Origin of the sequence: Flavobacterium sp. Root420, assembly GCF_001427905.1 — a bacterium.
Taxonomy (GTDB): domain Bacteria; phylum Bacteroidota; class Bacteroidia; order Flavobacteriales; family Flavobacteriaceae; genus Flavobacterium.
Genome location: NZ_LMEF01000023.1, coordinates 37,709 through 95,379, shown reverse-complemented (window position 1 = coordinate 95,379; position 57,671 = coordinate 37,709). Strand labels below are relative to the sequence as shown.

Below are 57,671 nucleotides of genomic sequence, written 5' to 3'. Positions count from 1 at the left end.
ACCAATGAAGGAGAAATTCTTCGCACAATGAATATTCGTGATGGTTATGCCATGAAAGCAGCTGTAGAAAGCGGCTATAATGTCTGCGTTATTTCTGGCGGAAGCAATGAAGGCGTTCGCGTTAGACTTCGTAATTTAGGGATTACTGATATTCATTTAGGAACTCCTGATAAAGTAGAAACCTTTAAGGAATACACCGATATTTACAATATAAAACCAGAACAAGTATTATACATGGGCGACGATATTCCTGACTTTCATGTCATGAAATTAGTTGGATTACCAACCTGCCCACAAGATGCAAGCCCTGAAATCAAAAATATCAGCCGTTATATCTCACACGTAAAAGGAGGAAGAGGCGCTGCACGTGACGTAATTGAACAAGTAATGAAAGTGCAGGGAAAATGGATGGAATATTTTAACGGAAAACATGATTAATAATGGTTAATTGTGAATTATTCATTCAATAAAACCTTTGAACCTTTGTCTCTCTGAACCTTTGTAACTAAAGAAAAAAATGAAATACCTCAAACTCATTCGGTACCAAAATCTATTGATGCTTGCATTTATGCAGCTATTATTTCGTTATTCATTTTTAAAACAACAAGATATTCAATTAGCTTTAACTGATTGGCAATATGGATTATTGGTTTTAAGCACCATTTTATTGGCCGCTGCGGGTTATGTGATTAATAATATTTTTGATGTTGCCTCAGACACCATCAACAAGCCAAATGATGTTGTTATTGGGAAAGGAATTACCGAAACACGTGCTTATAATATCTATTTCGGATTAAATATTACGGGTGTTGCGATTGGATTTTATTTGTCAAATGTGATTATGAGACCTGGTTTTGCTACTATTTTTATCTTAATTGCTTCTTTGCTTTATTTCTATTCGACAACTTTAAAACAGATCATGCTTTTAGGGAATTTTGTCGTAGCATTACTACTTGCTTTAAGTGTTATTATCATTGGTATTTTTGATATTTTTCCAGCAACAGATGTTGACAATCAGGCGCAAATGGCGAGTTTGTTTTCAATATTAATTGATTATGCGTTGTTTGCTTTTATGATTAATTTTATTCGTGAAATAGTGAAAGATATTGAAGATGTAAATGGCGATTATAATCAAGGAATGAATACGTTACCAATTGCAATTGGAATAAGCAGAACCGCAAAAATTGCCTTGGGATTTGCTATTGTTCCGTTTATATTATCGTTGCTTTATATCAATAAATACTTTGTAGAAAACGATCTTCTTATTGTAACTTTATATGCCTTTGCTTTTGTTTTAGCTCCTCTTTTGTATTTCATAGTAAAAATATTTAGTGCAAAATCACAAAAAGATTTTCATCATTTAAGTACCGTTTTAAAATTGATTTTACTTTTCGGAATTTTATCAATAGTAGTTATTACCTTAAATATCAAATTCAATGCTTAAAGAAAAATTAAAAAAATATACCCTGATTCTGGCTTCTGGCTCGCCACGAAGACAGCAATTTTTCAAGGATTTAGATTTGGATTTCGAAATTAGACTGAAAGATGTTGAAGAAATTTATCCGCCTGAATTAAAAGCGGTTGAGATCACTGATTTTTTAGCCCAATTAAAAGCAAATGCTTTTGAAGGTGAACTCAAAGAAAATGAAATATTAATAACCAGCGACACCATTGTATGGCATCAAAATAAAGCTTTAGGAAAACCTAAAAATGCTGATGAAGCTTTTGAAATGATCAGATCAATGTCAAATACCTCTCACGAAGTTTTTACATCAGTTTGTTTTAAAACCAACACTGCTTCTACTCTTTTAAATGATGTTACTAAAGTAACTTTCAATGATTTATCTGACGAAGCTATTTTGTATTATATAGAAAATTACAAACCTTATGACAAAGCTGGTGCATATGGCATTCAGGAATGGTTTGGTTTTATGGCAGTTGCAAAAGTTGAAGGCTCTTACACCAATGTTATGGGATTACCGACAGCAAAAGTTTACGAATATTTGAGTACTTTAGTGTAAAAAAATAATTTATGTTTTCTTTTAAAGAATATAGTCAGGAAATAGTAACAACTATAATACTTCTTTTAACCCTGGCGGCTTTAAGAATTATTGTTGCCAAATTGATTCGTCGGTACGCTAGCAGCAGTCAATTATTAGAACATCGAACAAATTTAGTGATCAAATACATTCATATTTTGATGAATATTTTGGTTACGATAAGTTTGATTATCATTTGGGGCGTTAATACCGAGGATATTTTTTTTACGGTTTCCTCCGTTACAACTGTTATTGGTGTTGCTATGTTCGCGCAATGGTCTATTTTGAGCAATATTACTTCTGGGATGATTTTGTTTTTTTCGTTTCCTTTCAAAATTGGTGACACGATTAAAATTCATGATAAAGACTTTCCAATTGAAGCTGAAATCGAAGATATTAGCGCTTTTCATGTCAACTTAAGAACCAAAGAAGGCGAAAGAATCATTTTTCCAAATAATCTATTACTCCAAAAAGGCATTTCTATTATGCCAACGCATTACGAAGACAAAGAGTTTTTCGATTAAATGTGAATGGGAATTTTATAACGTTACTACAGAAACGTACAACGCTGTTTTTGGAAAAAATAAGGAAATTTGTTTAGATCTTATTCCGATTTCTAAACCTAATTTTTTACTACCAAAATGATTCGTTCAGTCAAATTGCCTTTTTATGCAAAACTTTCCCTTATACTTGTAAGTTTAATTTGTTTTGCTGCAATATTCTGCATTGGAAAAAATATTATTACACCTGTATTAATGGCCTTTTTATTTGCCGTTTTATTACTCCCTATTTTCACCTTATTAAATGTAAGATTTAAATTTTCACGGCATCTTGCTGCAATAATTTGTGTCCTAACATTTGCCGCGCTTATTGTTGGAATCCTAGTTTTTATCTCTTATCAGGTCAAAGATATTGCCAACGATTTTGATGCCATAAAGAAAAACACCAATTATTTTATCACTGAGGTTCATAAATTTATAAAGGAGAATTTTCATATTAGCATTGGCGAACAAAAAAAATACATTGATACCGTAACAAAAGATTCAGTAAAAAATGGAGGTGCTGGTACTGTTAGTTCGGCGATATTATCAATTACAGATCTTCTTCTAGATTGTACTATCATCCCTATTTACACTTTCTTGTTTCTACTTTATAAAGACCATTTTATTCTTTTTTTGGCAAAATTAATTAATAAAGAAGATCACCCTGCCCTAAAAGATATTCTTGCACAAATTAGACTTTCAATAAACAATTATATTGTCAGCTTATTATTAGAAATGATTGCAGTTTCAATTCTTACGGGTTTAGGCCTGTGGATTGTGGGTGTAAAATATTTTATTCTGTTAGGATTAATAACCGGAATATTAAATTTGATACCTTATATAGGAATAACAATTGCGGGTGTGATTAGTCTTTTAGCTTCCTTAACCGCAACTCCTGAAACTTCAGTAATTTTAAGTATTTTACTTGTAAATGTTATTGTTCAGTTAATCGATAATAATCTGCTTGTGCCTTTAATAATTAATTCAAAAGTAGAGATCAATGCTTTTGTATCTATTATAGGAATTATTGTTGGGGGTGCTGCTGCAGGAATTTCGGGTATGTTTTTGGCAATTCCGTTACTGGCAATTTTAAAAATTATTTTTGAACGAATCGAATCTTTAGAACCGTGGGGCTATTTAATGGGCAATCATATGCCAAGAAAATTTAAGTGGCAGATTAGAAAAGCTAAAATTGAATCGAAAATAAACTAATAACAAAAATGTTACTCTTATTTTACTTATATTCATATAAAAATCCTCTTGTGCAGCAAAAAAATACCTGAATGTCTCTAATTAAAAAAATAGTTTTTTTTATCTCATTATGCTTTTGTATGCAAATTACTCAAGCACAGATAAATACTAAAAAAGAAGACGGTAAAGGTAAAAAAGATAGTACTGAGATCTATACAAAGATTCAGAACTACTCTAAGAAAAATAAATTTACTCAAACACTTCATAAACTTTTATTTAGAGCAAAAAAACCTCGAAAAAAGGAAGATTTTATTGTTCCTCAAGATACTGCTGATTATAGTGGGAAAATTATCCGTCGAATAAACATTGTAACATTAGATCCTTTTGGACATTCTGTTACAGATACCACGCAGGTACCTCGAAATTGGGGCGAAAGAACAGGAAACAGGCTGCACCTAAAAACGAAAAAGATTGCTATTAAAAATCTATTATTATTTAAACGAAATTCCGTTTATGACAGTTATAAAGTACAGGAATCGGAACGTTTGATTCGTGCTCAAAAATATGTGACTGCAGTTCGAATAACGCGTCAGGTAGTAGCCTCTGATTCTATTGATATTACTATTCGTGTTTTAGACTCCTGGAGTACTATTCCGAGATTTTCTATTTCGAGCAATCGGGTTTCTGTTGGATTTAAAGAGAAAGATTTTTTTGGGTCTGGTCAACAATTAGAATACCGTTTTACCAATCGTTTTGATGACGGAAGAAACGGTAATGATGTAACGTATACCGTACCGAATATTAAAAATACTTATATTGGAGCAACCTTACATTACAATATTGATCTTGACAATAATTATTCTAAAACAATAAATATTGAACGTCTATTCTATTCTCCTTTAACCAAATGGGCCGGTGGCGTATATGTAGGACAAGATTTTAGAAAAGATACTTTACAGGCACCAGATATGACTTATGAATATCAGCCTTTTAAATATAATTTTCAGGATTTTTGGGCTGGAAAAGCATCTAAAGTATTTGAAACTGAAAATGGTGGCATAACCAATCTGATAGTTTCAGCTCGTTTTCTAAATGTGAACTTTAGTGAGAGTCCATCAGATTTGTACGATCCGACGAATTTTTATTCGGATCAAAAACTAATTTTATCAGGAATTGGACTCAATACCAGAAAGTTTATCAAAGACAGTTATATTTTTAGAAACGGGCAAACTGAAGATGTTCCTATTGGTCGAATTTATGGAATTACACTCGGTTATCAGTATAAAAACACATTTTGGCGGCCTTATATAGGCGGACAATTTTCTTTTGGAAATTATTACAGATGGGGATTTTTCAGTACTAATTTTGAAGCAGGTACTTTTTTTCATCAGTCTAAAACCTACGAAACAGCATTTGCAATTGAGAGCAATTATTTTACAAAACTATATCGTATAGGAAATTGGAAGCTAAGACAATTTGTTAATCCGAGAATTGTTATTGGAGTAAATCGTGAAGATATCATTGGAGATCAATTAAATATAAACGAACGAAATGGTTTAGCCGGATTTAACAGTGCTGTATACGGAACAAATAAAATGCTTCTATCTCTTCAAACCCAAACTTATTCTCCTCACGCACTTTGGGGATTTCGTATGAATCCGTTTTTTAATTATTCAATTGCAGTATTAGGAAGCCCAAATAATGCGATGGGGCGAAATAAAGCTTATTCTAAAGTGACTCTTGGCTTGGTAATCAGTAATGACTATTTAGTTTTCAGTTCTTTTCAATTGTCATTGTCATACTATCCAACTATACCATTTGAAGGCGATAATGTTTTCAAAACCAATACATTTGAAACTACAGATTATGGTTTACAAAGTTTTGAACTTGGAAAACCAAAAATTGTGGATTATAAATAAAAATGAAATATTTTTCAGTTTTATTTCATTTTCTAAGCATTTCAAAACAGATTAAAAATCAGATATTTACAAAAAACATAACCTAATATCGATCGATAAACTGCATGTTTTATCCGACCAAATGTATCTGTTTTTTATTTTTGGCACAGTATATGGATATCCCTAAACAAGAATAACATTAAATCTTAAAAAAAATGAAAACAATAAAAATAGCAATCGCCGGATTATTCCTTTTGGTTGCAAATGCAACACAAGCCCAAGTATCAATTAATGTTAATATAGGAACACCTCCAGCTTGGGGTCCTTCAGGATATGCTGAAACAGAATATTATTATTTGCCAGACATTGAAGCATATTACGACGTAAGAGCATCACAATTCATTTATTTTGGTGATGGAAGATGGGTTAGAACAACTTATTTACCAAGACAATATAGAAATTATGATTTATATGGAGGTTATAAAGTAGTCTTGAATGATTATCACGGTAGAACTCCATATACATACTTTGATCGTCATAGAGTAAGATATTACAAAGGATATCATGGTGCGCCACAAAGACCTTATAAACCAAGACCTGTTTATGGTTATAGTGATCGTCATGATAATCACAGAAATTATAAACATTATGATAAGCATGATCGTCATGATGATCACCATGACAGACACGACAAACATGATAGACATGATGATGATCATGGACACGGACGAAGATAAATATTTGCTAAATAGTTATTTAAAAAAGAGTATCAAAAATTTGATACTCTTTTTTTTTGCATGTATAGTTTCTCCTAACTCTGTTAGATTTTATCTGGCAGCTTTTTTTGGAATAAATTTTGTTGAAAGAAAGTCAATAACTAAACATTAACATTTCATTTAAATAGTGTTCAACAATATAATTACTATTTTTGAACCTCTTTCAAAAACACCAAAATACGCTATGCGAAAAATTCAGTTACAAATTCTTCTATTTTTTTTAACCGGAATTTCAATTTCTTTTGCACAACAACCACAAAAACCAAGTTCTGTTGAGATTTATAATCAAATAAAAAAACTTAACTTTTTAGGTTCGGTTTTATATGTTGCCGCTCATCCTGATGACGAAAACACACGTTTGATTTCTTATATGGCAAACGAAATGAATGCCAGAACCGGTTATTTGTCATTGACACGTGGCGATGGAGGTCAGAATTTAATTGGTCCGCAATTGCGTGAATTACTTGGTGTAATCAGAACGCAGGAATTAATTGAAGCCCGAAAAATTGATGGTGGAGAACAGTTTTTTTCCAGAGCAAATGACTTTGGTTTTTCAAAAACGCCGGATGAAACTTTGCAAATCTGGGATAAAGACAAAGTCCTTGCTGATGTTGTCTGGACAATACGAAAATTTCAGCCAGATGTAATCATTAATCGATTTGATCATCGTTCGCCAGGTACAACGCACGGACATCATACATCATCAGCGATGTTAAGTGTCGAAAGTTTTAAACTGACCAATGACCCTAAAGTATATCCCGAACAATTAAAATATGTAAAACCGTGGCAGGTAAAAAGACAGTTTTTTAATCCGTCCTGGTGGTTTTATGGAAGCCAGGAAAAATTTGACGCTGCCAATAAATCAAAATTTACCAAATTAGAGACTGGTGTTTATTATACCGGTATCGGAAAATCAAATCAGGAAATTGCCGCTTTAAGTCGAAGCCGTCACCAGTCTCAAGGTTTTGGAAGTACTGGCGCTCGTGGTGAAGAAACAGAATATCTGGAACTTATCAATGGCGAAACTCCAACAGAAAGAGATGATTTATTTGATGGAATCGATACTTCATGGAACCGTGTTAAAAACGGTAAACCAATTGGAGAATTAATTTCAAAAATCATCTCAAAGTACGATTTTAGCAATCCATCAGCAAGTATTCCGGATTTGGTAAAAGCGTATACCATGATCGAAGCTTTAGATGATGATCATTGGAAACCTTTAAAGGCTACAGCAATAAAAAACATTATTGCCTCTTGCTCTGGCTTATATCTTGAAGCTGTTGCCAGCGAACAGGAAGCAACGCCTGGAAGTATTATTAAACTAAGTCTTGAAGTGATTAACAGAAGTCCTGTGGAAATGCAATTGACAAGTGTAACTTCTTTACCGGATAACAAAACAACAGTTCAAAATAGCATTCTAAAAAATAATAACGACCAGAAAAGTATTCTTCAAATACAACTTCCGGAGAATTTAGAATACACACAGCCGTACTGGCTTAAAGAAAAAGCGACTGTTGGAATGTACACGGTTTCTAATCAGGAAAACATAGGGATTCCGGATATTATTAGAGAAGTAAAAGTTGTTTTTAATATAAAAATTAATGGAATTGAAATTCCGTTTGAACGCAATGTTGTTTACAAATACAATGACGGTGTAAAAGGCGAAATGTATAATTTCCTTGATATTGTACCAGAAGTTACGACTTCAATTTCAGAAAAAGTATTGATTTTCAAAGATACCAAAAGCAAAATGATTCCGGTAAAAGTTCGCGCCGGCAAAGATGTTATTACGGGAAAATTGCAATTAGAATTGCCGAAAAGCTGGGTAGTTTCGCCAAAAGAGATTGCATTTTCTTTAAATAAAAAAGGGAATGACCAAACCTTTTATTTTGAAGTTACTCCTCCCTTAAATCAGGAAGAAACTGTTGCAAAAGCGATTGCTATTGTTGACAGCAAACGTTTTGACAAAGACGAAACAATTATCGATTATAGCCATATTACCAAACAAATGGTTTTAAAACCAGCTGAGTCAAAATGTATCCGAGTTGATTTAAAAACTTCTGGTGATGCCATTGCTTATATTATGGGTGCTGGTGACGAAGTTCCGGAAAGTTTAGCCCAAATGGGATATAAAGTTACCATTTTGAAACCCGAAGAAATTACGCCTGAAAGACTAGATTCCTTTAGTACTGTTATAACTGGTGTCCGCGCTTACAATACCGTAAATGCTTTGGCCAACAAACAAAAAATACTTTTTGATTTTGTGAAAAGTGGTAAAAACATGATTGTACAGTATAATACATATGGCAGAATGGTAACCGATCAGATTGCGCCTTATCCGTTAAAAGTATCAAACGATCGTGTAACGGAGGAAAATGCCAAAATTACTTTCCTGGCTCCAAATCACCCTGTTTTAAATACACCTAATAAAATTACTGAAAAAGACTTTCAAGGCTGGACACAAGAACAAGGTTTGTACTATCCAAACCAATATGACCCTGCCTTCACTCCTATCATATCGTCACATGATAAAGGAGAATCTGCTAAAGATGGTGCTTTATTAGTCGCACCATATGGAAAAGGATACTATATTTACACTGGTTTAAGCTTTTTTAGAGAATTGCCTGAAGGTGTTGCTGGTGCATATAGATTGCTCTCCAATATCATCTCGTTAAAACAACCAATAGAAGCTCCTAAACAAGAATTAAAGAAATAAAAATCACAAAAAAATGGAAGCCAAAAAAGAAAAAAAATGGAAAAAAAGCTACACCTATGTTTTGGTAGCCAATGCCATTTACATCCTAATTTTTTTCTTAATCATGCAATTATATTCATAACCTATGCAACTATTTGACTGGATCGTACTTATTGTTACCCTTTTATTCATTGTTGGATATGGTTCCTGGAAAACCAAAGGAAGTAAAAACGTTGAAGATTTTATTCTGGGAAACAACGAAACGCCGTGGTATACTGTGGGACTTTCGGTGATGGCGACCCAGGCCAGCGCGATTACGTTTTTATCTACACCAGGTCAGGCTTATCATGACGGAATGGGGTTTGTGCAATTCTATTTTGGATTGCCAATTGCTATGATTGTAATTTGTGTGACTTTTATTCCGCTATATCATAAAAATAAGGTTTATACCGCCTATGAATTTCTAGAGAAACGTTTTGATGTTAAAACACGCTCACTGGCAGCAATTCTTTTTTTAGTGCAAAGAGGTTTAGGAACCGGATTAACTATTTATGCTCCGGCGATCATTTTGTCGGCACTTTTGGGGTGGAATTTAACCATTATGAACATCATCATCGGACTTTTGGTTATTATTTATACTTTTTCGGGAGGAACAAAAGCTGTAAACGTAACACAGAAACAGCAAATGTTTGTGATTATGTCGGGAATGTTTATCACCTTCTTTTTGATTTTGCATTACCTTCCAAATGATATGACTTTCACCAGCGCGATGCATATTGCGGGTGCGAATGATAAAATGAATATTGTTGATTTCTCTTTTGATCCGGAAGAAAAATATACTTTTTGGAGTGGAATTACGGGAGGTTTCTTTCTGGCCCTCGCCTATTTTGGTACAGATCAGTCTCAGGTTGGAAGATATTTATCCGGAAAATCGGTTCGTGAAAGTCAGATGGGATTAATTATGAACGGACTTTTAAAAGTTCCAATGCAATTCTTTATTTTATTGACCGGAGTTATGGTTTTTGTGTTTTTCCAATTCAATCCTGTTCCGCTAAATTTTAATCCGAATAATAAAATTGTAATTGAAAAATCGGCTTATAAAGAAGAATATCACGCTTTAGAGAAAAAACTGATTACGCTTTCAGAAGATAAAAAAGTAATCAATTTATTGTACATCGATCAGTTGAATCAGGATTACGACAATCCGATTTTGCGTAAAGAATTGGTAGCTTTATCTAACAAAGAAAAAGATCTTCGTGATCGTGCTAAAGAAATTATTTCCAAGGCCGATAGTAATAGTGAAACCAATGATAAGGATTATGTATTTTTCCATTTCATTCTGCATTATTTACCAAAAGGTTTGATTGGTTTATTATTGGCGGTAATTCTTTCAGCAGCGATGTCTTCAACGGCTTCGGGATTAAATGCTTTGGCTTCGACAACTGCAATCGACATTTACAAACGAAATCTGAAAACCGAAAAATCGGAGAAACATTATTTGAATGCAACCAAATTCTTTACTTTATTTTGGGGAGTTATAGCGATACTTTTCGCCTGCGTTGGAACTTTGTTTGAGAATCTAATCCAGTTGGTAAACATCATTGGGTCTATTTTCTATGGAACTGTTTTAGGAATCTTTTTAGTTGGATTTTATCTGCGCAGAGTTCAGGCTAAGCCAATGTTTTACAGTGCGATTATTAGTCAGATCACCATTTTTATCATCTATTATTTCATGATTTATACGCAGGAAAAACTAGGCTATTTATGGCTGAATTTTATTGGAGCGATGCTAACAATTATTTTGGCTTTATTGATGCAGGTTTTGTTCTTTAGAGGGAAGACTGATGATGAGGAAGTTGTTTTGGAATAATTAAAAATTATATGAAGAACATTTGGCTCATTTTGCTCTTATTCAATTTTAGTTTATGCTATCCACAATTTGCAATTATTACTGATCCTGATGGTTATGTCAATGTTCGCAGTTCTGAAAAAATTGCTAATAATGTTTCAGATAAACTTAATAATGGATTTATAGTTTATTATTTTGAACCGCAAGGAAATTGGGCTAACATTGATTATAAAAAAGGCGAAAAAGAATTGAATGGTTATATTTATAAAGACAAAATTAAATATATAACTGACTTTAAACAGATCCCATTAAAAAACAATCCAGATGGAAAAGTTATACTTGATAATGGGTCTGTAAAAATTGAAATTACTGAAACCAAATTTTTAAAAGAGAAACACAAATTGCAGTTTTTCAAAAGCAATTCAAGTCAACTTGATAAAATTGACAACCTGCCTCTTTTCGGAACTGACGGAGAAGTCCCAAAAAGAGAATATAAATCTATCCAAATTGAAATAAATAAAGTAAAAGTAGAAATACCACCATCAGCATTACAAAATTTATACGAACCTACTTTATTGAATTCAAAGGCGAATTATGATGAAGTAAATGATATTTTGTATATTCAGTCTTCAAATAGTGATGGCGCAGGTGCTTATGAGGTAATTGGGGTTATAGAAAAGAAAAAATATAAAACTAGAATTGAAGCTTTCGGATTTTAATAAGAAAACGGAAAATTATGTTTCAAAAATTAATTCTAATTCTATTGTTTAGCTGCTGTTTTCAGGTTAAATCTCAAAACTCACAAAATATCGAAGAAGACGAAAATAATTCAATTTCAAATCAACTTTATACAAAATGTTTTGAAAATCTAAATCAAGGTTCTGAAATTTTAGAAAAATATCCAGCGTTTAAAAATGCAAAAATATGCTCTATAATGTATTGTATTGCTTTATTAAGCTATGAAAAAGAAGATCTAAAACTTGTAGCTGAAGAAAGAATGAGAGGTATTGCGACGCAATTATTTAGAGAAGGAACCCCTGTCCTCTTAATTACGGGAATGGAAAGTTATGAAAGAGCACAAAAAAATAATGAAAACCTTGAAGATGATAATCATATAATATATATTAGTATAGCAGCTTGTACGGTTTCACAATTTGAAGCAAGAGCACGAGAGATTATAAATAAGCAAACTAAAACATTGATAAACAATAATAGTCTTAAATATTAATTTGTTTTACTAATTAAGATCAAAAAGAAACACCCAATCCTGAAAATAGTAAAACGAATATGGTTTCTTATTGCCATTTCATTTACAATTTGGTTGGTGTATTCTTATCAATCTAATGGAGTTTCAGATTCATTATTAAAAAGCGATGCTAAAATTTCAGTAAAAGACAACGGCGATTATTTTCTGTTTGAACCAAAACAAAAATTTAATAAAATCTTTATTTTCTATCCTAGTGCGATGGTTGATTCGGCCAGAATTTCGCGCGAAAAACAACAAAACGAAACTTTAAAATGTACACTAGGTTTTATAAATTAATAAACCTTTTAAAAATTTTATCTTAGAAAATCGAAATTTAAAAAATGGTTTTGTATCTTTTTACGGTCTAATTTAGCGCTAATAAAACACTAAAAATGAAACCATTAATTGTTTTAATTTCTGTTTTTTTATTGTCTAATCTTTTCATAAGATTTACATCTGATCAATATAACGTACTCTTAGCAGCGAGAATTGCGATGTGTGCCATGCTCTGTTTTACAGCTGTTGCTCATTTTGTTTTCACTAAAGGAATGTCCATGATGATCCCTCCTCAAATACCTTTTAAAACCGAATTGATCTATATCACCGGAGTAATTGAGATTTTTCTGGGAATCGGTCTTTTGATACCAGGTTTAAAAATATATGCTGCCTGGTCAACACTATTTTTTCTGATTTTTATGCTTCCTGCCAATATTTATGCAGCTGTAAAGCACATAGATTATCAAAAAGGTAGTTTTGATGGCAAAGGAATAACTTACTTGTGGTTCAGAGTTCCATTGCAACTTTTATTTATTGTGTGGATCTATTTAAGTACAATTAAAATATGGTAAATTTATAGTAATGTGAAATCCTCTATTTAAATTGTCATTAAAAATTCACAATATATTCATTATGAAAGATCTAAAAAAATACAGCAATAAAACAAAAGCTGCTTTCATTTTACTGATTGTGATGCTCATTATTTTATTGAGCAATTTTAATACGTTACGAAATTCTAAAAAAGTAAACGAAAACATCAATGCGATTTATAACGACCGTTTGATGGTATCCCATTATATTTTTCAATATTCTAAACAACTTCATTTTATAAAAAGTGAAGCCGAAAAACTGAATTTAAGCGATAACACTAAAAAAGATGAAATTATTCATACTTTAAAAATCGTTCACAGCATTGATGATTTGTATGCCAAAACAGTTTTGACAAATAAAGAAAAAGAACATTTTGATGTTTTTTTGGCATCGTGTAAAGAAATTAACAATCAGGTTGAAAATAAAAACTGGAATAAAATTGCTTTTGCCAGCGAAGAAGCCTTGAAAACTTTAGAATCGCTGTCTCAAATTCAGGTAAAAGAAGGCAAAGCAAAATTAGCCAGCGCCAACAAAATGTATAACGATAATAATAGTCTTGGTCAATTACAGATTGCATTGTTGATTATTTTAGGAGGAATTACTTTCTACCTCTTAATTGTAAAAAAGATCAAAAGAAATATTAAGATTCCTGAACCACCAAGTTTGAATTAATCTATTTCAGTTTTCGATCTTCTTCTTTAATACGAAGATCATTTATGCTTGCAAATCTTTTTTGCATTAAACCATTCGAATCAAATTCCCAGTTTTCATTTCCATAAGCTCTAAACCAGTTTCCTTCAGAATCCTGATATTCATATTCAAATCGGACTGCAATTCTGTTATCGGTATGTGCCCAATATTCTTTCTTCAATTTATAATTGATTTCTTTTTTCCATTTTTGAGTTAAGAAACGAACAATCTCTTCTCTTCCATTCACAAATTGATCTCTGTTTCGCCATTCGCTATCAACCGTGTAAGCTTTTGAAACTCGTTCGGGATCCTGACTGTTCCAGGCATCTTCAGCCAACTGAATTTTTTCTTTTGCCGTTTCTAAAGTAAAAGGTGGCAATGGTAGTTTTTGTTCCATTTTTATAAAATTAAAGTTTGAATGATTTTTTTTGATTGCTCAATTAGTTGGTTTGATTTGAATAACTGACTTTCGATTATACAACTCTCAAATAATAAATAAATATGATCTGACAGCAGTTCGTTATCTATAATGCTTTGAAAATAAGCTCTCAAATCGTATTTGTGACTCTGAAGTACATTTAGAATCTTAACGTTATCTGAAGGGATTTCAGAAAGTATATTTAAAAAACTACAGCCTCTGAAATTCTCCTTTTTATTCATAAAGATTAAAAAATCAAACGAACTCAAGACTTTTGGTTTAGTCTCTTTTTCATTAGAAGTAAACTGTTCCAATTGATTAAACCAGAAAGAATGACGCTCATTTAAAAAAGCAACACATAAATCTTCTTTCGATTTAAAGTGCTGATAAAAACTGGCTTTTGCAACTTTGGCCTCCTCAATAATCTGATTAATTCCAGTAGCATTATAGCCTTGTTGATGAAACAATGTAAATGTTTTTTCTAAAATTCGTTCTCTCGGTGACATTCAGATTAAATTTATGAATGGCAAATATACATCTTTTTTCAAACAACACAGACAAGTCTGTCTATGTGTTTTTACCCATACTATTCTCATTTCGACGAAGGAGAAATCACTCATGAAATTCGACAATGATTGTCGATTTACTTTGTGGAGTTACTAGTGTGATTTCTCCTTCGTCGAAATGACACAAAACTCAAAAAAAATTCCAAATTCCAAACTTTTACAAGCCTTGGAATTTGGAATTTAAAAATATTGGGATTTTGAAGTCTAAAGCATTATCTGCTCCACTCTGCAATACTATCTTTATTCATTTTTACGTAATCTTGATTCTTAGCAGTTTCAGCAGCAGCTAACGAAGCTTTTGCAGTTTCGATTGCACCTTTTTTATCACCTTGTTTTGCCTGGATTAATGATTTCAATCTTAAGATAAAATAGGGTCTGTCAGCACTCATATCTAAAGATTTGTCAACATATGTTCTGGCAGTTTCAATGTTTCCGTTTGATTGGAACAAATACTGTGCTGCAGCAAAATAATCATTTGCAGATGGTCCGGCCAAAACTTTATCAATACTTGCAGTAGCTGTTTTTGCTGTCGGAACTTCAAATTTCAAAGCTACATGAGAGTTTTCCCAAGCCATTTCTAAATATGCAAAATTTGGATCTAAGCCATTAATTCCAATTGTGAAAGTTTCAACAGGAGTTGGTAATGCATTTTCTTTAACCGTAGTTCTTAAAGCTACATAAGCATCGCTCCAGTTTTCCGGTAATCCCCAGTTGTCAGTTGAAAGATAGAAAATCACTTCCCAGCTTTCGATTTTAGGAATAGTGTAAATTGCATATTTTCCTTTTTTCAATGTTTTACCATCGATAACAACATCATCACTAAAATTAATAATTGTGTTTTCATTAGCACCCGTTCTCCAAAGTTTACCAAACGGAACTAAATTTCCAAATACAGCTCTACCTCTCGCCCCTGGTCTTGAGTACGTAACTTCAACATCTGTCAAACCAACAGTTTGTTTGATATAAGCTTTAGGACTCGCTTGTGGTGTTTTTATCTGAGCCTCTGTAGCAAAAGGTGCTATTATAATAGCTAATGCAATAAGTAGTTTTTTCATTATTAGGTTTTATTTGTTTTGTTCAAATTTACAAATTCAATTAGGTAACAAATGTTAAATTTAACTTAATTCAGGCGCCAAGCTGTGATATTTTTTCAGCAGTCAATTCATTAAAATGATTGATAATTAAATTAGCTTCTGACAAATCTTGTAATTTAGAATGATGACTATTGTAGCCGACACAATAAATCCCCGCTGCTTTTGCTGCTTTTACCCCATTTGTACTATCTTCAATGATAATACAATTCTCTTTTGGTGCAACAGACAATGATGCAGCATGTACAAAAATCGCAGGGTCTGGTTTTGATTGCGGAAAATCTTCGCCACTTACAATATGTGTGAAATATTGATGTAAATTAAATCTCGTAAAAACACGTTCGATCGTAACTTTTGATGCAGAAGAAGCCAGAATCAACTGGATACCGTTTGCATATAAATCCTTAATCAAATCTTCAACACCTTCCAGTAAATACAAATCTTCTTTAGTGTCAAAAGCATCATTAAAAATACTTCTCTTTCTCTGAATCAAATCTTCTACTTCATGTTCAATCACCGGAAAAAATCCTTTTAAAGTCTGAAATGTATTTCGGGTAGAAAATCCGGTAAACGAAGTATACATTTCTTCAGGTACTTCAATATTTAATTCTGAAAATTGTTTGTAATAGGAATAACGGTGTACGGGTTCAGTGTCTACAATTACACCATCCATATCAAAAATTACTGTTTTTATCATTCTTTTTAAGGTTCTAAGATTCTAAGGTTTTATTTGTTTCAGGTTTCAGGTTTCAAGTTGTATAACTTTGCGTTCATTGCGTAGACCCTTGCGAACTTTGCGGTTAAACAAGACAACGTATACAACCAGAAACAAAGAAAACTTGAAACTTGAAACAAGCATCTACTCTTTTTTAAGCAAGTGACGGATCACCGTTTCTGCGGCGTGAAGGCCAAATAATCCGGGCATATAACTATTAGTTCCATAGAACGATTTTTTGAAGTTTTTCCCATCGGTTAACTTTAAGCTTTTTTCATCCTGAATTTCAGAAGAAAAAACCACTTTCAATTTGTTGATTTTTACCGCTTTTAGACGTTTACGAATTGCCTTTGAAAAATAACAATTTATGGTTTTAGAAATATCGGCAACTTTTACTTTAGAAGCCAGCATTTTTCCGCCTGCACCCATACTGCTAATGATTTTTACTCTTTTGCGTTTTGCTGCAATGATTAAATTAAGTTTTGGTGTAATACTATCAATACAATCCAAAACATAATCAAATTCCGGAGAAACGATTTCAAAAGCTCTTTCCGGAGATAAAAATTCCTGAACGCGTGTTAGTTTCAATTCCGGATTTATATCCATTAAACGATCCCCAACAATAGTAATCTTTGGTTGTCCAACTGTTGAATGCAACGCTGGCAATTGCCTGTTGATATTTGTAATATCAACAACATCTCCATCAACAATAGTCATATTTCCTACTCCTGCTCTGGCCAAAAACTCAGCTGCAAATGATCCAACTCCTCCTAAACCCACTACCAAAACATTGGAGTTTTTTAAGTTTTCTAATCCTTCTTTTTTAAATAAAAGCTCGGCTCTTTCTGTCCACTCTGCCATAAAATCTTTTGTTATTTTGTTTCTTTTGTTTCAGGTTTCAAGTTTCAAGTTGCTTTCCACATCGGCTAACAGCGCTAGTTAAAGATTTCTATCAACTATCTTTATTCTTTATTCTTTATTCTTTATTCTTTATTCTTTATTCTTTATTCTTTGTTCTTTATTCTTTATTCTTTCGAAAAATTGCTTCAAAATTACTTGAGATAATATCTTGTAACTCTTTAATTGTAATGTTTTTATATTCTGATGCTAAATCATAAACTTGTTGAATATTTTCTTCAATGGTATCAGTTTCCAATAGAAATCGATCGCTTGGAATATTCTGAAATACTGTTTTTAATTCTGGATTTCTAAGTAAATATTTTCCAAACGAAATATAAAATCCTGCCGCAATTAATTGATTGGCAAGTTGACTGTTTTTAGAAAATCCGTGAATGACCATTGGAACTGAAATTTTCATTTTCTTCTTAATTTCAATCACTTCCTGAAAAGCAGCAACACAATGAATAACGACTGGCTTTTTATATTTTTCGGCTAAAGCCAATTGCTTTTCAAAAACTATAATCTGTTTTTCTAACGGAATTTCAATTCGTTTATCTAAACCACATTCGCCAATAGCCAGACAATTTTCGGTTTGTAATTTTTCTTCAATAATTTTCAGATCGGCATCAATTCTGTCATCAACAATATACCACGGATGAATTCCAATTGAATAAAACGGAATTGAAGCATCAAATTCATTTGGATATTGATTTACCAATTCCAAAACATTAGATTGATTCGTAAACTGATGCGTATGAAAATTAAAGAATTCCATTAGTGAAAAGTTTTAACTCCTGCTTTAATTTCGATATTCAAATCATTTTCCAGCGGAACAAGCGGACAAGAATATTTGTGATTGTAAGCACAATACGGATTATAGGCCTGATTAAAATCTACCGCAATAGTATTTCCTTTTGGAACTTTTAAATCGATATATCTTCCACCAATATAACTTTCCTTACCACAGGTTAAATCAGAAAATGGCAAGAATAAATGGTCTTTGTATTCTTCTGTTTTAGAAAGATCAATACTTCTGTATACATTCAACTGCAGTGCTTTACCATCAAGTGTAAAGTATAAAGTAGCATATTTTATATATTTTGGTGTTCTTGTTCCGGTAGTTTTCATTTCGAAAACTTTTTCATTTTTTGCCTTTACAAACTTGGCATTGACAAAATATTTAGCATTAACAGGATAAAAATCTAAAGTTTTAAAAACTTTTAAATCTTCTTCCATTAACGGACTCGTCTTAGGATCAGCGTATTCTGAATTTATAGTCTTCTGAAATTTCTCTGTTTCTTTTTTATCAAATTTCTTTTGGCTGAAGCCAAAATTAAAAGTTAATAATAAAGTAAGAAATGCGATTTTTTTCATCTTGGAAATTTTGAACAAAAATAGTTTAAAAGTAACAAAGCAGCAACCGAGATACGTGACAAAGTTTCCTAACTTTGTTGCAAATAATATATTTTTATAATGCTCAAAACTGCCGCCAATCACTACATCAATAATTTTAGAGGATTTTCAAGAGAAATTTGGATACTTACATTGGTTACTTTTATCAATCGTGCCGGTACAATGGTGCTTCCTTTTTTGTCGAAATACTTAAAAGAGGACCTTCATTTCTCTTATAATCAGGTAGGTTGGATTATGGTTTCATTTGGCCTTGGTTCTATGTTAGGATCATGGCTTGGCGGAAAACTTTCGGATAAAATCGGGTTTTATAAAATCATGATTTTTAGCTTATTTACCAGTGGAGTCTCGCTTTTCTTTGTGCAATATATAACGACATTCTGGGGATTATGCATCGGCATGTTTATTCTAATGGTCATTGCAGACATGTTCAGACCGGCAATGTTTGTTTCATTAGGCGCTTATGCCAAACCCGAAAACAGAACCCGTGCCTTGACTTTAGTGCGTTTAGCTGTAAATTTAGGTTTCGCTGCCGGACCAGCTTTAGGAGGATTGATTATTATGGGAATTGGTTATTCCGGATTATTTTGGGTTGACGGAGCTTCGTGTATTATATCCATTTCAATTTTCGCTTTATTGGTAAAAGAAAAGAAAAAAGTAGCTCATGACGATAAAATTGAAAGTGCCACAGATAAAAAATCAGTTTTTCATGATCGAATCTTTTGGGTTTTCTTATTTGTGAGTTTTGTAACGGCTATGATTTTCTTTCAGCTTTTCACGACGCTTCCTTTGTATCATAATGAGAAATTTGGTTTAAGTGAATTTCAGACTGGATTATTAATGACCTTAAACGGACTTCTGATTTTTGCTCTGGAAATGCCAACTGTTGGTTTTTTGGAGCGAAAAGGTTTTCCAAAAATAAAAATCATTATTCTGGGTTCTTTTATTATGGCTTCAAGTTTCTTTTTGCTTCTAATAAATGTTTGGGCCGGAATACTGGTTATTAGTATGATTTGTATTTCAATCGGAGAAATTCTAACCTTCCCTTTTTCAAATGCTTTTGCCTTAAGCCGTGCACCACGTGGTCAGGAAGGACGTTATATGGCACTTTATACCATGAGTTTTAGTTTGGCTCATATTATTAGTTCAAAAGTTGGTTTTGAAATCATCACTCGATTAGGATACCAAATCAACTGGTTTTTCATGGCTTCCATTGGAGTTGTGGCGACTCTTTGTTGCTTTTGGATCAAAAAAGCTTTGATTCTCGAAAAAAAATCTTAACTAATTTTAACTCATAAATTACTCAAATTCAATTTATTACTTTTAAATTTGAAGTGATTTTTTGCACCTTTAATTCAAATCAAACTTAATTTTTAGTTAAATAACTATTTTTATAGTTGCGTAACTAAAAAAATAGTTGTAGGTTTGAATTAAAATTAGAAAACATGCAAAAGTTAACCAACAAGGAAGAAGAGATCATGCACATTTTATGGAAGCTCAAAAAAGCTTTTGTAAAAGAGGTTCAGGCTGAAATTACCGAAGATCAACCGCATTACAATACGCTTTCGACTATTGTTCGTAATCTTGAGGAGAAAGGTTTTGTGTCGCATAATGCTTTTGGAAACACACACCAGTATTACCCGATTATTAGTTTAGAAGCCTACAGCAAAAAATACATGAAAACGGCTATTGACAACTATTTCAATAGTTCTTATAAAAATATGGTTTCATTTTTTGCCAAGGAAGAAAAAATCTCTGCAGCAGAATTACGCGAAATCCTTGCTATGATCGAAGATCCAAAAGAAGACAAAAAATAATAAAACTATTGTTTATGGAAGCACTTTTCATTTATATCGCAAAATCGGCCGGATTGATCACATTATTTTACTGCGCTTATTATTTTTTGTTACGCAAAGAAACTTTTTTCAACAACAACAGATGGTTTTTATTGACCGGTTTAATTACTTCTGCAATATTGCCTTTTGTAGTTTATACTAAAGTGATTTGGGTTGATCCTGCTCCACTTTCTAGTGTAAATTATGCAGAGTTATATTCGGCTCGGATAGAAAAAGATATTTTTGAAATGGACTGGAATTTAGTACTAATAGCCATTTATAGTATTGGATTTTTAGCTTTACTTATAAAATTTGCTTTTGATTTTTATAGCCTAAACTCAATATTAAAAGGAAAACAAATAAAACAACAGGCTGATTTTAAATTTGTTGATATAAACGAAAACATAGCTCCATTTTCTTATTTTGAATATATCGTGTACAACTCATCAATGTACACGGCTTCTGAATTAGAAAGTATCATCGAACACGAAAAAGTACACAGTGATCAAAACCACACCATCGACGTTTTGATTTCCAGAACTTTCTGTATCTTATTTTGGTTCAATCCTTTTATTTGGCTTTATAAAAAAGCGATAACTCAAAATCTTGAATTTATTGCCGATGCAGCAGCGGCTCAAAAAATAGCAGACAAAAAAGCCTATCAATACACGCTTTTAAAAATTACAACTCACGAGAGTTGTCTATCAATCACCAATCATTTTTATCAATCATTAATCAAAAAACGAATTGTTATGTTAAACAAAAATCAATCAAAAAAGAGAAATTCATGGAAACTTTATGTTATGATTCCAGCGCTTGCAGCTTTTGCAATTTTATTTCAGGTTGAAGTAATTGCAAAAGAAAAAAGACAAATTGCAAAAGAAGTTAAAAACGAAAATGGTTCTGTTGATGTTTACAAAATCAGTAAAAACACAACGGATCAGCAATTAAAAGAAATGGCTGAAAAAATGAAGCTAAATCATAATGTTGATGCAAAGATTTCTGATATTGAAAGAAATTCAGATAATGAATTAATAGCTATCAGATTTGATCTGAAAAGAGGTTCTGAACAGTCACAGTCGTATCGTGTTAAAGGAAGTAAGGCAATTAAGGATTGTAAAATTGTTATTGAAACGGACAGCGATGGTTCTAAAAAAATAGGTTTAAAAACAGATAACCAAATTGATGAAGTTAAAATCATTGATAAAGAGCACAAAGTGGAAGTAAAAAAAGTTACAAATTCTAAAACTAACTGTGATGTTAAAACTACTAATAATACTCATACAAGCATTAATACAAATAGTAGTGCAAATACTAATGTAGTTGTAAGTACTAACGTTAATGAAAATACCAATTCAAATATAGCTATTAGTTCAAGCTCTCAACCAAATGTAAAAATAGGATTTAATAAACTAATTATTGTTGATGGGGTCGTTGTCTCGCCTGCCGTAACTGCTGTTGATCTAGAATCGCTTCACATCAAGACCATGAACGTATGGACCGGTGCTAATGCTATTACAAAATATGGAGAAGAAGGTAAAAATGGTGTAATTGTAATTAAAACCAAATAAAAATCTTCAATTTTTCTTTTAAAAAACCAACCAAAACCATGTTAAAATTAACCAACAAAGAAGAAGAAACAATGCAAATTTTATGGAAGCTTAAAAAAGCTTTCGTAAAAGAAATTCAGGCTGAGATTACTGAAGATCAACCGCATTATAATACGCTTTCTACTATTGTTCGCAATCTTGAAGAGAAAGGATATGTAAGTCACAATGCCTTTGGAAATACGCATCAGTACTACCCAATTGTAAGTATTGAAGAGTATCGAAAAGGTTTTATGAGCACCGCTATTGATAACTATTTTAATAGTTCTTATAAAAGTATGGTTTCATTTTTTGCCAAAGAAGAAAAAATTTCTGCGGCCGAATTACGCGAAATCCTGACTATGATCGAAACTTCAAAAGAAGAAAAATAATCATTATGGAAGCACTTTTTATCTTTATTGCAAAATCAAGCGGCTTATTAATCTTATTTTACTTTGCTTACTTTTTTTTACTTCGCAAAGAAACGTTTTTCAACAGTAATCGTTGGTTCCTATTGGCCGGCTTAATAACATCTGTAGTTTTACCATTTTTGGTTTATACTAAAATTGTATGGGTCGCCCCTAGTCCAACGCCTGTTATGAATTATGCTGCAGGTTATATTCCACATACTTATACTACTATTCCGGAACAATCTATTGAAATCAATTGGGACTATGTAGTGCTTATTATTTATGGCATTGGATTTTTGGCACTTATTATAAAATTTGCTGCTGATTTTTACAGTTTGAATTCCGTTTTAAAAGGAAAAGAAGTACAGCAAGAACAAGATTTTAAATTTATAGATATTGAGGAAAACATTGCTCCATTTTCTTATTTTGATTATATCGTTTACAACTCATCAATGTTCACGGCATCAGAATTAGAAAGTATTATTGAGCATGAAAAAGTGCATAGCGATCAACATCATACCGTTGATGTTATTATTTCGAGAATTTTTTGTGTTCTTTTTTGGTTCAATCCAATTATTTGGTTGTACAAAAAAGCAATTCTACAAAATCTTGAATTTATTGCTGATAGTGAAGCCGCCAAAAAAATATCTGACAAAAAAGCGTATCAGTACACGCTTTTAAAAATAACAACACATGAAAACTGTGTTGCCATCACCAATCATTTTTATCAATCATTAATCAAAAAACGAATTGTCATGTTAAACAAAACTCAATCAAAAAAAACAAATTACTGGAAGTATTGTACCATTATTCCAGCACTTGCTGCATTTGTATTTTTATTTCAAATAGAAATCATTGCACAGGAGAGAAAAGAAAATCAGAAAGTTTCTCAAAAAACTACTTCAGATGATGTTTACAAAATCGAAAAAACTACAACAGATCAGGAATTAAAAGTAATCGCTGAAAAAATAAAACAAAACCACGATTTTGATGTTGCTATATCGAATGTAAAAAGAAACACAAATAAGGAACTGACGGCCATTAAAATGAACATTAAAAAAGGGGCTCAGGAAGTTCAAACCATTCAGATCGACGGTGATGAGCCAATAAAAAGCTTTGGTCTGGCAGTATCGACCGAAGATAATGGTATCAAGAAAATTGGCGTTATTACTGATGGTGATACAAACGAATCAACGATGCTTCAGGATCGCATCGCAGATGTCGAAGAAGTAAACAGTACAGATATTAAAAATGTTGCCCCTCCTTCTCCACCGGCTCCTCCTGCAAGAATAGGTAATATTGTACCTCCAGCTCCACCAGCAGCACCCGCTTTTCCTGGAGGATCTATGCCGAAGTTACCTACTATAGACATGTCTAAAATGCCTAAAGCACCAGCACCACCGGCAAACCCAAGAGATAAAGTAGCGATGGCCAATTTCGAGAAAGATATGGCAGAGTTTGAGAAAAAAATGGAAGCTTTTGAACCAACTCTTTCTGCTTATGAAAAACAAGTTGATGAAATCATGGCTAAACATGAAGCAGTGTACGGTAAGGATATGGAAAAGTATGAAATTGCCATGGAAAAATTCAGCGTTGAGATAGAAAAGTATGCTAAATACATCGAAGAAACAGTTGGGAAAGACATGAAGGATTATGAAAAGAATATGAAGGAATACGAAAAGGATATGAAAGCCTATGAAAAAGAAATGAAGAAATTTGAGAAAGAAAGTAAAAAATCTTAATTTCTGAGAATTAAAAAACAAAGCCAGTGTACAAAAAAACACTGGTTTTTTTGATTTAGTAATCTAATATATAATAAAATGAAAAAAGTATTTTTTGCACTGTTCCTGTTCTTTACTTTTTCATGTTGGGCACAACAGGCTACAATTTCTGAAAAAGAAATTCTCGAATTAATGGATAACACAGCTAAAAAGTTATTAGAAACTTCGAAAGCAAATTCTGCATCTATTGGTATTGTAAAAGAAGGAAAAACTTATACAAGGCATTATGGTGAAATAGACAAAGGAAAAGGTAATCAGGCAAATAATAATACCGTTTTTGAAGTAGCGTCAATCACCAAATTATTTACAGGATTATTAATGGCTCAGGCAGTCGTTGATCATAAAATAAAGATCGATGATGACATTAGAAAATATATTACAGGTTCCTATCCGAATTTGGAATATCATGGACACCCAATTAGAATTAAAGATTTAGTTTCCTTTAGAACTGGTTTTAATAAAGATTTACCCGATAATTCTGAATTTAGAAAAAATCCAAGTGACAGTAGCTATATTGGTTTTAGAAAAATGGATGAAACATATTCCAGAGAAAAATTCTTTGCAGATTTAAAAACAATTCAATTGGACACTTTACCAGGAACTAAGTTTAAATACAGTAATGGAAGTGTTCAGTTGGCAGCACACATTTTAGAAAATGTCTATCATAAAAGTTATGAAACTTTGCTAAAAGAAAATATCTTATCAAAACTGAATATGAAATCAACGCAATTATTTGTGGATAAAAACACCATTATTGCTAATGGTTATAACGGTAATAATAAACTGATGCCGAACTTGTCTGATAACCTTTGGGGTGCCGCAGGATATCTAAAATCTACTTTAGGTGATATGACTAAATTTATTGCTTTTGAATTAGATATCAAAAATAAATTAGTTCAGGAATCGCAAAGAAATCTTTTAAATTCTGATACCGATTGGAACGGTTATTTCTGGGATAACATTCAAGTAGATAATAATGGTAGAAATGGCTGGAAACATGGAGGAGCTTTCGGGACACAAAATATGTTGTTGATTTATCCGGAACGTAGTTTAGGAATTTCAATCATCGTAAATATCAGCAGTGAAAAAACTGCAAATGCGTTAGGAACTGCTGTTGTAAATTTATCACAAGTTTTACTATCTGAAGGCGACTCTAAAAAAGAAATTTACGGATATAAAATAGTCAATGAAAATGTTGTTTTTTCTTATGAACATGATAAGTCATTAGATGCCAATTTAGTAAAAAGCGTTTCATTAACAGGTTCTTTTGATAAATGGAATCCAAATGATAAAGATTACCAACTAATCCGAAAAAACAAAAACACTTTTGAGCTTTCTCTTCCCAAAAAACAGTTTGAAAATGATAAAATTAAAATGTTCAAATTTGTAATTAACAAAACTGGCTGGATCGAGGCACCTAAAAATGCTTTAAATATAGAAAAGGGACCAGATCAAAATTTGCTTTTAGTAATTGAATGACATAAATTATTACTTGAAAAACACTTCAAAAAAGGCTTTGCACAACTGCGAAGTCTTTTTTTTATATCTTTGAAAAAACAAACCTGCTATGTTTAAAATTTTGGCCAAAATAAATAAAATCCTTTTACCAAGTTTTACCAAACAAGGATTAGACATTTCAAAAGCAAAAAAATGGCAAATGGCTATTATTGGCTATCGTGCTTATGTTACAAAACGTGCTTTAGAATAGTTTAAACGATTTTTATATATTCTTTTAAGCGTATTTCTCCTTATTTGAATAGAGCAGAAATGGATCCTTCAAAACTTATTTCGTAGTTTTGCAGTCCATTTAAATTTCGCATGAAAAATAAAGAATTCAACCTTCCTCCTGTCCCCGCAGTACTATTATCTATTATCAGTGTACAATGTGGTGCAGCAATTGCCAAAACGCTGTTTCCGGCAATTGGAGCGGCAGGAACAGCTTCTCTAAGAATTGGAATTTCAGCCATAATTTTGCTTTTAGCGTACCGACCAAACTTAAAGCAAATCACTCCCAGTCAATGGAAAATTGTAGTTCCGTATGGCTTGACTTTAGGTGCCATGAATTTAATTTTTTATTTAGCTATTGAAAGAATTCCAATTGGTCTGGCTGTAACTTTAGAATTTATGGGTCCATTATTAGTAGCCATAATTGGATCAAAACGTTTAATAGATTATTGTTGGGTATTACTGGCCGGTTCAGGTATCGTTTTAATAGCCCCGTGGTCAAACGACAGAGTAGATTTATTAGGAGTCTTTTTTGCTCTTTTAGCGGGTGCACTTTGGGCTGCCTATATTATATTGGGCGGAAAAATTTCTAAAATCATGCACGATGGACAAGCAGTTGCTACAGGAATGTTATTTGCCGCAATTTTAATCCTTCCTTTTGGACTTTTCGACAATGGTCTTGCCAATCTTACTCCAAAATTTTTGGGTATGGGAGCTGCACTTGCTCTCTTGTCCAGCGCTATTCCGTTTACTTTAGAAATGAAGGCATTAGGTCAGCTTCCTCCTCGTACTTTTAGCATTTTAATGAGTTTAGAACCTGCCGCTGCAGCAATTTGTGCTTTTATATTCTTGCAGGAAAATCTAAATTTTTATGAAATTTTGGCCGTCGTTTGTGTAGTTGTAGCTTCTGCAGGCTCCACCTTAACGGCAAAAAGATAAATACATTGAAATCACCGTATTAAAAATTCCAAATTCCAATTTGAAAGTTGGGATTTGACCAACTATTACATTTTTGATATCAGATGAATAAGTTCATTTACGGGATAGCTTTCTATTTGGTTTTATTAAAAATTCAAAAAAAGATTCTAAATCATTGAATAAACACCAAAAACTACTATAAAACAACATAATAATATTCTAATTTATTTTTAAATATTTTTCAAATCGGCAATCTTATTTTATTACTTTTATTGTTAACTTTAGTAAATAAATTGATTCATCATGGAAAATCTACCTAAAAAAGTAAGAAGCAAAAAGTTAAGTACAAGAGTCGATTTAACCGCTATGGTCAGCGTTTCGTTTTTGCTGATTATATTTTTTATGCTCGTTGGTGAATTATCAAAACCAAAATTCATGGCTTTAAGTTTGCCAGAAAAATATTCTGATGACGAATGGAACGGTACTACTCACTGTTATATGGGAGTTGAGAACCGAATTATTACTGTTTTATTAGATCAAAATGATAAAATAGTAATGTATGAAGGTTTTTTAGATTTTCCTGAACAGTCTCCAAAGCACGTTAGATTCGGTAAAGATGAAATTCGTAAAGAATTAATACAAAAACAATCTTCTGTTCGTGAATATTCGGAAAAATTAGGCAGACCTGGGGGAGGAGTGATTGTAATTATAAAACCCAGCAAAAAATGCAACTTTAAAAATTTGGTCGATATTTTAGATGAAATGACTATCGCAAAAATTGATACTTATGCTATTGTAAATGAATTTACTACGGAAGAATCAAAATTATTAGCTGTAAAATAATCAAAACTTCTTTTGAAAACTGTTGCCCTAGCCTGATGGGAGGGAAAAATCCTTTTATGCCGGGGTTTGGCATAAAAGATTGGAAGAAACAGCAGGAAATAGCTCCTAAAAATTCTGATAATCAATTCTTAAATGTCACTCTCAAACAGGGAACGTGAAACCTGACACGAGCTTTAGCTGAATTGGCGAAGCAAACAAAGAAAACTTGAAACAATAATAAACAAAAAAAGTCCCACATTGCTGTGGGACTTTCTATTTAGAGGAAACTAAGAATTATTTTTTCTCAGTTTTTTCCATTTTAGCTTTTAATGCAGCTAATACATCATTGTTATCTCCTAAAGTTGCAGCTGGTGCATTTGTGTTAGAAGAGTTAGATGAAGTATTTTCAGTTGCAGCTTTCACGTTTTTCTCTTCTTCTTCACGGAAGATAGCAGTGTGAGAAGCAACTACTCTTTTGAATTCTTTGTTAAATTCGATTACTTTGAAATCAGCAGTATCACCTTTTTTCAATTTCTTTCCGTCTTCTTTTTCAAGGTGACGAGTAGGAATGAAAGCAACGATATCATCTCCGAATTCTACAGTAGCTCCTTTGTCAACAATTTCAGAAATTTCACCATTGTGGATAGTTCCTACAGCGAAAGAATCTTCGTATTGATCCCAAGGATTAGCAGTAGTTTGTTTGTGACCTAAAGATAATTTACGTCCTTCAACATCTAATTCTAACACAACTACATCAAGTTTCTCACCAACATTTACAAATTCAGATGGGTGTTTGATTTTCTTAGTCCAAGATAAGTCAGAGATGTAAATTAATCCATCAATTCCTTCTTCTAATTCTACGAAAATACCAAAGTTTGTAAAGTTTCTAACGATACCTGTATGTTTAGAACCTACTGGGTATTTAGAAGTAATGTCAGTCCATGGATCCTGAGTCAATTGTTTGATACCTAATGACATTTTACGATCATCTCTATCTAAAGTTAAGATAACAGCCTCAACAACATCTCCAACTTTTACGAAATCCTGAGCAGAACGTAAATGAGTAGACCAAGACATTTCAGAAACGTGGATTAAACCTTCAACACCTTCAGCAACTTCGATAAATGCACCGTAATCAGCGATTACAACTACTTTACCTTTTACTTTATCACCAATAGTTAAATTAGCATCTAAAGCGTCCCATGGGTGAGCGTTTAATTGTTTCAATCCTAATTGAATTCTTGTTTTCTCATCATCGAAATCAAGGATTACAACGTTTAATTTTTGATCTAATTCAAGAACTTCACTTGGGTGGTTGATTCTGCTCCAAGAAAGGTCAGTAATGTGAATTAATCCGTCAACACCACCTAAGTCAATGAACACACCATAAGAAGTAATGTTTTTAACAACACCTTCTAATACTTGTCCTTTTTGTAATTGACCGATGATTTCTTTTTTCTGTACTTCGATATCAGCTTCGATAAGCGCTTTATGAGATACAACAACGTTTTTGAATTCGTGGTTAATTTTTACCACTTTGAATTCCATCATTTTGTTTACATATACATCGTAGTCTCTAATTGGCTTAACGTCAATTTGAGAACCAGGTAAGAAAGCTTCAATTCCGAAAACGTCAACGATCATACCGCCTTTAGTTCTGCATTTTACAAAACCATTAACGATTTCTCCTGTTTCGTTTGCAGAAATAACTCTATCCCATGATTTAATAGTACGTGCTTTTCTGTGAGATAACACTAATTGACCTGTTTTATCCTCACGGATGTCAATTAATACTTCTACTTTGTCACCAACTTTTAAGTTCGGGTTGTAACGGAATTCGTTTAAAGAAATAACACCTTCCGATTTTGCGTTGATATCAACGATAACGTCTCTATCTGTAATTCTAACAACTACCCCTTCAACTACTTCTTCTTGGTCTGTAGCGATGAAAGTTTTTGAAACTAGTTCTTCGAATTCTTGTAAGTTTTTCTCATCTACTGCATCAATTCCTTCTTGGAAGTTATGCCAGTTAAAATTTGCTAAAAACTCTTCTTGTGATTTTAATTGTTCAGACATGCTGATAAAAAATTTGTATTCTGTTTTCCTCGAGTTTCATAAAGCAGTAGAAAAAACAGAAGTTGTTTTACATAAATAGTTGATACCTAAAGGAAACTCTTCTTTGCCAAAAGGTTTGCAAAATTAATACAAATATTTGTAATAGCAAAACAATTCTAAATGATTATCAGCCAATTGTTCAGGAGCAGAAGATTTTAGGTTTTTCAAGACGTTCAGTCCCCGCTATCCGTTTCAATCTTTTGTGCCTCCCGAAGCCTTGGGATCCACAAAAGGATTTCCACTTCTATCGGGGCTAGATAAGTACGAGTAGCGGTTTTTAAGAACCTTTTCATTGAGATTAAAACAAACCCGACAGGTTTTAAAAACCTGTCGGGTTTACTATGTACAACTATCTTTTTTTATTATTTTTTGATCAGCAAATAAAAACGATAAAATTTCATTATCAGGTTTTAACTTTTTCCTTAACAAAAGAAATTACTTTTTGAAAGTCCACCCTTCCAACTTCAATCTCTCCTAAAATATAAGATTGATAATCCTTAGTAATTAGTATCAAATTATTCTCCTTTACCAAATGCATTAAAAATTCTTCCCAATTAATACTTATTGAATGTTTTCCAGCATTCATTATAAATGACTTCTCAGTAAATTCAAAAACGAACTCTTTTAAATCTTCATTGATTTCAATTTCTTTAGATCTTAAAACACTAGTCTTTTTATAGTTATACTTTACTTTAAAATAATAATATACAAAGGGAATCAAAGTAGACAAACCAGAAAACAACAATACATGACCAAACCCAAATATATTTGGTCGCTTATATATCATTATAGCACCAATAAAGATTAAAACAAAACCTAAGTATTGAGAGTTTTTATGGTAAGAAATCTTTCTTTTCCAAGCCAAGTCAAACAACACATCCATTTGTTCATTGTAGATATCTTTATCGAAAACTAATTCAAATCTCATTATACCTTACTTCTCTTAACCCAAAATAATCCTCCCAAAACAGAAATCGGAGCAAATACAAAGATTGCCAACAATTGCGTCCACGAACTACCACCTGATTTGAAAAGTGAAAAAGCAGCAAAACCTGCTATGATAATAAAAAGTACATAATTGACTTTCAAGTTTTTGGTCTTTGCAATCAATTGAGTCACAAGTCCGCTGATGAATGAAAAAATACATCCGTAAACAAACGTCCAAACCATAAATAGCTTCGAAGCCTCTTCATGCGGATTCACTTCTGAAAACTTAAATAAAAATATGGAGCTGATTACGAAAATAGTGTAGCCAATTGTTACCCCTAAAATTTGTCTAATCATAATGAAAGCTTTTAGCACAATCAAATTTAAGTTTTTTAATAGAATCTTAATCTTTTACAAGCTACTATTTTAAAATCAACAAACCCGACAGGTTTTTTAAAACCTGTCGGGTTTACTTATGTAATTAATCTTTATCAAAGTTAGAAACTTTGATAAAGATTATAATTTAATGACTCAAATTCTCCAATTCCTTCGGATCATGTTTATGCTTAAACAAAACTGCAAAAGCAATCGCAATAACTAAAGCATAAGCCGCAAATGATAACCAGATCGTATGCCAGTCTTTCATTAAAATTGGATTACTGAATATTCCTTCCGGAGAAATAGAATTTCCTTGTCCTTTTACAAATTCTAACATTTTAGGATTTGTAGTTTCTGTTTCCAAAAATCCAGATAACTCGATAGTATTACTAAACGATTTTGTAAAGAAACGATCAATAGCCCAACCAGAAGTCAAACTTCCTAAAACCGCTCCTACTCCATTGGTCATCATCATAAATAAGCCTTGTGCTGATGAACGTATTTTAGAATCGGTATTGCTTTCTACGAATAATGAACCTGAAATATTAAAGAAGTCAAATGCCATTCCGTAAACGATACAAGACAAAATAATCATCCATAAACCAGTTACCGGATCTCCAAAAGCAAATAATCCGAAACGTAATACCCAAGCCAACATAGAAATCAACATTACTTGCTTGATTCCAAAACGTCTTAAGAAAAACGGAATTGCCAATATAAATAAGGTTTCAGACACCTGAGAAATCGACATAATAATAGTCGAATATTTGATTACGAATGAATCTGCATACTTTGGAAAATGTTTGAATTCATCTAAGAATACATCACCATAGGCGTTTGTTAACTGTAAAGCTCCACCTAAAAACATAGAGAAAACAAAAAACAAAGCCATTTTGTAATTTCCAAATAAATTAAAAGCTTCCAAACCAAGAGTTTCAACCCATGAAGCATTTTCTTTTGTTAAACGTTGTGGCTCACATTTTGGTAATGTAAAAGCATAAATCCCTAGAATCACAGCGCCAATTCCAGCAATATAAAACTGATATTCAGTTGCTTTACTTCCGCTTAAATTTGTAATCCACATCGCAACAATAAAGCCTATTGTTCCCCAAACACGAATGGGCGGAAAATCTTTTACAATATTCTTATTATTAAGTTTCAGAGAAGTATAAGAAATCGAGTTACTTAATGCAATTGTTGGCATATAACAACACATAGCAATTAGCATTACAGCAATAAAAGTATCTGGTGTTGTAACCTGCGCAATTCCAAATAACACTACTGCATAAGCAATATGTAAAAAACCATATAATTTTTCGGCATTTACCCATCTGTCAGCAATAATACCTGTTAAAGTAGGCATGAATAAAGAAGCAATTCCCATGGTTCCGAAAACAAGACCAAATTGAGTTCCCTCCCAATTTTTAGTTCCAAACCAATAATTTCCAATAGTAATAAGCCACGCTCCCCACACAAAAAATTGAAGAAAACTCATTACGATCAATCTGTTTTTAATTCCCATATGATGAAATTGTCTTTTAAATAAAATGAAGCGGTAAAACTACCATTAAAAATGATATCTGCAAAAAATTATGCTGTTTTAACAACATCATTCACTAATTCCAAAACAGCCGCAAATTGTTCTTCTCTGGTTAAATAGGAATTATCAATTTCAATAGCATCATCGGCAATTACTAAGGGAGAATCTTCCCGGTGTGTATCTATATAATCTCTTTCTACAACATTTTTTAAAACATCTTCATACGAAACATCATCACCTTTTTGCTGTAATTCATCAAAACGTCTTTGCGCACGGGTTTCGGCACTGGCAGTCATGAAAATTTTTAGTTCAGCATTTGGAAAAACAACCGTACCTATATCCCTACCATCCATAACTATCGCTTTATTCGTTCCCATTTCTTGTTGCTGTTCAACAAGTTTAGCTCGTACTTCAGATACTTCTGCAACTCTGCTAACAAAATTAGATACTTCAATTGTCCTAATGGGCTTTTCAACATTTTCACCATTTAAATACATCTCAGCAAAACCTAAATCAGCATTAAACCTAAACTCCAGCTTAATAGCAGGTAAAACCTTAATTAATTCTTCCTTTTCAAAAAAGTCAGCTCCAATAAGTTGATTTTGCATAGCAAAAAAAGCTACTGCACGATACATAGCACCGGTATCAACGTAAACATATTCTAACTCTTTTGCTAATTGTTTTGCTAAGGTGCTTTTTCCTGTTGATGAAAATCCGTCGATAGCAATGGTGATTTTTTCCAATTTTTTAAATTTTAAATTTTAATATCTTTCAGTTTCAGAGCCTTATTAATAATAGATACTCATGATAATATTTGATTCAGATCCATCTACTATTTTAGACATTCGATCAAAATATTTTCTGTTCACCATAGGGCAGCCAAAACTATTGCAAATATATCCATTTTGCTCTTTATATGGAACATCATAATAATAATGAAAAACAATATCACGCTTAAATGCGTTGCTATTAGTTTGATCTAATCCGTACAGTTTATAGGCTTTTCCGAATTTTCCCTGATAAGAATTTCCGATATAATATTTCCCAATCGAAGTACTTAATGAATTTGGAATATTACTGAATTTTAATTCTCCTTTAATTCCTGTCTCTGAGCCAGAACCATGAGCAACCAAACCTTTATCGATAATTTTATTTGTTTTTAAATCATAAACAAAGAAACGATTCTTACCAGACGGTATTTTCATATCAATAAAAAATGCAAATCGTCTATTATATTTTGAATTGCTTTTTATTAATCCTTTTACTTCATTTATGTGATTGACATCAATTGTGACGGGAACAGATGAAGAAAGTTTATTGGTTTTATAAAAAAATTTATAGCCTATAAAAACAAAAAGTATCACAAGAAAAACGATTAAGATCTTCTTCATATGATACTTGTTATTAAATTATAAAAGTTAAAATTATATGGCATCTATTTGCTTAATAGTAGATATCCAGAATAATTTTCGATTTAGAATTATCAACTATTTTTTCGATTCTTTTAAAGAATTCTTCATTAACCATTGGGCAACCGTGGCTGTTTGAAATATAATACTCCTGCTCTTCAAGTGGAACTGCAGAATAATGATGCAGCACTATAGCTCTTTTTAAAGCGTTATTATTTGTTTCATCTAATCCATTTAAGCGGTAAGCTTTTCCGAATATTCCTTTGTAGCATTTCTCGATAGAATATCTACCTAAAGAGGTGCAGTTAGAATTTGGTGTATTACTAAATTTAAGTTCTCCTCTAGTTCCGGTTTCAGAACCAGATCCGTGAGCTACAAGTCCCTGATCTAGAATTTTATTATTGACCAGATCATAAACAAAGAATCTGTTTTTTCCGGATTTGATTCTCATATCAACTAAAAAAGCAATTTTAGTATTGTATTGAGGACCGGCATAAACCATTTCTCTTACCGTATTAACATGATAGTTAATTCTTTCGATTTCAATTTCACTTAGGGATTCATCTTTAAAATTAAGATTTGAGGTATTAAAAAGACCTGCTGTAAAAAATAGAATTAGATAAAATAATTTCATAAATATTACCTATTGAAAGTTTAAAATTAGTCCAAAAAGACTTGTGTTGGCCGCCAAAGTATATCTTGAATATGAATAATTAAATTTTAAACGATTCATTTTCAAGCCAAATCCTAAAGAAATCCCTGAGAAATTACGTTGTTCATCTATTCTCAATTCTTCTGCCCTTCTAAAATTGTAACCTAATCGCAAATTGACTGCTCTGCCCGGGAAAAGTTCAACACCAATAACAGCATGTCGCAAAGCATTATTTACAAAGGAAACTTTTTCCTCACTTGTCGTGCCATCAATATTGGTTTCTCCCCGTACTGGATTAGAAAAAGAGATATTCCATTGTTGTAAATTTTCTAACGAAAGATGCCAACGAAGCGGAACATGTTCTAATTCTTGCGAAACACCAGCAATGATTTCAAATGGTAAATTTTCCTGTATTCCTGAATAAGTAGTAAACTGTGTCCCTATATTACGAAATACTAGAGCCAAATTTACATAATTTTTTTGAATTTGATACATAATTCCCACATCAATTGCTCCGCCAACAGAATTATAACTTTCTAAAGTCGAAGTTATTAACTTTGCATTTGCTCCAATATGAACATCTGTAAAGGGAATATTATAAGCGTAACCCAAAGAAAGTGCACCTTCACTACCTGAAAAATCAGAAGTTGCCTGACCATTTTCGTCATAACCTTCAAAGGTTCCGTAATTAACATAACTTACACCTGCATAAAAAGTTTGCACGTGTCTGTCATAAGTATAAGCGTATGAAGCAGTTCCATAAGAAGCCTCTCCGTAATAACTCCCATAATTCATTGCTAAATGGTTGTCCATATCTTCATTTAAGGCTGCAGGGTTTGACATTGCCTGATTAACGTCATCGTCATAAATTGTTATGTTTTCACCTCCTAACGCTGCCTGCCTTGGTGACGAGGTCAAATTAAGAAACTGATAAGTGTAGCGCCCTCCAATTTGCCCGTAGGAAATCGAACAAATCAAGATAAAAAATAGTAAAACAAATCGTTTTAACATGCTTTTGGGGCGATTCCTATATGGGAATAACGCAAATACAAATATAAAATTATATAACTATAAAATAAATTTTATAACTATCTAAAAATCAATTATTTTTCCAAGTTTTTAAAATTCAAAACCTGTCCTTCCTGTAAAAAAAATCTAAATTACAGAAATATACTCTCGTAGAAAATTACAATAAAAAAAATCCAAATTCCAAAACTGAGCTATCAGATTGGAATTTGGAATTTTAAATATTGGAATTTTACTTTAAAGTTTTTGCATTTTTAGCATTTTGATCTGTCAAAGCCAAAGCTAAAACTTCGCTCATTTCTTTAACATAATGAAAAGTAAGTCCTTCTAAATATTCAGCTTTAATTTCATCTATATCACTTTTGTTTTCGTGACATAAAATGATTTCCTTAATATTAGCTCTTTTAGCAGCAAGGATTTTCTCTTTAATACCACCAACAGGCAATACTTTTCCACGAAGTGTAATTTCGCCTGTCATAGCAAGGCTTTTCTTTACTTTCTTTTGTGTCAGTAATGAAACTAAAGAAGTTAGCATAGCAATACCAGCACTTGGTCCATCTTTTGGAGTTGCTCCTTCCGGAACGTGCAAATGGATATTATACTTTTGAAACAATTCTATACTTAAACCTAATTTTTTGGCATTCGCTTTAATATATTCCAAAGCAATTGTCGCCGATTCTTTCATGACATTCCCTAGATTTCCGGTAATGGTCAAAGAACCTTTCCCTTCAGAAATTAAAGATTCTATAAAAAGAATATCTCCTCCAACGCTTGTCCAGGCAAGACCTGTAACTACTCCTGCAACATCATTATTTTCGTATTTATCGCGCTCTAATCTCGGTACACCTAAAACAGTTATGATATCTTCGTCTGTAACTTTTTTATTGTATTCTTCTTCCATTGCAACTGCTTTGGCAGCATTACGAATAACCTGAGCAATTTTAGTTTCTAAGTTACGAACGCCGGATTCACGCGTATAACCTTCAACTATTTTTTCTAATTGTTTTTTACCAATTGTCAAATCTTTCGAAGTTAATCCGTGTGCTTCTAATTGTTTCGGAAAAAGATGTCTCTTGGCGATTTCAACTTTTTCTTCAATAGTATAACCTGACATTTTGATGACTTCCATTCTGTCACGCAATGCCGGCTGAATTGTTGCCATATTATTAGAAGTCGCAATAAACATCACTTTAGAAAGATCAAATCCCATTTCAAGGAAATTATCATAAAAAGCATTATTTTGCTCCGGATCTAAAACTTCTAACAAAGCTGAAGACGGATCTCCACTATTTCCGCTTGATAATTTATCAATTTCATCTAAAATAAAAACAGGATTTGAAGTTCCGGCTTTCTTTAAACTTTGAATAATTCGGCCTGGCATGGCACCGATATACGTTTTTCTGTGTCCGCGAATTTCTGCTTCATCACGTAATCCTCCTAAAGAAATACGTACATATTCACGACCAAGAGCTTCTGCCACTGAACGACCAATAGAAGTTTTACCAACTCCCGGAGGTCCCGTCAAACAAATAATTGGCGATTTCATATCGTTACGAAGTTTCAATACAGCCAAGTGTTCGATCATTCTTTTCTTTACTTCTTCAAGTCCAAAATGATCTTTATCTAAAATTTTCTGAGCATGTTTTAAGTCGAATTTATCTTTAGAATATTCACCCCAAGGCAATTCTAAAAACAACTCTAAATAGTTACGCTGAATTCCAAAATCTGGAGATTGCGGATTCATTCTACGCATTTTAGACAATTCTTTTTCGAAATGTTTTTGCGTTTTTTCATCCCATTTTTTGGTTTTCGCCTTCTGCCCCATTTCATCCATTTCTTCTTCCTGCGAAACACCTCCCAATTCTTCCTGAATGGTTTTCATTTGCTGGTGCAAGAAATATTCACGTTGTTGCTGATCTAAATCAAAACGAACTTTTGATTGAATATCATTCTTCAATTCTAATTTTTGAAGTTCAACATTCATGTAACGTAACGTCTCTAACGCACGTTCTTTTAATCCATTTATCGATAATAAGCCTTGTTTTTCTTTTACCGATAAATTCATATTAGAAGAAACAAAATTGATTAAAAACGACTGGCTTTCAATGTTTTTAATCGCAAAAGTCGCTTCTGAAGGAATATTTGGACTTTCCTTTATAATTTGAATAGCCAATTCTTTTACAGAATCTAAAATAGCGGTAAACTCAGTATCATTTTCATCAGGACGATCTTCTGCAACTTCTTTAATTGTTGCAGTTATATAAGGTTCTTCAGAAACAACTTCGTCAATCTCGAAACGTTTTTTTCCTTGTAAAATTACCGTAACGTTTCCGTCAGGCATTTTTAAAACGCGAAGAATTCTGGCAACTGTTCCAATTTTATGAATATCATCTTTAGACGGATCTTCGTCTTCTTCATTAATTTGAGAAACAACACCAATAATTTTTCCGCCGGCATTGGCATCATTTATTAGCTTGATAGATTTATCCCTTCCTGCTGAAATTGGAATAACAACTCCCGGAAATAAAACAGTGTTACGCAAAGGCAAAATAGGTAACGAAAGCGGAAGCTCTTCGTTATTCATTTCCTCTTCGTCTTCTGGAGTTAATAATGGAATTAATTCTGCTTCTGAATCAAATTCTTGAAGTGACAGATTGTCAATAGTAAGTATTTTATGGTTTGACATAATAATATATAAGTCGTTTTGTCATTAAAAGTTAAATCCAAATTGCAAATGTACCCCTAAATACTCTCGGTTTTAATAAAACCATAATAAGTGTTTCATTTACAACATAGGCGGTAAAAATAGACAATCATTATGCCAAATGCAAAAGAGTCAGTTTTGAAATTCAATTTTAAATGGCAAATCTAATTATTTCAAAAAAAATAAAATTAATTTTATGAAAAGTGTAACATATCAAAAAAAGCAAAGTCCTTATATAAAACTAGCAACCATTACTTGAGTATAACTAATCAAAATATCGAAGAATTAATCACGCTTTGTAAAAACAATAATCAAAAGGCACAATTTGAAGTTTACAATCGTTACAGTAAAGCTATGTACAACGTAGCATACAGGATTGTAAAAGACGAACATTTTGCACAAGACGTCATGCAGGAAGGTTTCTTGAAAGCTTTTACAAAAATAAACGATTACAAACAGGAGGTCGCTTTTGGAGCGTGGCTGAAAAAAATCATTGTCAATTATAGTATTGATTTTTATAAAAAGAATAATGCTTTTCAGGTCGAAGATCTAAGCAAGACGCTTTATAAAATCGAAGAAAATAACAGTTTTTATTCTGAAAACATTGATTTGAATTCACTTAAAGTAAAACAGGTTTTAGATACCATTTTAGGCCTAAAAGATAATTATCGAATGGTATTGACACTCTTTTATATTGAAGGTTACGATCAGGAAGAGATTAGCGAAATTTTGAATATTAGTTATGCCAATTGCAGAACAACATTGAGCAGAGCTAAAGAAAGCTTAAGAAAAAAATTAGAGGAATTATGAAATCGCCACTTACAACAATTTTGTGGCAACAAAAACAAATTAACAAAAGGCGATACCATATATCACCTCTAAAAAATAAAAATTTGGATATATGAAAAAGGAAAATGACGATTTAGATCAATTATTTAACAAGTTTGAGAATCATTGGGATGTACAGGAAATGAATTCTGATCATCAGGTAGATTTTTTGAATAAATTAAGTAAAAAACAGCCAAAGAAAAAAAATTACTGGTTTGTAACTGCTATTGCGGCTTCAATTGTCTTAATGTTAGGGATTTCAGTTTTTTATAAAAATGAGAAACCGAAGGAATTCAAATTTGCCTCTAAGGAAACACAACGAACAGATTCAATTTTTAGCATTTTAATCGATAACGAGCTAGTAAAATTAAAAGAAAAAAGTTCGCCTCAAAACGAACAAATTATTAACGACGCATTAAAACAAATGAAAGTTTTTGATGCTGATTACCAAAAAATTATTAATGAACTGCAAAAAAATGGTGAAAATAAACAAATCATTTATGCCATGATCAGCAATCTGCAGACGCGTATCTCTTTTTTGCAAACTGTTCTAAAAAGAATTGAAGAAAACGAAAATCTAAAAAACACTACCGATGAAAAAACATTATAAAATACTAATTCTATTCATCTTAATTCCTTTTCTGGGATTTTCAAATGATGACAGCTTTATTTCAAAACAAAAAAGTATCAAAAAAACCTTTATCGTCAATTCGAATGCCGGAATTGATGTTGACAATAAATACGGAAGTATTTCAGTATCAACCTGGGATGAAGATAAAATTGATATTGATATTTCTATAAAAGTTACCGGGCCTAATGAAAACTGGGTAAACGAAAGACTAAATAGTATTGATGTTGATATTACAGCATTGAAATCTATGGTTACCGCTGTGACAAAACTGGGTAGTTCTTCTCTAAAAAGCAAAGGAAGCAACAATAGTTTTGAGATTAATTATGTGATAAAAATTCCAAAAAATGGAACTGTAAAATTGATGAATAAATACGGAAATATTACCATTCTTACCTTAGATGGAGCTTCAGATATTACCTGTAAATATGGAAAAGTTACAGCAGGTAAATTAAATAATACAAATAATAGATTCCAAATTGAGTATTGTCAAAATTCTACGATTGATTATATTAAAAATGGCACTATTGAAGCTCGTTATTCAGGATTAAAAATAAATGATTCAGGTAACTTAAATCTAGATACTAATTATACTGATTTAGTTGTTGCTGACGGACAAAACATCAAATATGACTGTAATTATGGAACTTTAAAATTTCAGAAAATAAATTCGTTTTCAGGATCTGGAAATTATCTTACCATTTCTATTGCCGAAATTTCAAACAATGTAAATGTAGACGCCACGTACAGCAAAATAAATATTTCTACTATAACTAGTAAAGCAAATAATATAAACATCAATACTGGTTATACCGATGTTTCATTGGGATATGATACAAATTATGCTTTTGATTTTGATATTAATACAAAATATGGAAACATAAAAAGTGATAATTCTTTAGATGTTTCAGTAACCGAAAGTAAAAACGCTTCTAAAAGAATCAGTGGTTTCAATAAGAAAAAAGGCCAAAATAAAATCTTAATAAATTCAAATTACGGAAACGTAACCTTAATCAAAAAACAATAATCTTAAAAATTTAAAGCAATGAAAAAATTAATACAATTAGTAGTTTGTGGCGCATTTCTAGTAAGTTTTCTTTCAAATGCACAATCTTCAAATACTAAAGTTGAAGGAAATGGAAACGTTGTTACCCAAACAAGAAACACAGGTGCTTATGATGCAATAAAAGTTGCCGGACCATTTAATGTTGATCTGGTTGCAGGAAAAGAAGGTAAAATCACGGTAAAAGGTGAAGAAAATATTTTGGATGTTATTATCGTTGAAGTAGAAGATAATACACTTAAAATTCAGGTAAAGAAAAATACTAATATCCGTTCCATCTCTGGCAAAAAAATTGAGATTACGGTTCCTTTTGAAAAAATATCCGAATTAAGTCTATCAGGTTCTGGAGATATTACCTCAAAAGACAGTATCAAGAATGATAAATTCACAGCAAGATTATCAGGTTCAGGAAACTTTACTTTAGCAGTAGATTCAAATACTTTAGATCTAAATTTAAGCGGTTCAGGAAATGTTCATTTAAAAGGAAGCGCTGATAACTTCACCACAAAACTTTCGGGTTCTGGTGATATTGATGCAGCTAATTTAAAATCTAAAATTGTAGACGTTAATGTTTCAGGTTCAGGAAACAGTAAAGTTAATTGTAACGAAAGCTTAACAGCAAGAGTTTCAGGATCAGGTGATATTAAATACACCGGAAATCCAGAAAAACGAGATGTAAAAGTTTCTGGTTCCGGAAAAATTTCAAAAGTATAATTATTTGTAAAAGATAAATTTCCGTAAACAATGAGATTAAGAATATCATCAATCAAATAAATCACTTTTAAATAATCTATCAAAGGCGCTTTATTAATTTACAGCGCCTTTTTTATGAACTCGTCTCAAAAGAAAAATGGCGGTAACAAAAAAGATTCCTAAAATCACAATTGCTGCACGCGGACTTCCTGTAATTTGATCGATAACTCCATATATACACATTCCGATTACAATTCCGATTTTCTCTGCAACATCATAAAAACTAAAAAATGAAGCTGTATCTTTTGTTTCAGGTAATAATTTTGAATAAGTTGAACGCGAAAGTGCCTGAATTCCTCCCATTACAAATCCGGCAATGGTAGCCATTACATAAAAATGCATTGGTAATGTTATAAAAAATGCCAAAGCACAAAACACTGCCCAAATTATATTAATCACAATTAAAGTTGGAATATTACCAAATTTAGCAGAAGCTCTTGAAGTTAAAAAAGCACCAACAACCGCTACCAATTGTATAATTAAAATACAGATAATCAAACCAATTGTACCTTCTTCTTTCGAGGACCATTGAATTTCCTGTGCTCCAAAATAAGTTGCGACAAGCATAACGGTCTGAACCGCCATACTAGAAACAAAAAATCCTCCTAAGTATCTTTTTAAAGGAATATTTTCCTGTAATAAAGCCCAAACTTTTTTTAATTCTTTAAAACCATTAAAAATGACATCATTCGTTAATTTTTGACCATTTTCTTTGCTTCCTTTTGGTAAATAGTAATAAGTATATTGACTAAAAAGAACCCACCACACCCCAACCATAACAAACGAATAACGCATAGCCTTCATGGCAGCTTCACCCTCTGTTCCGGTAATTCCAAAAAGTTTTGGCTTCATGATCATGGCTAAGTTAATAATCAATAAAATTACACTTCCGATGTATCCTAACGAATATCCTTTGGCGCTAATTTTATCTTGTTGTTCTTCAAAAGCAATATCTGGCAAATAAGAATTATAGAACACCAAACTTCCCCAATATCCGATCAATCCCAGGAAATAAAATATTAATCCTACATAAATATTATCAAGATCAAACCAATACAATCCCATACAGGATAACGCTCCCAGATAACAGAAAAATTTCATGAATGATTTTTTATTCCCCACATAATCCGCGATTCCGGACAACAGTGGCGACATAAATGAAACCAGTAAAAATGCAGCTGCGGTTGTAAAACTGATTAAAGCTGAATTCTTTAGATGCAGACCAAAAACATCTATATAATGATTGTCTTTTGGAAATAAGGCATCGTAAAAAATGGGAAATACCGCAGAAGCAATCGTAAGCGTATAAACTGAATTGGCCCAATCATAAAAGGCCCAGGCATTTAATAATTTTTTATCTCCTTTTTGTAGGTTGTTCATAGAAATGGTTTTGTTAATGCGCTACGAATTTATCTAATTTTTATGATAATCAAATAGATTTTTGTCTAATTCGTGTATTAATAAATTATAAACAATTTAAAATTTTGCATAAAAAAAAGCCACTCTAAAAAAGAATGACTTTAAATATTATAAAACTGAATTTATCTGATTGTACCTACTTTAAGAGCAGTTGCTTTTGCTTCTGGTATTAATTTTTTAAGATTAGCAATTCTGGTAGCGTCTGAAGGGTGCGTGCTCATAAATTCCGGTGTTCCGGCTCCACCGGATTTCGCTGACATCCTGCTCCAAAAAGCAATGGCATCATCAGGATTGTAACCTGCAATTGCCATTAGTGTCAAACCAATTTTATCTGCCTCGCTTTCATTGCTTCTGCTAAAAGGAAGCATTACTCCCACTTCAGAACCAACTCCGTAAGCTTGTGAAAATATTTGTCTGGTAGATGCTGATTTGTTACTCGTTGCTGCATCTAAAGCAACTCCTCCTATTTGCTGCAATTGTGCCGCAGACATTCTTTGTGCCCCGTGATTAGCCAATGCATGTGAAACTTCATGTCCCATAACTGTTGCTAATCCAGCTTCGTCCTGGGTAACCGGTAAAATCCCCGAATACACTACGATTTTTCCACCAGGCATACACCAGGCATTTACTTCTTTATTATCTACCAATTTATATTCCCAACGATAATCTTTTAAATATTGTGTTTGTCCTAAATAAGTTAAATATTTTTCGGCAGCAGTTTTAATTCTTATACCTACTGTTTCAACTCTTTTGGCATCAGGAGTTCCTGTTATAACCTTATTTTCAGAGATAAATGCATTATACTGCTGAAAAGAAGTTGGAAATAATTCACTGTTTGAAACAAAATTTAAATTTTGTTTTCCTGTAATTGGATTGGTTGCACAGCCAATTAAAACAGCTATACAAATTCCTAATATTAGATGTTTTTTCATGATTTTTGATATTTTACTACACAAAAATACAATTAATATTAACTTTTTATTTTATATAATTTTCTGTAAACGTATTAGAATTTACTTATTCGCCTATAATATGAAGTTCATTAAACTCTTTATCAACGATTAAGAAATTATTTTCATCAAAAGCAATTTTATCAAATGCTACATTTTCATTGTCAATTTCAATTTCAGTCACTTTAAAAGGCAAACCAATTAAGTTGATTTTATATTTGCTATACGGCGTATCGTATTTTCCTTCTTTATGTAATTGAATAATTAATTCCTTTTCTTTTCCGATAGTTCTAAAAGATAAGTAACTGTAACGGCCTTTTTTATAATCATAACCGTCTTGTGCATCTTCATATACAAATGATTGTTCTTTTCCAATTTTGAAGTACAAATCAAGGGTTAATTCATCAAATTCAATTTCTCCAACATATTGCTGAACCGGATATTTTGGAATAATTGCACCTGCTTTTACAAAAACCGGAATTTCATCAAATTTGGTATCAACCCAAACTTCTCTCCCTCCTATTGAAAATTCATTTGTCCAATAGTTATACCATTCTCCTCGTGGAATATACATACGTCTACCTACAGCATTAGGTTCAAGAATTGGGCAAACTAAAATTTGATTTCCAAAGATAAATTCATCATTGCGATAATGAGTTTGAATATCTTCCTGATCATAGTATACAAGAGGCTTTAACATGGGCACACCCTCTTCAATATACTGCCAGAACATGGTATACAAATAAGGCAATAATTGATAACGAAGGCTGACAAATTTTCTGGTAATATTAATAACTTCTTCATCAAAAGCCCAAGGCTCCTGATTGCCGTGGTCGCCTGAAGAATGTGTTCTGCAAAAAGGATGAAAAACACCTAACTGAATCCAACGTGCATACAATTCACCTGTTGGCTGTTCTGCAAAACCTCCAATATCAGAACCCGTAAATCCCATTCCTGAAATACACATACGCTGAACCTGAATATTGGCAATCCATAAATGTTCCCAGGTTGCCACATTATCACCTGTCCACGATGAAGTATAACGTTGTGCACCTGAATAGGCAGATCTCGTAATCACAAAAGGACGTTTAGGATATGCAAAACGCTTTACACCGTGATAGGTAGCTCTTGCCATTTGTGTACCGTAAATATTATGCGCTTTCCTATGACTGCAAGGATTTCCGTCATAAGAGTGACGAACATCCATCGGGAAAGTTTTATTAGGAACCTCCATAACAGCAGGTTCGTTCATATCATTCCAAACTCCTTTTACACCAATGTCTGAAATTAATTCTTTAAATAATCCTGCCCACCATTCTCTGACTACGGGATTTGTATAATCTGGAAAATTACATTCTCCTGGCCAAACTTTTCCTTTCATATAAGGTCCGTCGGCTCTTTTACAGAAGTAATCTTTTTCTAGAGCTTCCTGGTAAACCCAATAATCTTTATCAATTTTAATTCCGGGATCGATAATGACAACGGTTTTAAATCCATCTTCGGCTAATTCAGCCACCATTTTTTTTGGATCAGGAAAATATTCCTTATTCCATGTAAAACATCGAAAACCTTCCATATAATCAATGTCCAAATAAATGGCATCACACGGAATTTTAAGTTCTCTAAATTTTGAGGTGATTTCTTTTACTTTACTTTCCGGATAATAACTCCATTTACATTGGTGATATCCTAAAACCCATAGTGGCGGTAATTCAGGCTTACCTGTTAAATCTGTATAAGTTGTTACAACATCCTGCATTTGTGGACCGTAAATGAAATAATAATTCATTTCACCGCCTTCAGCCCAAAAGCTGGCAACGTTTCTTCTCTCCTGACAAAAATCAAAAAAGGTTCTAAAAGTATTATCAAAGAAAATCCCGTATGATTGTTTGTTATGTAAACCGATATAAAACGGAACTACTTTATACAAAGGTTCCTGATCTTTTTGATAAGCATATTGATCTGTGGCAAAATTCTCCAATCTTTTGCCTTTTAAATTCATTTGCGTGGCTTTATCTCCAAGACCGTAAAAGCATTCTCCATCTTTAGAAGATTTACTCATTTTTACGATATTCCCACCATACTCGTAACTTTCTTCCCAATGAAAGCCAAGTTCATCCTCAAGAATTAAAAGATCATTTAAATCGTAAATCGACAAACGAAGATCTGCTTTCTGAATTTTACATTTTACTTTGCTGGTTCTAATCAAAAAATAAGTTTCTTCTTCAGTAAGTTCTAAAAAATTATAACCATGAAGCTGTGTTTTATCAATTGCATACGAAAAGTCATTGCTAAAATATCCTTTTGTAGTAAAACGAAATCGAATTAAACTGTCTCTAAGAATAGTGACTTTTAAGATTACTTTGTTATCTGTATGAAAAAAAATAGAATCGCCCTCATGTTCATGCGAAACGATTTTTGATGGATATAAATCGCCTTTATATTCTAATGATGTATTTGTAATCATATTGCTAATGCATTAATTTATTCTAACTATATCGCTATTTCAAACATACAAAAAAACTATATAAAGCACTATGAATATGAGGTTTATTCACGAAAACGTTTTTTCTGTATGAGTAACAAATTACATCTCAAAAAATCAACAATTCGATAATATTAGAATCAAAAAATGATAAATAGGCATTCCTAAAATGAATGTAGAAATTTTAAGTAAAGGAATAAACAGTCACACTTAAAGGAGGTAAGGTTAATTCAACCGAATAATCTCTGCCATCATATGGTGAAGATTCAATTTTTATAGCTTTTGAATTTCCAACACCACTTCCTCCGTAAACCTTCGCATCACTATTAAAAATCTCTTCTAATGTACCTTTTTGAGAAATTCCGATTCTGTAGTTTTCCCGAATAACCTGAGTAAGATTACAAACTACAATTAGATTTTCATCTGAATTATTTCCTTTTCGGATATAGGATAAAACAGCATTTTGATGATCGGAATAATTAATCCATTCAAAACCTTCTCCGGTAAACTGCTTTTCGAACAATGCAGGACGAGATTTATAGAGTTGATTCAAATCTGTAATTAACTTTTTTATACCTGAATGATAATCGTACTGTAATAAATGCCAATCTAAACTTTTCTCAAAATTCCATTCATCGCTTTGACCGAATTCAGAACCCATAAACAATAATTTAGTTCCCGGATGAGTAAACATATAACCGTACAATAATCTCAAATTGGCAAATTTCTGCCATTCATCACCTGGCATTTTATTGGCAATCGATTTTTTTCCATACACGACTTCATCATGCGAAAACGGAAGCATAAAATTCTCGGTAAAAGCATATGTCATCGAAAAAGTTAAATCGTTTTGATGGTATTTGCGATAAACCGTTTCTTTTTGAAAGTATTTTAAAGTATCGTGCATCCATCCCATCATCCATTTCATTCCAAAACCTAAACCACCGGTAAAAGTAGGTCGTGAAACCATTGGAAAAGAAGTGCTTTCTTCAGCAATAGTTTGAACTCCATCAAAATTAGCATAGATTACCTCATTAAATTCTTTAAGAAAACTTATGGTATCTAAATTCTCTCTTCCTCCATAAATATTAGATTCCCACTCGCCATCTTCACGAGAATAATCCAAATATAACATTGAAGCTACGGCATCAACTCTCAAGCCATCAGCATGATAATGTTGTAACCAAAACACGGCGTTACTAATTAAAAAAGCACGTACTTCATTACGTCCGTAATTAAAAACCAGACTTTTCCAATCTGGATGATATCCTTTTCGGCGATCCGGGTGTTCGTATAAATGTGAGCCGTCAAAGAAACCTAAACCATGGGCATCATCAGGAAAATGTGATGGAACCCAGTCTAAAATCACACCAATACCAGCCTGATGTAATTTATCAACCAAAACCATAAAATCCTGCGGTTTTCCAAAACGAGAAGTAGGTGCGAAATATCCTGTCAACTGATATCCCCAGGAAGGGTCATATGGATATTCCATAATCGGCATAAATTCAACATGGGTAAAACCGGTTTCCTTTACGTAGGAAACCAAATCATCTGCCAATTCTAAATAAGTCAAAAATCGATTATGGTCCCCACGTTTCCAAGAACCTAAATGCACTTCATAAACTGAATAAGGTTTATCTAATCCATTTGTTTCCTTTCGGGATTGCATCCAGTTTTCATCCTTCCATTTATAATCTAAATCCCATACTACAGAAGCAGTATGAGGTGGTTTTTCACAATATAAAGCAAATGGATCTGCTTTCTCAGTTACAATGCCATTAATATTAGATTGAATTTTATACTTATAAAGTGCACCTTTTGTAATTTCTGGAATAAAACCTTCCCAAATTCCGGAAGAATCCCAACGAACTTGTAATTGATGTTCGTTTCCTGTCCAATAATTAAAATCACCAACGACAGCAACAGATTGTGCAGTAGGTGCCCAAATGGCAAAATAAACACCTTTTACTCCGTTAACTTCAACTAAATGTGCTCCTAATTTTTCATATAATTTGAAGTGTTTACCTGCTTTGAACAAATCAATATCAAAATCAGTAAATAGAGAATGCGTGATTACTTTAGACATATTTGGTTTTTAAGGCAATAATTAATTTTTATGCTTTTATTCAATTCTGAAATTATCCGAAAGAATTGCTCCCTTTTTAATAACTACAATACCATCTTTTATACTGTATAATTCATTAGTGAAATTATCTAAATGTTTCCCTCCGCTGATATGCACATTGTTTCCAATACGTACGTTTTTATCGACTAATGCATTTTGAATAAAACAGTTTTCACCAATTCCTACATGAATTTTATTAACACTTGCTTCGTGATTTAGTTCGTCAAGATCCTGATAAAAATCGTTGCCCATTACATAGCAGTTTTCAAGTACAGTTCCTTCTCCAATTCTAGAACGAATACCAATTACTGATCTCTTGATTTCTTTAGCATTGATAATGCATCCCTCTGAAATTAGAGATTTATTGATAATTGAATTTCTAAATTTTGATGGAGGAAGTAGTCTTGGTCGTGTAAAAATTTTATTATCATTATCAAATAAATTGAACTCTGGAATATCTGCTGTTAAACCAATATTGGCTTCAAAAAATGATTCAATATTCCCAATATCTGTCCAATATCCTTCGTACTGATAACTTAAGATTTTATGTTTCCCAACAGCTTGTGGAATAATTTCTTTTCCAAAATCCTTAGTGTGCGGGTCAGCCATTAAATCTTCCAATAATTGGCGATTAAAAATATAGATTCCCATTGAGGCCAGATATTTTTTGCCTTTCTCCTGCATTTGCTCACTTACTTCAGATTCCCATTGCGGCAATAAAGAAGCATCAGGTTTTTCAATAAAGGCTTCGATACAACTTTCATGATTAGTTTTAAGAATTCCGAATTCAGGAGCATCTTTTGCATTTACAGGTAAAGTAGCAATAGAAATTGCTGCATCAGCTGCAATGTGAGCTTCCAACATTTCGTTAAAATCCATTTGGTACAATTGATCACCGGATAAAATTAAAGCATGATCAAATTCATGTTTAAGAAAATGTGACATACATTGTCGAACAGCATCTGCAGTTCCCTGAAACCAGGTTGGATTATCAGGAGTTTGTTCTGCCGCTAAAATATCAACAAATGACTGACTGAAAATACTAAAATTAAAAGTGTTTTTGATGTGCGCATTCAAAGATGCTGAGTTAAATTGTGTCAAAACAAATATTTTAAAAATATCAGAATTGATACAATTCGAAATAGGAATATCAACTAATCTGTATTTTCCACCAATTGGCACCGCAGGTTTTGATCTCGTTTCTGTTAATGGAAACAAACGTGATCCTTGTCCTCCTCCTAAAATAATAGCAACTACATTTTTCTTTTTAAATTTCATTTTTCTCAATTATTAGGTTGTATATCTCGATGTATTCTTGGCAAACTCTTTCCCAGGAATGATCTGTTGCCATTCCTTTATTTATGATTTTATTGAAACTAATTTTATCATCATACAATTTCACGGCACGATTTATAGAATAGCAAATATCTCCAACAGAAGCCTGATCATGGCAAATTCCATTTCCGTTATCACCAAAATCAATTACGGTATCGCGCAATCCTCCGGTTCTTCTCACAATCGGAACTGTTCCATAGCGCAACGCATACATTTGGTTCAATCCACAAGGTTCAACTCTGGAAGGCATTAAAATATAATCCGAACCTGCATAAATCAAATGGGCTAATTCTTCATTATAGCCAATAAAAACATTATAATTCCCTTTATAGTCATTTCGCAATTGTACCAGCTGCTCTTCAATTATTGCATTACCTGATCCTAAAATCAAAATATTGATATTTTCAAAATTTTCAGATAAAGCTAAAGCCGATGCCTGAGGCAATAAATCGCCTCCTTTTTCTTCAAATAAACGCCCGATAAAACTAAACAATGGTTTTGTCGGATCTAATTCAAATTGTTCACAAAGCTTTTCTTTGTTTTTTTGTTTGCCAATTTCAAAAGTGTTAATCGAATAATTAGCTGTAATCATCTGATCTTTTACAGGATCCCAAACTTCAAAGTCAATTCCGTTTAAGATTCCTTTAGATTTACTTCTAACATCTTTAAACAAATCCTCTAAACCATTTGCCGCAATATTTATTTCATTCAAATAACTAGGCGAAACAGTGGTAACGGCATGCGCACATTTAACTCCAACAGCCAATGAATTAAGTGAATTATTCCATTCTAAAAATCCAACGTGGATTAAATCAAACTCAGGTAAATAATGCAATTTATCAAAACCGAACCAGCCTTGATATAAACCATTATGAATAGTGATAACAGTTCTTACGCTTCGCAAACTTTCATATTTATATCCATATTTCAACAAAAACGGGATTAATCCTGTATGATGATCATGACAATTAATCACATTTGGAACGGTTTGACGAGCGGTAATCCAATCTAAAGCCGCTATCTGAAAAGATAAAAAACGCTCTATATCATCTTCGTATCCATATACATTTGGACGATCAAATAATTCATTAATTTCTATCAGATATAGTTCATAACCCAGTTTATCACTTGTTTCTTTTAAAACGCTGAAAGGAAAATCAAAATTCCCTAGTTTTACATTTCCCCAATGAACACATTCAAAATCATTTTCTTTTTTAAATTTTGTGTCATAACCAGGAACAACAACCCGAACCTGATGACCTGCATTTGTCTGATATTTTGGTAATGCTCCGACAACATCAGCTAAACCGCCCACTTTTGCCATTGGATAACACTCTGCACTGATATGAAATATTTCCATTTTAGAAATTTATAAACATCTATTTATTGTACTACATTTATGTTTCCTAAATTTAGGAAAAAATAAACAACATTTCGCCCATATAAAAAATTTATTAATATGACAAAAAAGGAAACAAATCCTACTAAATCATTAAAAATTCCACAGGTTATAATTTTATCTGCTAAGATATCTGCCTTTATTTCAACCAAATTAGCTACATCATATGCTGCAAAACTATTTACAACTCCTGTAAGACATAAGATTCCAAAAAGAGAATTTGAAATGGAACATAAAAGTACCCAACAACTACTTTATATTCCCGCAATTAATAAAAGTGTTGTAACATACGAATATGGAAAAAACAACCGCAAAATTTTACTTGTTCACGGTTGGTCAGGAAGAGGTACACAATTATTTAGAATAGCCGATGAGCTTGTAAAATTGGGATATTCTATAATTAGTTTTGACGCCCCTGCTCATGGAAAATCGAAGGGAAAAACTACTATAATGTCTGAATTTATATATTCTATATTAGAAATTGACAAACAGTTTGGTCCTTTTGAAATTGCGATTGGCCACTCTTTAGGTGGAATGTCTGTTTTGAATGCTATTAAAGATGGTCTTCATGTAGACAAAGCAATTATAATTGGAAGCGGCGATATTGTACAAGATATTTTAGATGAATTCATTGAGAAATTGGGCTTAAAACAAGAAATCAGTGAACTTTTACGAGATCACTTTGAAAACAAATATCAGGTTAAAATGGATGATTTTTCTGCTTACAAAGCTGCTCAAAAAGTAAAAATTCCAGTTTTAGTAGTACATGATTATAATGATCCTGAAGTTCCTGTTAAGGCAGGAATTCACATTCATAAACAACTTGAAAATGGGACTTTATACTTAACAGAAGGTTTAGGACATCGAAAAATACTTGGAAATCAGAATGTAATTAAAAAAACAATAGATTTCATTAAAAGTACTTAATTTTGTGATAGCTATGGTTTTGTTTAATTCTAACTAAAAGTAAAATGGATTTATTTGGAGAAACATCAGATTGGGAAACAAAATTAAAACCCATTTTAAAAAAATATAAAGGAAAAAAGCACCCTTTAGAATATGAAAACACCTATCAATTATTAGTGATGGTAGTTTTGTCTGCGCAGGATTCTGATGCCAACATCAATAAAATTGCTCCAGCTTTATTTGAAAAATTCCCAACACTCAAAAGTTTATCCCAGGCCAATCCTGAGACATTTATACCTTATATTAGTAAAGTAAGGAATTATCCAACAAAGGCACAATGGTTGTTAGACATTGCAGCAACCATAAAAAAGGGTGAAGATATTCCCTTAAACATGAAGGATTTGACAGCTTTAAAAGGTATTGGGAGAAAGTCTGCGAATGTGATTTTAAGAGAAACCCATCAACCAGCGGAAGGTATTATTGCCGATTTGCATGTTATTCGCGTAGCGCCGAGGATTGGAATTATAAAAGAAAGTAAAGACGGAAATAAGGTTGAGAAAGATCTTATGCAGGTTTTACCAAAAAAAATTTGGTCAGAAATCGGAATGGCAATTTCATTTCATGGAAGAGAAACCTGCAGACCAAAACCTAAATGTGAGGAATGTTTAATAGCAGATTACTGTCAGTATTACCTAACAGAAGTAATATAGAATATCATTTTCTTCTTGTATCTATCAAATAGATAATTTTCCAAGTATCTTTTTCTTTAAACAAAGTAAAGGCATTTACTCCCGAATGACTCAATTTATCATTTAGATAAAACTCATAAGGAGCCCAGACATGCGACATTGTGCCATTAACTTGAATGTTATAACTCAAAATCTTCTCATGAAACTTCATAGAAGAAGGAATTGTTGCAATAGATTTATAAAATTTTCCTGCATTCTCATCTGATAACTTATTTCCCTTAACAGTACTCTCGCTAATTGATTGTAAAATCATTTTATCCGAACAGACCGATTTTATTTTAGTTGTATCTTTTTGATGAAATCCTTCAAAAAAAATCTCAATACTTTTTTGAACCTCTTGTTTTTGTGCATTGGCAAATATTCCAATAAACAACGTAACTAATATGATGTAATTCCTCATAAAGTAATAAGTTATAAATTAAACTCCAAATTGACTCAAATGATGTTCTAAATGTTTTGAAAACATATTATTCCATTCTTTAACAGTTAGTCTACCAAAAGAATGAGATTCTTTTCCTTCAAATTCTTTTTCACCTAAATTCTGCGTTTTATGAAGATAAGTAATTAACCGCGCTTTTTCAATTTCAAAATCACGGTTATCATTAATAATAAACTGAGGTGCGGTCTGATTATTTCGATGATAAGGAATCTCATTTACTACTTTATTCTTAACTAATGCTTTCAAAATAAATTTCATAAATACATTAGGCTTCGGATGAATATCATCATAAACCATTTCGTATGCAACATTACAATGAGCAAGCATTTGAGCAACAGTCATTTTACCCCAAAGTGCACGTGATTCTGATGTTAGCTTATTAATTCGATCGGCCAATTCATTACAATCCTCTGTACGAAAAATATTTTTCATTTTTGTATTTATTGAATTTTTGAACAATAGTAATAGAGCAAATATATAAAATTAAAGAGAATAATGATCCAGGAAGTTATTTCATAGAGAATAATTTGGGAGCCTTGGGATTGCAGTTAAAAAAACACAAAGTGCTATAAAACAAAAAACCCCGTTTCGATAGAAACAGGGTTTTCAAAAGAAAGGCGACGACATACTCTCCCACATAACTGCAGTACCATCTGCGCAGGCGGGCTTAACTACTCTGTTCGGGATGGGAAGAGGTGAGCCCCGCCGCAATAACCACCTTAAGAAGTTATAATTGCTTTGGGCAATCTTTTTTAATTAATAATTGATACTTAACCATTAATAATTAAAATAATATCTTAACATACTGAGATAAAGAAAAAAGTATTGCTTTAGAAAGTTTCTTCTCCCGACCGGAGTCGGGAGAAAAGGGTGTACATAAGCTTACGGATNAATATCTTAACATACTGAGATAAAGAAAAAAGTATTGCTTTAGAAAGTTTCTTCTCCCGACCGGAGTCGGGAGAAAAGGGTGTACATAAGCTTACGGATTATTAGTACTACTCGACTATGACATTACTGCCTTTACATCTATAGCCTATCAACGTGGTCATCTTCCACGATCCTTAAAAGAAATCTCATCTTGTGGTGGGTTTCGCGCTTATATGCTTTCAGCGCTTATCCCTTCCAAACGTAGCTACTCTGCGGTGCCCCTGGCGGGACAACAGATACACTAGAGGTTTGTCCAATTCGGTCCTCTCGTACTAGAATCAGATCCACTCAAATTTCTAACGCCCACAGTAGATAGAGACCGAACTGTCTCACGACGTTCTGAACCCAGCTCGCGTGCCACTTTAATGGGCGAACAGCCCAACCCTTGGGACCTTCTCCAGCCCCAGGATGTGACGAGCCGACATCGAGGTGCCAAACCCCCCCGTCGATATGAGCTCTTGGGGGAGATCAGCCTGTTATCCCCGGCGTACCTTTTATCCTTTGAGCGATGGCCCTTCCATGCGGAACCACCGGATCACTATGCTCTACTTTCGTACCTGATCGACCTGTATGTCTCTCAGTCAAGCTCCCTTATGCCATTGCACTCTACGCACGGTTACCAAGCGTACTGAGGGAACCTTTAGAAGCCTCCGTTACTCTTTTGGAGGCGACCACCCCAGTCAAACTACCCACCAAGCAATGTCCCCCACAATATGGGGTTAGGCCTCAGATAAACAAAGGGTTGTATTTCAACAATGACTCCACAACGCCTGGCGACGCCACTTCACAGTCTCCAACCTATCCTACACATCATTTATCCAAGGTCAATACTAAGCTATAGTAAAGGTGCACAGGGTCTTTTCGTCCCACTGCGGGTAAACGGCATCTTCACCGTTACTACAATTTCACCGAGCTCATGGCTGAGACAGTGTCCAGATCGTTACACCATTCGTGCAGGTCGGAACTTACCCGACAAGGAATTTCGCTACCTTAGGACCGTTATAGTTACGGCCGCCGTTTACTGGGGCTTCAATTCAATGCTTCTCCGAAGATAACATCTCCTCTTAACCTTCCAGCACCGGGCAGGTGTCAGGCCCTATACTTCATCTTACGATTTTGCAGAGCCCTGTGTTTTTGATAAACAGTCGCCTGGACCTCTTCACTGCGGCCCTGTATTGCTACAGGGCGACCCTTCTCCCGAAGTTACGGGTCTATTTTGCCTAATTCCTTAGCCATGAATCTCTCGAGCACCTTAGGATTCTCTCCTCAACTACCTGTGTCGGTTTACGGTACTGGTACTAATTACCTGAAGTTTAGAGGTTTTTCTTGGAAGCCCTTAGGCGCACTATCTCTTTGTCCGAAGACTCCGAGTACTATCGTATTTCCCCAAGACGCGTGGATTTGCCTGCGCATCTTATAGGTAGGTACTTCAACGAACTATTCCGTCAGTTCGCGGCGCTTTCATCACTCCGTCACCCCATCACAGTAATTAGTAGTACGGGAATATTAACCCGTTAGCCATCGACTGTCCCTTTCGGGTTCGCCTTAGGACCAGACTAACCCACAGCTGATTAGCATAGCTGTGGAAACCTTAGTTTTTCGGTGTGCGGGTTTCTCGCCCGCATTATCGTTACTTATGCCTACATTTTCTTTTCCAGCCAGTCCAGCATACCTTACGATACACCTTCAACCCTGCTGGAATGCTCCCCTACCACTTACAGTCAGACTGTAAATCCATAGCTTCGGTAATACGCTTATGCCCGATTATTATCCATGCTCGTCCGCTCGACTAGTGAGCTGTTACGCACTCTTTAAATGAATGGCTGCTTCCAAGCCAACATCCTAGCTGTCTGGGCAGACAAACCTCGTTCTTTCAACTTAGCGTATATTTGGGGACCTTAGCTGATGGTCTGGGTTCTTTCCCTCTCGGACTTGGACCTTAGCACCCAAGCCCTCACTGCTGAGAAACATTATATAGCATTCGGAGTTTGTCAGGAATTGGTAGGCGGTGAAGCCCCCGCATCCAATCAGTAGCTCTACCTCTATATAACTTAAATTCAGCGCTGCACCTAAATGCATTTCGGGGAGTACGAGCTATTTCCGAGTTTGATTGGCCTTTCACCCCTACCCACAGGTCATCCGAAGACTTTTCAACGTCAACCGGTTCGGACCTCCACTGTGTGTTACCACAGCTTCATCCTGCCCATGGGTAGATCACACGGTTTCGCGTCTAACACTACTGACTAAAGCGCCCTATTCAGACTCGCTTTCGCTACGGATCCGTGGCTTAACCACTTAACCTTGCCAGCAACGTTAACTCGTAGGCTCATTATGCAAAAGGCACGCCGTCACCCCACGAAAGGGCTCCGACCGCTTGTAAGCGTATGGTTTCAGGATCTATTTCACTCCGTTATTCACGGTTCTTTTCACCTTTCCCTCACGGTACTGGTTCACTATCGGTCTCTCAGGAGTATTTAGCCTTAGCGGATGGTCCCGCCAAATTCAGACAGGGTTTCACGTGCCCCGCCCTACTCAGGATACCACTATCTATTACACTTGTTACCCATACGGGACTATCACCCTCTTTGGTGTCACTTTCCAGCAACTTCCGGTTCCTTGTGCATAAAATGTCGTGGTCCTACAACCCCAACATTGCCGTAACAACATTGGTTTGGGCTAATCCGCGTTCGCTCGCCACTACTTACGGAATCACTTTTGTTTTCTTCTCCTCCGCCTACTTAGATGTTTCAGTTCAGCGGGTTTGCCCACCTATCGGTGTACTATGTCTTCAACATAGTGGGTTGCCCCATTCAGGTATCTACGGATCAATCGGTGTGTGCCCGTCCCCGTAGCTTTTCGCAGCTTATCACGCCTTTCATCGCCTCTGAGAGCCAAGGCATCCCCCATACGCCCTTATTTTGCTTATTGTACCAATCAT

52 protein-coding genes and 2 rRNA genes (1 of these 54 cut by a window edge) are annotated in these 57,671 nt (G+C 33.2%); 28 read left to right on the top strand and 26 right to left on the bottom strand.

Annotated elements, in window-relative coordinates; genetic code table 11:
* The 13 genes from ASC72_RS12405 to ASC72_RS12340 form a co-directional block, all read left to right on the top strand.
* Positions 1 to 438: the 3' portion of an HAD family hydrolase gene (locus ASC72_RS12405; protein ID WP_056191155.1), read on the top strand. It extends 90 nt beyond the left edge of the window; 438 of the gene's 528 nt are visible here — the last part of the coding sequence; its start codon lies off the left edge, out of view; its stop codon occupies positions 436 to 438.
* Between the two features lie 79 nt (positions 439 to 517).
* Positions 518 to 1,444, top strand: coding sequence for a geranylgeranylglycerol-phosphate geranylgeranyltransferase (locus tag ASC72_RS12400; protein ID WP_082564299.1), 927 nt, complete (start codon positions 518 to 520; stop codon positions 1,442 to 1,444).
* Positions 1,437 to 2,021 carry a Maf-like protein gene (locus tag ASC72_RS12395; RefSeq protein ID WP_056191153.1) on the top strand — a complete coding sequence of 195 codons (585 nt, stop codon included), beginning with the start codon at positions 1,437 to 1,439 and terminating at the stop codon, positions 2,019 to 2,021. The genes ASC72_RS12400 and ASC72_RS12395 overlap by 8 nt, the downstream gene beginning before the upstream one ends.
* A gap of 11 nt (positions 2,022 to 2,032) precedes the next feature.
* Complete coding sequence (locus ASC72_RS12390) at positions 2,033 to 2,563, top strand: mechanosensitive ion channel domain-containing protein (protein ID WP_056191151.1); 531 nt, start codon at positions 2,033 to 2,035, stop codon at positions 2,561 to 2,563.
* Between the two features lie 117 nt (positions 2,564 to 2,680).
* Positions 2,681 to 3,793, top strand: coding sequence for an AI-2E family transporter (locus tag ASC72_RS12385; protein WP_056191149.1), 1,113 nt, complete (start codon positions 2,681 to 2,683; stop codon positions 3,791 to 3,793).
* A 119-nt stretch (positions 3,794 to 3,912) separates the two neighbouring features.
* Complete coding sequence (locus ASC72_RS12380; protein WP_371258455.1) at positions 3,913 to 5,691, top strand: hypothetical protein; 1,779 nt, start codon at positions 3,913 to 3,915, stop codon at positions 5,689 to 5,691.
* A gap of 194 nt (positions 5,692 to 5,885) precedes the next feature.
* A complete protein-coding gene (locus tag ASC72_RS12375) occupies positions 5,886 to 6,407 on the top strand; it encodes a hypothetical protein (protein WP_056191146.1) in 522 nt (173 codons plus the stop codon).
* 223 nt (positions 6,408 to 6,630) lie between these two features.
* The gene (locus tag ASC72_RS12370; protein ID WP_056191144.1) at positions 6,631 to 9,162 is read left to right on the top strand and encodes a PIG-L family deacetylase; all 2,532 of its coding nucleotides are present in this window, start codon (positions 6,631 to 6,633) and stop codon (positions 9,160 to 9,162) included.
* Between the two features lie 124 nt (positions 9,163 to 9,286).
* Positions 9,287 to 11,011, top strand: a complete 1,725-nt coding sequence (locus tag ASC72_RS12365; protein ID WP_056191142.1) for a sodium:solute symporter — start codon at positions 9,287 to 9,289, stop codon at positions 11,009 to 11,011.
* Between the two features lie 11 nt (positions 11,012 to 11,022).
* Positions 11,023 to 11,709, top strand: a complete 687-nt coding sequence (locus ASC72_RS12360) for a hypothetical protein (RefSeq protein ID WP_056191140.1) — start codon at positions 11,023 to 11,025, stop codon at positions 11,707 to 11,709.
* A 17-nt stretch (positions 11,710 to 11,726) separates the two neighbouring features.
* Positions 11,727 to 12,218 carry a hypothetical protein gene (locus ASC72_RS12355; RefSeq protein ID WP_056191138.1) on the top strand — a complete coding sequence of 164 codons (492 nt, stop codon included), beginning with the start codon at positions 11,727 to 11,729 and terminating at the stop codon, positions 12,216 to 12,218.
* 410 nt (positions 12,219 to 12,628) lie between these two features.
* Positions 12,629 to 13,084, top strand: a complete 456-nt coding sequence (locus ASC72_RS12345; protein WP_056191134.1) for a hypothetical protein — start codon at positions 12,629 to 12,631, stop codon at positions 13,082 to 13,084.
* Between the two features lie 61 nt (positions 13,085 to 13,145).
* Positions 13,146 to 13,775: an MCP four helix bundle domain-containing protein gene (locus tag ASC72_RS12340; protein WP_056191132.1), complete on the top strand. Its 630-nt coding sequence runs from the start codon at positions 13,146 to 13,148 to the stop codon at positions 13,773 to 13,775.
* Position 13,776: 1 nt separating this feature from the next.
* On the opposite strand, the gene ASC72_RS12335 is transcribed toward ASC72_RS12340, so the two are convergent.
* The 7 genes from ASC72_RS12335 to ASC72_RS12305 all read right to left on the bottom strand — a co-directional run bounded on the left by ASC72_RS12335 (position 13,777) and on the right by ASC72_RS12305 (position 18,857).
* Positions 13,777 to 14,190, bottom strand: coding sequence for a nuclear transport factor 2 family protein (locus ASC72_RS12335; RefSeq protein ID WP_056191130.1), 414 nt, complete (start codon positions 14,188 to 14,190; stop codon positions 13,777 to 13,779).
* 2 nt (positions 14,191 to 14,192) lie between these two features.
* Positions 14,193 to 14,717 carry a TetR/AcrR family transcriptional regulator gene (locus ASC72_RS12330; protein ID WP_056191127.1) on the bottom strand — a complete coding sequence of 175 codons (525 nt, stop codon included), beginning with the start codon at positions 14,715 to 14,717 and terminating at the stop codon, positions 14,193 to 14,195.
* Between the two features lie 272 nt (positions 14,718 to 14,989).
* Entirely contained in the window at positions 14,990 to 15,832 is an 843-nt protein-coding gene (locus tag ASC72_RS12325; protein WP_056191125.1) for a DUF2911 domain-containing protein, read from the bottom strand.
* A 70-nt stretch (positions 15,833 to 15,902) separates the two neighbouring features.
* The gene (locus tag ASC72_RS12320; RefSeq protein WP_056191123.1) at positions 15,903 to 16,565 is read right to left on the bottom strand and encodes an HAD family phosphatase; all 663 of its coding nucleotides are present in this window, start codon (positions 16,563 to 16,565) and stop codon (positions 15,903 to 15,905) included.
* Positions 16,566 to 16,727: 162 nt separating this feature from the next.
* The gene (locus ASC72_RS12315; protein WP_056191121.1) at positions 16,728 to 17,444 is read right to left on the bottom strand and encodes a ThiF family adenylyltransferase; all 717 of its coding nucleotides are present in this window, start codon (positions 17,442 to 17,444) and stop codon (positions 16,728 to 16,730) included.
* Positions 17,445 to 17,601: 157 nt separating this feature from the next.
* Positions 17,602 to 18,258, bottom strand: a complete 657-nt coding sequence (locus tag ASC72_RS12310) for a TatD family hydrolase (protein WP_056191118.1) — start codon at positions 18,256 to 18,258, stop codon at positions 17,602 to 17,604.
* On the bottom strand, positions 18,258 to 18,857 hold the full coding sequence (locus ASC72_RS12305; RefSeq protein WP_056191117.1) for a DUF1684 domain-containing protein: 600 nt from the start codon (positions 18,855 to 18,857) through the stop codon (positions 18,258 to 18,260). Before ASC72_RS12305 ends, ASC72_RS12310 begins: the two co-directional genes overlap by 1 nt.
* 99 nt (positions 18,858 to 18,956) lie before the next feature.
* Here ASC72_RS12305 and ASC72_RS12300 point away from each other — a divergent pair, with 99 nt between their 5' ends.
* From ASC72_RS12300 to ASC72_RS12260, 9 genes are all read left to right on the top strand, one after another.
* Positions 18,957 to 20,174 carry an MFS transporter gene (locus tag ASC72_RS12300; protein WP_056191116.1) on the top strand — a complete coding sequence of 406 codons (1,218 nt, stop codon included), beginning with the start codon at positions 18,957 to 18,959 and terminating at the stop codon, positions 20,172 to 20,174.
* 164 nt (positions 20,175 to 20,338) lie between these two features.
* On the top strand, positions 20,339 to 20,710 hold the full coding sequence (locus ASC72_RS12295; RefSeq protein WP_056191114.1) for a BlaI/MecI/CopY family transcriptional regulator: 372 nt from the start codon (positions 20,339 to 20,341) through the stop codon (positions 20,708 to 20,710).
* A gap of 14 nt (positions 20,711 to 20,724) precedes the next feature.
* Positions 20,725 to 22,299: a M56 family metallopeptidase gene (locus ASC72_RS12290; RefSeq protein ID WP_056191112.1), complete on the top strand. Its 1,575-nt coding sequence runs from the start codon at positions 20,725 to 20,727 to the stop codon at positions 22,297 to 22,299.
* A 38-nt stretch (positions 22,300 to 22,337) separates the two neighbouring features.
* Entirely contained in the window at positions 22,338 to 22,706 is a 369-nt protein-coding gene (locus tag ASC72_RS12285; RefSeq protein ID WP_056191111.1) for a BlaI/MecI/CopY family transcriptional regulator, read from the top strand.
* A gap of 5 nt (positions 22,707 to 22,711) precedes the next feature.
* Positions 22,712 to 24,466, top strand: a complete 1,755-nt coding sequence (locus ASC72_RS12280; RefSeq protein ID WP_056191109.1) for a M56 family metallopeptidase — start codon at positions 22,712 to 22,714, stop codon at positions 24,464 to 24,466.
* Positions 24,467 to 24,544: 78 nt separating this feature from the next.
* Positions 24,545 to 25,984, top strand: coding sequence for a serine hydrolase (locus ASC72_RS12275; protein ID WP_056191107.1), 1,440 nt, complete (start codon positions 24,545 to 24,547; stop codon positions 25,982 to 25,984).
* 88 nt (positions 25,985 to 26,072) lie between these two features.
* A complete protein-coding gene (locus ASC72_RS12270; RefSeq protein ID WP_056191105.1) occupies positions 26,073 to 26,213 on the top strand; it encodes a hypothetical protein in 141 nt (46 codons plus the stop codon).
* Positions 26,214 to 26,323: 110 nt separating this feature from the next.
* Positions 26,324 to 27,169, top strand: a complete 846-nt coding sequence (locus ASC72_RS12265) for a DMT family transporter (protein WP_056191103.1) — start codon at positions 26,324 to 26,326, stop codon at positions 27,167 to 27,169.
* Positions 27,170 to 27,451: 282 nt separating this feature from the next.
* Entirely contained in the window at positions 27,452 to 27,991 is a 540-nt protein-coding gene (locus ASC72_RS12260) for a biopolymer transporter ExbD (protein WP_056191101.1), read from the top strand.
* Between the two features lie 273 nt (positions 27,992 to 28,264).
* Here ASC72_RS12260 and rpsA read toward each other — a convergent pair whose 3' ends face one another.
* The 9 genes from rpsA to lon all read right to left on the bottom strand — a co-directional run bounded on the left by rpsA (position 28,265) and on the right by lon (position 38,703).
* Positions 28,265 to 30,046, bottom strand: coding sequence for a 30S ribosomal protein S1 (gene rpsA, locus ASC72_RS12255; protein WP_026984997.1), 1,782 nt, complete (start codon positions 30,044 to 30,046; stop codon positions 28,265 to 28,267).
* 442 nt (positions 30,047 to 30,488) lie between these two features.
* Positions 30,489 to 31,013 (bottom strand): hypothetical protein, encoded by a 525-nt coding sequence (locus ASC72_RS12250; RefSeq protein ID WP_056191099.1) that lies wholly within the window; start codon positions 31,011 to 31,013, stop codon positions 30,489 to 30,491.
* Entirely contained in the window at positions 31,013 to 31,369 is a 357-nt protein-coding gene (locus ASC72_RS12245) for a hypothetical protein (protein WP_056191097.1), read from the bottom strand. Before ASC72_RS12245 ends, ASC72_RS12250 begins: the two co-directional genes overlap by 1 nt.
* Positions 31,370 to 31,535: 166 nt before the next feature.
* Positions 31,536 to 32,912, bottom strand: coding sequence for a nucleoside permease (locus tag ASC72_RS12240; protein WP_056191095.1), 1,377 nt, complete (start codon positions 32,910 to 32,912; stop codon positions 31,536 to 31,538).
* 68 nt (positions 32,913 to 32,980) lie between these two features.
* Positions 32,981 to 33,673: a (d)CMP kinase gene (cmk, locus tag ASC72_RS12235; RefSeq protein WP_056191094.1), complete on the bottom strand. Its 693-nt coding sequence runs from the start codon at positions 33,671 to 33,673 to the stop codon at positions 32,981 to 32,983.
* A 45-nt stretch (positions 33,674 to 33,718) separates the two neighbouring features.
* Positions 33,719 to 34,321, bottom strand: coding sequence for a murein L,D-transpeptidase catalytic domain-containing protein (locus ASC72_RS12230; RefSeq protein WP_056191092.1), 603 nt, complete (start codon positions 34,319 to 34,321; stop codon positions 33,719 to 33,721).
* 52 nt (positions 34,322 to 34,373) lie between these two features.
* Positions 34,374 to 34,973: a murein L,D-transpeptidase catalytic domain-containing protein gene (locus ASC72_RS12225; protein WP_056191090.1), complete on the bottom strand. Its 600-nt coding sequence runs from the start codon at positions 34,971 to 34,973 to the stop codon at positions 34,374 to 34,376.
* A gap of 9 nt (positions 34,974 to 34,982) precedes the next feature.
* A complete protein-coding gene (gene porQ, locus ASC72_RS12220) occupies positions 34,983 to 36,002 on the bottom strand; it encodes a type IX secretion system protein PorQ (protein WP_056191088.1) in 1,020 nt (339 codons plus the stop codon).
* A gap of 247 nt (positions 36,003 to 36,249) precedes the next feature.
* Positions 36,250 to 38,703 carry an endopeptidase La gene (gene lon / locus ASC72_RS12215; protein WP_056191086.1) on the bottom strand — a complete coding sequence of 818 codons (2,454 nt, stop codon included), beginning with the start codon at positions 38,701 to 38,703 and terminating at the stop codon, positions 36,250 to 36,252.
* 273 nt (positions 38,704 to 38,976) lie between these two features.
* Here lon and ASC72_RS12210 point away from each other — a divergent pair, with 273 nt between their 5' ends.
* The 4 genes from ASC72_RS12210 (at position 38,977) to ASC72_RS12195 (ending at position 41,954) form a co-directional block, all read left to right on the top strand.
* A complete protein-coding gene (locus ASC72_RS12210; RefSeq protein ID WP_056191084.1) occupies positions 38,977 to 39,531 on the top strand; it encodes an RNA polymerase sigma factor in 555 nt (184 codons plus the stop codon).
* A 91-nt stretch (positions 39,532 to 39,622) separates the two neighbouring features.
* The gene (locus ASC72_RS12205; RefSeq protein WP_056191082.1) at positions 39,623 to 40,159 is read left to right on the top strand and encodes a hypothetical protein; all 537 of its coding nucleotides are present in this window, start codon (positions 39,623 to 39,625) and stop codon (positions 40,157 to 40,159) included.
* Positions 40,143 to 41,204 carry a hypothetical protein gene (locus ASC72_RS12200; protein WP_056191080.1) on the top strand — a complete coding sequence of 354 codons (1,062 nt, stop codon included), beginning with the start codon at positions 40,143 to 40,145 and terminating at the stop codon, positions 41,202 to 41,204. Before ASC72_RS12205 ends, ASC72_RS12200 begins: the two co-directional genes overlap by 17 nt.
* Before the next feature lie 18 nt (positions 41,205 to 41,222).
* The gene (locus tag ASC72_RS12195; RefSeq protein ID WP_056191078.1) at positions 41,223 to 41,954 is read left to right on the top strand and encodes a head GIN domain-containing protein; all 732 of its coding nucleotides are present in this window, start codon (positions 41,223 to 41,225) and stop codon (positions 41,952 to 41,954) included.
* 93 nt (positions 41,955 to 42,047) lie between these two features.
* On the opposite strand, the gene ASC72_RS12190 is transcribed toward ASC72_RS12195, so the two are convergent.
* The 6 genes from ASC72_RS12190 to ASC72_RS12165 form a co-directional block, all read right to left on the bottom strand.
* Complete coding sequence (locus ASC72_RS12190) at positions 42,048 to 43,373, bottom strand: MFS transporter (RefSeq protein WP_056191076.1); 1,326 nt, start codon at positions 43,371 to 43,373, stop codon at positions 42,048 to 42,050.
* 161 nt (positions 43,374 to 43,534) lie between these two features.
* Complete coding sequence (locus ASC72_RS12185) at positions 43,535 to 44,344, bottom strand: M48 family metallopeptidase (RefSeq protein ID WP_056191074.1); 810 nt, start codon at positions 44,342 to 44,344, stop codon at positions 43,535 to 43,537.
* An 85-nt stretch (positions 44,345 to 44,429) separates the two neighbouring features.
* Positions 44,430 to 46,829, bottom strand: coding sequence for a glycoside hydrolase family 31 protein (locus tag ASC72_RS12180; protein ID WP_056191072.1), 2,400 nt, complete (start codon positions 46,827 to 46,829; stop codon positions 44,430 to 44,432).
* A gap of 202 nt (positions 46,830 to 47,031) precedes the next feature.
* Positions 47,032 to 48,936 carry a 1,4-alpha-glucan branching protein GlgB gene (gene glgB, locus ASC72_RS12175; protein ID WP_056191070.1) on the bottom strand — a complete coding sequence of 635 codons (1,905 nt, stop codon included), beginning with the start codon at positions 48,934 to 48,936 and terminating at the stop codon, positions 47,032 to 47,034.
* Positions 48,937 to 48,972: 36 nt separating this feature from the next.
* Entirely contained in the window at positions 48,973 to 50,253 is a 1,281-nt protein-coding gene (locus ASC72_RS12170; protein WP_056191923.1) for a glucose-1-phosphate adenylyltransferase, read from the bottom strand.
* Entirely contained in the window at positions 50,243 to 51,670 is a 1,428-nt protein-coding gene (locus tag ASC72_RS12165) for a glycogen synthase (RefSeq protein WP_056191069.1), read from the bottom strand. Before ASC72_RS12165 ends, ASC72_RS12170 begins: the two co-directional genes overlap by 11 nt.
* A 99-nt stretch (positions 51,671 to 51,769) precedes the next feature.
* Between ASC72_RS12165 and ASC72_RS12160 the strand changes: the two genes are divergently transcribed.
* Positions 51,770 to 52,636 carry an alpha/beta fold hydrolase gene (locus tag ASC72_RS12160; protein ID WP_056191067.1) on the top strand — a complete coding sequence of 289 codons (867 nt, stop codon included), beginning with the start codon at positions 51,770 to 51,772 and terminating at the stop codon, positions 52,634 to 52,636.
* Between the two features lie 44 nt (positions 52,637 to 52,680).
* A complete protein-coding gene (gene nth, locus ASC72_RS12155; protein ID WP_056191065.1) occupies positions 52,681 to 53,325 on the top strand; it encodes an endonuclease III in 645 nt (214 codons plus the stop codon).
* Between the two features lie 4 nt (positions 53,326 to 53,329).
* Here nth and ASC72_RS12150 read toward each other — a convergent pair whose 3' ends face one another.
* The 4 genes from ASC72_RS12150 to ASC72_RS12135 all read right to left on the bottom strand — a co-directional run bounded on the left by ASC72_RS12150 (position 53,330) and on the right by ASC72_RS12135 (position 57,661).
* Positions 53,330 to 53,764: a 3-methyl-2-oxobutanoate hydroxymethyltransferase gene (locus ASC72_RS12150; RefSeq protein WP_056191063.1), complete on the bottom strand. Its 435-nt coding sequence runs from the start codon at positions 53,762 to 53,764 to the stop codon at positions 53,330 to 53,332.
* A gap of 18 nt (positions 53,765 to 53,782) precedes the next feature.
* Positions 53,783 to 54,235, bottom strand: coding sequence for a DUF1569 domain-containing protein (locus ASC72_RS12145; protein ID WP_056191921.1), 453 nt, complete (start codon positions 54,233 to 54,235; stop codon positions 53,783 to 53,785).
* A 180-nt stretch (positions 54,236 to 54,415) separates the two neighbouring features.
* A 5S ribosomal RNA gene (rrf, locus tag ASC72_RS12140) occupies positions 54,416 to 54,525 on the bottom strand.
* 250 nt (positions 54,526 to 54,775) lie between these two features.
* Positions 54,776 to 57,661: ribosomal RNA gene (locus ASC72_RS12135) — 23S ribosomal RNA — on the bottom strand.
* Positions 57,662 to 57,671: the final 10 nt, after the last annotated feature.

Bases quoted from the DNA above. Each gene is read 5' to 3' on its own strand.
- ASC72_RS12165 (WP_056191069.1), bottom strand. From the start codon at position 51,670: ATGGAAATATTTCATATCAGTGCAGAGTGTTATCCAATGGCAAAAGTG.
- ASC72_RS12265 (WP_056191103.1), top strand. From the start codon at position 26,324: ATGAAAAATAAAGAATTCAACCTTCCTCCTGTCCCCGCAGTACTATTA.
- ASC72_RS12370 (WP_056191144.1), top strand. From the start codon at position 6,631: ATGCGAAAAATTCAGTTACAAATTCTTCTATTTTTTTTAACCGGAATT.
- ASC72_RS12295 (WP_056191114.1), top strand. From the start codon at position 20,339: ATGCAAAAGTTAACCAACAAGGAAGAAGAGATCATGCACATTTTATGG.
- ASC72_RS12150 (WP_056191063.1), bottom strand. From the start codon at position 53,764: ATGAGGAATTACATCATATTAGTTACGTTGTTTATTGGAATATTTGCC.
- ASC72_RS12320 (WP_056191123.1), bottom strand. From the start codon at position 16,565: ATGATAAAAACAGTAATTTTTGATATGGATGGTGTAATTGTAGACACT.
- ASC72_RS12385 (WP_056191149.1), top strand. From the start codon at position 2,681: ATGATTCGTTCAGTCAAATTGCCTTTTTATGCAAAACTTTCCCTTATA.
- ASC72_RS12315 (WP_056191121.1), bottom strand. From the start codon at position 17,444: ATGGCAGAGTGGACAGAAAGAGCCGAGCTTTTATTTAAAAAAGAAGGA.
- ASC72_RS12290 (WP_056191112.1), top strand. From the start codon at position 20,725: ATGGAAGCACTTTTCATTTATATCGCAAAATCGGCCGGATTGATCACA.
- ASC72_RS12195 (WP_056191078.1), top strand. From the start codon at position 41,223: ATGAAAAAATTAATACAATTAGTAGTTTGTGGCGCATTTCTAGTAAGT.
- ASC72_RS12400 (WP_082564299.1), top strand. From the start codon at position 518: ATGAAATACCTCAAACTCATTCGGTACCAAAATCTATTGATGCTTGCA.
- ASC72_RS12355 (WP_056191138.1), top strand. From the start codon at position 11,727: ATGTTTCAAAAATTAATTCTAATTCTATTGTTTAGCTGCTGTTTTCAG.
- ASC72_RS12365 (WP_056191142.1), top strand. From the start codon at position 9,287: ATGCAACTATTTGACTGGATCGTACTTATTGTTACCCTTTTATTCATT.
- ASC72_RS12390 (WP_056191151.1), top strand. From the start codon at position 2,033: ATGTTTTCTTTTAAAGAATATAGTCAGGAAATAGTAACAACTATAATA.
- ASC72_RS12325 (WP_056191125.1), bottom strand. From the start codon at position 15,832: ATGAAAAAACTACTTATTGCATTAGCTATTATAATAGCACCTTTTGCT.
- ASC72_RS12200 (WP_056191080.1), top strand. From the start codon at position 40,143: ATGAAAAAACATTATAAAATACTAATTCTATTCATCTTAATTCCTTTT.
- ASC72_RS12245 (WP_056191097.1), bottom strand. From the start codon at position 31,369: ATGATTAGACAAATTTTAGGGGTAACAATTGGCTACACTATTTTCGTA.
- ASC72_RS12145 (WP_056191921.1), bottom strand. From the start codon at position 54,235: ATGAAAAATATTTTTCGTACAGAGGATTGTAATGAATTGGCCGATCGA.
- ASC72_RS12340 (WP_056191132.1), top strand. From the start codon at position 13,146: ATGAAAGATCTAAAAAAATACAGCAATAAAACAAAAGCTGCTTTCATT.
- ASC72_RS12190 (WP_056191076.1), bottom strand. From the start codon at position 43,373: ATGAACAACCTACAAAAAGGAGATAAAAAATTATTAAATGCCTGGGCC.
- lon (WP_056191086.1), bottom strand. From the start codon at position 38,703: ATGTCAAACCATAAAATACTTACTATTGACAATCTGTCACTTCAAGAA.
- porQ (WP_056191088.1), bottom strand. From the start codon at position 36,002: ATGTTAAAACGATTTGTTTTACTATTTTTTATCTTGATTTGTTCGATT.
- ASC72_RS12180 (WP_056191072.1), bottom strand. From the start codon at position 46,829: ATGATTACAAATACATCATTAGAATATAAAGGCGATTTATATCCATCA.
- ASC72_RS12330 (WP_056191127.1), bottom strand. From the start codon at position 14,717: ATGTCACCGAGAGAACGAATTTTAGAAAAAACATTTACATTGTTTCAT.
- ASC72_RS12260 (WP_056191101.1), top strand. From the start codon at position 27,452: ATGGAAAATCTACCTAAAAAAGTAAGAAGCAAAAAGTTAAGTACAAGA.
- ASC72_RS12310 (WP_056191118.1), bottom strand. From the start codon at position 18,258: ATGGAATTCTTTAATTTTCATACGCATCAGTTTACGAATCAATCTAAT.
- ASC72_RS12170 (WP_056191923.1), bottom strand. From the start codon at position 50,253: ATGAAATTTAAAAAGAAAAATGTAGTTGCTATTATTTTAGGAGGAGGA.
- ASC72_RS12250 (WP_056191099.1), bottom strand. From the start codon at position 31,013: ATGAGATTTGAATTAGTTTTCGATAAAGATATCTACAATGAACAAATG.
- nth (WP_056191065.1), top strand. From the start codon at position 52,681: ATGGATTTATTTGGAGAAACATCAGATTGGGAAACAAAATTAAAACCC.
- ASC72_RS12205 (WP_056191082.1), top strand. From the start codon at position 39,623: ATGAAAAAGGAAAATGACGATTTAGATCAATTATTTAACAAGTTTGAG.
- ASC72_RS12335 (WP_056191130.1), bottom strand. From the start codon at position 14,190: ATGGAACAAAAACTACCATTGCCACCTTTTACTTTAGAAACGGCAAAA.
- ASC72_RS12345 (WP_056191134.1), top strand. From the start codon at position 12,629: ATGAAACCATTAATTGTTTTAATTTCTGTTTTTTTATTGTCTAATCTT.
- ASC72_RS12240 (WP_056191095.1), bottom strand. From the start codon at position 32,912: ATGGGAATTAAAAACAGATTGATCGTAATGAGTTTTCTTCAATTTTTT.
- ASC72_RS12230 (WP_056191092.1), bottom strand. From the start codon at position 34,321: ATGAAGAAGATCTTAATCGTTTTTCTTGTGATACTTTTTGTTTTTATA.
- glgB (WP_056191070.1), bottom strand. From the start codon at position 48,936: ATGTCTAAAGTAATCACGCATTCTCTATTTACTGATTTTGATATTGAT.
- ASC72_RS12280 (WP_056191109.1), top strand. From the start codon at position 22,712: ATGGAAGCACTTTTTATCTTTATTGCAAAATCAAGCGGCTTATTAATC.
- rpsA (WP_026984997.1), bottom strand. From the start codon at position 30,046: ATGTCTGAACAATTAAAATCACAAGAAGAGTTTTTAGCAAATTTTAAC.
- ASC72_RS12380 (WP_371258455.1), top strand. From the start codon at position 3,913: ATGCAAATTACTCAAGCACAGATAAATACTAAAAAAGAAGACGGTAAA.
- ASC72_RS12185 (WP_056191074.1), bottom strand. From the start codon at position 44,344: ATGAAAAAACATCTAATATTAGGAATTTGTATAGCTGTTTTAATTGGC.
- ASC72_RS12305 (WP_056191117.1), bottom strand. From the start codon at position 18,857: ATGAAAAAAATCGCATTTCTTACTTTATTATTAACTTTTAATTTTGGC.
- ASC72_RS12285 (WP_056191111.1), top strand. From the start codon at position 22,338: ATGTTAAAATTAACCAACAAAGAAGAAGAAACAATGCAAATTTTATGG.
- ASC72_RS12395 (WP_056191153.1), top strand. From the start codon at position 1,437: ATGCTTAAAGAAAAATTAAAAAAATATACCCTGATTCTGGCTTCTGGC.
- ASC72_RS12360 (WP_056191140.1), top strand. From the start codon at position 11,023: ATGAAGAACATTTGGCTCATTTTGCTCTTATTCAATTTTAGTTTATGC.
- ASC72_RS12300 (WP_056191116.1), top strand. From the start codon at position 18,957: ATGCTCAAAACTGCCGCCAATCACTACATCAATAATTTTAGAGGATTT.
- ASC72_RS12225 (WP_056191090.1), bottom strand. From the start codon at position 34,973: ATGAAATTATTTTATCTAATTCTATTTTTTACAGCAGGTCTTTTTAAT.
- ASC72_RS12270 (WP_056191105.1), top strand. From the start codon at position 26,073: ATGTTTAAAATTTTGGCCAAAATAAATAAAATCCTTTTACCAAGTTTT.
- ASC72_RS12375 (WP_056191146.1), top strand. From the start codon at position 5,886: ATGAAAACAATAAAAATAGCAATCGCCGGATTATTCCTTTTGGTTGCA.
- ASC72_RS12275 (WP_056191107.1), top strand. From the start codon at position 24,545: ATGAAAAAAGTATTTTTTGCACTGTTCCTGTTCTTTACTTTTTCATGT.
- ASC72_RS12160 (WP_056191067.1), top strand. From the start codon at position 51,770: ATGACAAAAAAGGAAACAAATCCTACTAAATCATTAAAAATTCCACAG.